General features: G+C 61.2%; 44 protein-coding genes, 1 tRNA gene and 1 pseudogene (2 of these 46 only partly in view). 19 read left to right on the top strand and 27 right to left on the bottom strand.

The features are described 5' to 3' along the window. The 3 genes from FSV73_RS13650 to FSV73_RS13640 all read right to left on the bottom strand — a co-directional run. Nucleotides 1-684 carry the 5' end (the start) of a GGDEF domain-containing protein gene (locus FSV73_RS13650; protein WP_145008394.1) on the bottom strand. The gene continues 1,182 nt to the left of window position 1, outside the view, so the window shows 684 of its 1,866 coding nt (coding positions 1-684); it begins with the start codon at nucleotides 682-684; its stop codon lies off the left edge, out of view. Next, on the bottom strand, nucleotides 681-1,421 hold the full coding sequence (locus FSV73_RS13645; protein ID WP_186309231.1) for a substrate-binding periplasmic protein: 741 nt from the start codon (nucleotides 1,419-1,421) through the stop codon (nucleotides 681-683). The genes FSV73_RS13650 and FSV73_RS13645 overlap by 4 nt, the downstream gene beginning before the upstream one ends. A 73-nt stretch (nucleotides 1,422-1,494) precedes the next feature. Continuing rightward, nucleotides 1,495-3,015 carry a sigma-54-dependent transcriptional regulator gene (locus FSV73_RS13640; protein ID WP_145008392.1) on the bottom strand — a complete coding sequence of 507 codons (1,521 nt, stop codon included), beginning with the start codon at nucleotides 3,013-3,015 and terminating at the stop codon, nucleotides 1,495-1,497. Between the two features lie 86 nt (nucleotides 3,016-3,101). Between FSV73_RS13640 and FSV73_RS13635 the strand changes: the two genes are divergently transcribed. From FSV73_RS13635 to FSV73_RS13625, 3 genes are all read left to right on the top strand, one after another. Then, a complete protein-coding gene (locus FSV73_RS13635) occupies nucleotides 3,102-3,536 on the top strand; it encodes a MarR family winged helix-turn-helix transcriptional regulator (protein WP_145008391.1) in 435 nt (144 codons plus the stop codon). Nucleotides 3,537-3,684: 148 nt separating this feature from the next. After that, nucleotides 3,685-4,101 carry an organic hydroperoxide resistance protein gene (locus FSV73_RS13630; RefSeq protein ID WP_145008390.1) on the top strand — a complete coding sequence of 139 codons (417 nt, stop codon included), beginning with the start codon at nucleotides 3,685-3,687 and terminating at the stop codon, nucleotides 4,099-4,101. Between the two features lie 68 nt (nucleotides 4,102-4,169). Continuing rightward, nucleotides 4,170-5,195, top strand: a complete 1,026-nt coding sequence (locus FSV73_RS13625) for an alpha/beta hydrolase (protein WP_145008389.1) — start codon at nucleotides 4,170-4,172, stop codon at nucleotides 5,193-5,195. A gap of 53 nt (nucleotides 5,196-5,248) precedes the next feature. On the opposite strand, the gene FSV73_RS13620 is transcribed toward FSV73_RS13625, so the two are convergent. Continuing rightward, nucleotides 5,249-6,157, bottom strand: coding sequence for a LysR family transcriptional regulator (locus FSV73_RS13620; RefSeq protein WP_145008388.1), 909 nt, complete (start codon nucleotides 6,155-6,157; stop codon nucleotides 5,249-5,251). Between the two features lie 105 nt (nucleotides 6,158-6,262). Between FSV73_RS13620 and FSV73_RS13615 the strand changes: the two genes are divergently transcribed. The 3 genes from FSV73_RS13615 to nfsB are packed head-to-tail and all read left to right on the top strand — an operon-like array spanning nucleotide 6,263 to nucleotide 9,084. Then, entirely contained in the window at nucleotides 6,263-7,270 is a 1,008-nt protein-coding gene (locus FSV73_RS13615) for a zinc-binding alcohol dehydrogenase family protein (RefSeq protein ID WP_145008387.1), read from the top strand. Then, a complete protein-coding gene (locus tag FSV73_RS13610) occupies nucleotides 7,270-8,418 on the top strand; it encodes an L-dopachrome tautomerase-related protein (protein WP_145008386.1) in 1,149 nt (382 codons plus the stop codon). Before FSV73_RS13615 ends, FSV73_RS13610 begins: the two co-directional genes overlap by 1 nt. Nucleotides 8,419-8,436: 18 nt before the next feature. Next, nucleotides 8,437-9,084 carry an oxygen-insensitive NAD(P)H nitroreductase gene (nfsB, locus tag FSV73_RS13605; RefSeq protein WP_145008385.1) on the top strand — a complete coding sequence of 216 codons (648 nt, stop codon included), beginning with the start codon at nucleotides 8,437-8,439 and terminating at the stop codon, nucleotides 9,082-9,084. A gap of 457 nt (nucleotides 9,085-9,541) precedes the next feature. Here nfsB and FSV73_RS13600 read toward each other — a convergent pair whose 3' ends face one another. Both FSV73_RS13600 and FSV73_RS13595 read right to left on the bottom strand, forming a co-directional pair. Beyond that, a complete protein-coding gene (locus FSV73_RS13600) occupies nucleotides 9,542-10,543 on the bottom strand; it encodes an LLM class flavin-dependent oxidoreductase (RefSeq protein ID WP_145008384.1) in 1,002 nt (333 codons plus the stop codon). Next, nucleotides 10,527-10,937 (bottom strand): winged helix-turn-helix transcriptional regulator, encoded by a 411-nt coding sequence (locus tag FSV73_RS13595; RefSeq protein WP_145008383.1) that lies wholly within the window; start codon nucleotides 10,935-10,937, stop codon nucleotides 10,527-10,529. Before FSV73_RS13595 ends, FSV73_RS13600 begins: the two co-directional genes overlap by 17 nt. Before the next feature lie 193 nt (nucleotides 10,938-11,130). On the opposite strand from FSV73_RS13595, the gene betI reads away from it, so the two are divergent. From betI to betA, 3 genes are all read left to right on the top strand, one after another. Then, the gene (gene betI / locus FSV73_RS13590; RefSeq protein WP_145008382.1) at nucleotides 11,131-11,718 is read left to right on the top strand and encodes a transcriptional regulator BetI; all 588 of its coding nucleotides are present in this window, start codon (nucleotides 11,131-11,133) and stop codon (nucleotides 11,716-11,718) included. 256 nt (nucleotides 11,719-11,974) lie between these two features. Next, nucleotides 11,975-13,447, top strand: a complete 1,473-nt coding sequence (gene betB, locus FSV73_RS13585) for a betaine-aldehyde dehydrogenase (protein WP_145008381.1) — start codon at nucleotides 11,975-11,977, stop codon at nucleotides 13,445-13,447. Between the two features lie 91 nt (nucleotides 13,448-13,538). Beyond that, nucleotides 13,539-15,281 (top strand): choline dehydrogenase, encoded by a 1,743-nt coding sequence (betA, locus tag FSV73_RS13580; protein ID WP_145008380.1) that lies wholly within the window; start codon nucleotides 13,539-13,541, stop codon nucleotides 15,279-15,281. 158 nt (nucleotides 15,282-15,439) lie between these two features. On the opposite strand, the gene FSV73_RS13575 is transcribed toward betA, so the two are convergent. After that, a complete protein-coding gene (locus FSV73_RS13575; RefSeq protein ID WP_145008379.1) occupies nucleotides 15,440-15,787 on the bottom strand; it encodes a hypothetical protein in 348 nt (115 codons plus the stop codon). 118 nt (nucleotides 15,788-15,905) lie between these two features. Between FSV73_RS13575 and FSV73_RS13570 the strand changes: the two genes are divergently transcribed. From FSV73_RS13570 to FSV73_RS13560, 3 genes are all read left to right on the top strand, one after another. Beyond that, nucleotides 15,906-15,981: transfer RNA gene (locus FSV73_RS13570), tRNA-Thr, on the top strand. Nucleotides 15,982-16,104: 123 nt separating this feature from the next. Beyond that, nucleotides 16,105-18,099, top strand: a complete 1,995-nt coding sequence (locus tag FSV73_RS13565; RefSeq protein ID WP_145008378.1) for a DUF4214 domain-containing protein — start codon at nucleotides 16,105-16,107, stop codon at nucleotides 18,097-18,099. A 136-nt stretch (nucleotides 18,100-18,235) separates the two neighbouring features. After that, nucleotides 18,236-20,239 (top strand): DUF4214 domain-containing protein, encoded by a 2,004-nt coding sequence (locus FSV73_RS13560; protein WP_145008377.1) that lies wholly within the window; start codon nucleotides 18,236-18,238, stop codon nucleotides 20,237-20,239. Nucleotides 20,240-20,295: 56 nt separating this feature from the next. Here the strand turns inward: FSV73_RS13560 and FSV73_RS13555 are convergent, their stop codons facing one another. The 9 genes from FSV73_RS13555 to FSV73_RS13515 all read right to left on the bottom strand — a co-directional run bounded on the left by FSV73_RS13555 (nucleotide 20,296) and on the right by FSV73_RS13515 (nucleotide 36,122). Next, on the bottom strand, nucleotides 20,296-21,687 hold the full coding sequence (locus tag FSV73_RS13555; protein WP_260856075.1) for a TolC family outer membrane protein: 1,392 nt from the start codon (nucleotides 21,685-21,687) through the stop codon (nucleotides 20,296-20,298). A 7-nt stretch (nucleotides 21,688-21,694) separates the two neighbouring features. Beyond that, the gene (locus FSV73_RS13550) at nucleotides 21,695-23,014 is read right to left on the bottom strand and encodes an HlyD family type I secretion periplasmic adaptor subunit (RefSeq protein ID WP_145008376.1); all 1,320 of its coding nucleotides are present in this window, start codon (nucleotides 23,012-23,014) and stop codon (nucleotides 21,695-21,697) included. After that, nucleotides 23,011-24,777 (bottom strand): type I secretion system permease/ATPase, encoded by a 1,767-nt coding sequence (locus tag FSV73_RS13545; RefSeq protein ID WP_145008375.1) that lies wholly within the window; start codon nucleotides 24,775-24,777, stop codon nucleotides 23,011-23,013. Before FSV73_RS13545 ends, FSV73_RS13550 begins: the two co-directional genes overlap by 4 nt. A 19-nt stretch (nucleotides 24,778-24,796) precedes the next feature. Continuing rightward, a complete protein-coding gene (locus FSV73_RS13540) occupies nucleotides 24,797-25,813 on the bottom strand; it encodes a class I SAM-dependent methyltransferase (RefSeq protein WP_186309230.1) in 1,017 nt (338 codons plus the stop codon). Next, nucleotides 25,810-29,145 carry a glycosyltransferase gene (locus FSV73_RS13535; protein ID WP_186309229.1) on the bottom strand — a complete coding sequence of 1,112 codons (3,336 nt, stop codon included), beginning with the start codon at nucleotides 29,143-29,145 and terminating at the stop codon, nucleotides 25,810-25,812. Before FSV73_RS13535 ends, FSV73_RS13540 begins: the two co-directional genes overlap by 4 nt. A gap of 13 nt (nucleotides 29,146-29,158) precedes the next feature. Beyond that, nucleotides 29,159-31,510 carry a glycosyltransferase family 2 protein gene (locus FSV73_RS13530; protein WP_145008372.1) on the bottom strand — a complete coding sequence of 784 codons (2,352 nt, stop codon included), beginning with the start codon at nucleotides 31,508-31,510 and terminating at the stop codon, nucleotides 29,159-29,161. Continuing rightward, nucleotides 31,503-34,007: a glycosyltransferase family 2 protein gene (locus FSV73_RS13525; RefSeq protein ID WP_145008371.1), complete on the bottom strand. Its 2,505-nt coding sequence runs from the start codon at nucleotides 34,005-34,007 to the stop codon at nucleotides 31,503-31,505. Before FSV73_RS13525 ends, FSV73_RS13530 begins: the two co-directional genes overlap by 8 nt. 105 nt (nucleotides 34,008-34,112) lie before the next feature. After that, entirely contained in the window at nucleotides 34,113-35,216 is a 1,104-nt protein-coding gene (locus FSV73_RS13520) for a DUF4214 domain-containing protein (RefSeq protein ID WP_145008370.1), read from the bottom strand. 24 nt (nucleotides 35,217-35,240) lie between these two features. Then, nucleotides 35,241-36,122 carry a cell wall-binding repeat 2 family protein gene (locus FSV73_RS13515; protein ID WP_260856074.1) on the bottom strand — a complete coding sequence of 294 codons (882 nt, stop codon included), beginning with the start codon at nucleotides 36,120-36,122 and terminating at the stop codon, nucleotides 35,241-35,243. Between the two features lie 321 nt (nucleotides 36,123-36,443). On the opposite strand from FSV73_RS13515, the gene FSV73_RS13510 reads away from it, so the two are divergent. Continuing rightward, nucleotides 36,444-37,550 carry a glycosyltransferase gene (locus FSV73_RS13510; protein WP_145008368.1) on the top strand — a complete coding sequence of 369 codons (1,107 nt, stop codon included), beginning with the start codon at nucleotides 36,444-36,446 and terminating at the stop codon, nucleotides 37,548-37,550. Nucleotides 37,551-37,560: 10 nt separating this feature from the next. On the opposite strand, the gene FSV73_RS13505 is transcribed toward FSV73_RS13510, so the two are convergent. The 7 genes from FSV73_RS13505 to FSV73_RS13475 form a co-directional block, all read right to left on the bottom strand. Beyond that, complete coding sequence (locus FSV73_RS13505; RefSeq protein WP_145008367.1) at nucleotides 37,561-38,697, bottom strand: glycosyltransferase family 4 protein; 1,137 nt, start codon at nucleotides 38,695-38,697, stop codon at nucleotides 37,561-37,563. Continuing rightward, the gene (locus FSV73_RS13500) at nucleotides 38,694-39,599 is read right to left on the bottom strand and encodes an NAD-dependent epimerase/dehydratase family protein (protein ID WP_145008366.1); all 906 of its coding nucleotides are present in this window, start codon (nucleotides 39,597-39,599) and stop codon (nucleotides 38,694-38,696) included. Before FSV73_RS13500 ends, FSV73_RS13505 begins: the two co-directional genes overlap by 4 nt. Before the next feature lie 14 nt (nucleotides 39,600-39,613). Further along, nucleotides 39,614-40,645 carry a GDP-mannose 4,6-dehydratase gene (gmd, locus tag FSV73_RS13495; protein WP_077171156.1) on the bottom strand — a complete coding sequence of 344 codons (1,032 nt, stop codon included), beginning with the start codon at nucleotides 40,643-40,645 and terminating at the stop codon, nucleotides 39,614-39,616. A 109-nt stretch (nucleotides 40,646-40,754) separates the two neighbouring features. Further along, nucleotides 40,755-43,295: a glycosyltransferase family 4 protein gene (locus FSV73_RS13490; protein WP_145008365.1), complete on the bottom strand. Its 2,541-nt coding sequence runs from the start codon at nucleotides 43,293-43,295 to the stop codon at nucleotides 40,755-40,757. Continuing rightward, on the bottom strand, nucleotides 43,295-44,914 hold the full coding sequence (locus FSV73_RS13485) for an FkbM family methyltransferase (protein WP_145008364.1): 1,620 nt from the start codon (nucleotides 44,912-44,914) through the stop codon (nucleotides 43,295-43,297). Before FSV73_RS13485 ends, FSV73_RS13490 begins: the two co-directional genes overlap by 1 nt. Continuing rightward, entirely contained in the window at nucleotides 44,911-46,131 is a 1,221-nt protein-coding gene (locus tag FSV73_RS13480) for an ABC transporter ATP-binding protein (protein WP_145008363.1), read from the bottom strand. The genes FSV73_RS13485 and FSV73_RS13480 overlap by 4 nt, the downstream gene beginning before the upstream one ends. Next, nucleotides 46,128-46,922, bottom strand: coding sequence for an ABC transporter permease (locus FSV73_RS13475; protein ID WP_145008362.1), 795 nt, complete (start codon nucleotides 46,920-46,922; stop codon nucleotides 46,128-46,130). The genes FSV73_RS13480 and FSV73_RS13475 overlap by 4 nt, the downstream gene beginning before the upstream one ends. A gap of 517 nt (nucleotides 46,923-47,439) precedes the next feature. On the opposite strand from FSV73_RS13475, the gene FSV73_RS13470 reads away from it, so the two are divergent. Further along, entirely contained in the window at nucleotides 47,440-49,125 is a 1,686-nt protein-coding gene (locus FSV73_RS13470; RefSeq protein ID WP_260856081.1) for a cellulase family glycosylhydrolase, read from the top strand. Between the two features lie 10 nt (nucleotides 49,126-49,135). On the opposite strand, the gene FSV73_RS13465 is transcribed toward FSV73_RS13470, so the two are convergent. From FSV73_RS13465 to FSV73_RS13450, 4 genes are all read right to left on the bottom strand, one after another. Continuing rightward, nucleotides 49,136-49,594, bottom strand: coding sequence for an Lrp/AsnC family transcriptional regulator (locus FSV73_RS13465; RefSeq protein WP_145008360.1), 459 nt, complete (start codon nucleotides 49,592-49,594; stop codon nucleotides 49,136-49,138). A gap of 60 nt (nucleotides 49,595-49,654) precedes the next feature. After that, on the bottom strand, nucleotides 49,655-50,986 hold the full coding sequence (hglS, locus tag FSV73_RS13460; protein ID WP_145008359.1) for a 2-oxoadipate dioxygenase/decarboxylase HglS: 1,332 nt from the start codon (nucleotides 50,984-50,986) through the stop codon (nucleotides 49,655-49,657). Between the two features lie 107 nt (nucleotides 50,987-51,093). Then, a complete protein-coding gene (locus FSV73_RS13455; RefSeq protein WP_145008358.1) occupies nucleotides 51,094-51,342 on the bottom strand; it encodes a hypothetical protein in 249 nt (82 codons plus the stop codon). A 71-nt stretch (nucleotides 51,343-51,413) separates the two neighbouring features. Beyond that, entirely contained in the window at nucleotides 51,414-51,617 is a 204-nt protein-coding gene (locus tag FSV73_RS13450) for a hypothetical protein (RefSeq protein WP_145008357.1), read from the bottom strand. A gap of 197 nt (nucleotides 51,618-51,814) precedes the next feature. Between FSV73_RS13450 and FSV73_RS13445 the strand changes: the two genes are divergently transcribed. From FSV73_RS13445 to FSV73_RS13430, 5 genes and pseudogenes are all read left to right on the top strand, one after another. Continuing rightward, complete coding sequence (locus FSV73_RS13445) at nucleotides 51,815-53,629, top strand: sensor histidine kinase (RefSeq protein WP_145008356.1); 1,815 nt, start codon at nucleotides 51,815-51,817, stop codon at nucleotides 53,627-53,629. A 32-nt stretch (nucleotides 53,630-53,661) separates the two neighbouring features. After that, entirely contained in the window at nucleotides 53,662-55,098 is a 1,437-nt protein-coding gene (locus tag FSV73_RS13440; protein ID WP_145008355.1) for a sigma-54-dependent transcriptional regulator, read from the top strand. Nucleotides 55,099-55,482: 384 nt separating this feature from the next. After that, a pseudogene (locus tag FSV73_RS26150) lies at nucleotides 55,483-56,568 on the top strand (cache domain-containing protein); the annotation flags it as partial. A gap of 117 nt (nucleotides 56,569-56,685) precedes the next feature. Beyond that, complete coding sequence (locus FSV73_RS26145; RefSeq protein ID WP_437179286.1) at nucleotides 56,686-57,423, top strand: methyl-accepting chemotaxis protein; 738 nt, start codon at nucleotides 56,686-56,688, stop codon at nucleotides 57,421-57,423. A gap of 221 nt (nucleotides 57,424-57,644) precedes the next feature. Continuing rightward, on the top strand, nucleotides 57,645-57,671 hold the start of the coding sequence (locus FSV73_RS13430; RefSeq protein ID WP_186309234.1) for an SIS domain-containing protein. Its footprint extends 984 nt past the window's final position; only the first 27 of its 1,011 coding nucleotides appear in the window; the start codon lies at nucleotides 57,645-57,647; its stop codon lies off the right edge, out of view.

The raw sequence follows: 57,671 nt of genomic DNA, 5'->3' as shown, positions 1-57,671 counted from the left end.
CAGGTTGCCCTGCAGCGTATTGATGCCGCTCACCAGCAGGTCCAGTTCGTCGTGCCGGGCCGGCCGCTGCAGGCCCAGGGGCGCGGCGAGAGTGGCGGCCGTCAACCGCGACAGGTGCCGGGCGATGCGCCGGACGTGCAGGGTCACCAGGCGATTGAAGGCCAGGCTGACCAGGGCGGCGAGCAGCAGGGCCAGGATGACCTGGGTCAGCAGGGTGCCAGCCACGCTGTCGCGCAATTCGTTCCAGAGCAGGGGCTCGTTGCCCTGGATGAGCAGCTCGCCAAGCACCTCGCGCCCGCCGGGATAAGGGCTGTAGACCAGCTCGCAATAGCGACTCGGTGCCAGGCTCGAGGCCATCCAGTCGTCACGCTGGCGGGCCTGGACCTCGACCTCCTTGCCATGCCCGGCCAGTCGCAGCTCGATGCGTCCGACCGAGGCGACGCGCAGGGCGCCGTCCAGGTGCGCCTGTACCGCGGGCTTGTCCAGCTCCCAGATGGCCTTGGCCAGGGTCGACTGGTACACCTGCTCCAGCAGCTGCAGCTCGGCCTCCATGCCCAGCCGGTTCTGCTCCCAGATGTTCCAGGTACGCAGCCCGGCCGTGACCGCGGAAAACAGCAGACAGAACACCACCGTCATCAGCGCCAGGCGATTACCCAGCGAGCGGTGCGTGCGGACGCCGCTCATAGCCAGCGCCGCCGAAGGTCGTCCAGCGTCCCGTCCTGTTGCAGACTGGCGAAGGCCGCCCGCAGCCGCGCCACCAGCTCGGGCGCGGTGTTCAGGCTGGCTGCCAGGTACAGGGGATAGGGCGGCACGCAATAGGCCTGCACCAGGTCCTGCCTGGGCTCGTAGCCGGCCTGGCGGGCCAGGTAGTCGGCCACCGCCCGGTTGGCGATCCACAAGTCGACCCGCCCGCTCTTGAGTTTCTCCAGATTAAGGCTGTAGTGCGCGCTGGACTGCAGCTCGCGTCCGATGGCGAACCCCTGCGCCAGCAGGATGCGCTCGCCGGCATCGCCATTGACCGTGGCGATCTGCCGGCCCCGGGCCGCCTCCAGACTGGCGAAGGGCGGGACGCGACCCTGCCAGCTGAACAGGCAGAGATTGGTCTCGGTGAGGGGCACCACCCACTCGAACAGCGCCTCTCGCTCGGGCAGCCGCGCCATGGAGAAGATCAGCACGCCGGGGCGCTCCTGGGCCTGGGCGAAGGCGCGGGCCCAGGGCATGACCTGCGGCTCGCCGGCGAGCTCCGCCCGGGCCAGCAGCAGGCGCACCAGCTCGACCGAATAGCCGGTCACCCGGCCATCCGGCTGGACCAGGCTGAACGGTGGATAATCCTCGGTCACCACCTGGATTTCGCTCGCACGGACACCCGTGCAGGCCAGCAACAGACCGAGTAACAAGCATTGCAGGAAGTTGCTCGCCACGAAGCCCTCCCGTCCGAGCACGACGTGATCTGAGCTTTATCGGGCTGCACCGATGAAACTTGAAGCCTGCGCGCTAGTCTCGCCGTGGAATACCGTAGCGGCGCAGGCGCATGGCGATGGCCGAGTGGGAGGTCTGCAGGCGCGCGGCCAACTGGCGGCTGGAGGGATGCTGGGGATAGAGCCGTTCCAGCAGGGCGGCCTCGAAGCCCTGCACCGCCGCCTCCAGGGTACTGACCTCGGTCTCCACCCGCCCCGCCACCGCGGTACCGGCCAGGTCCAGGTCGTCGATGTCGATCTGGCCGCTCTCGCTGATGGCGGCGGCGCGGAAGAGGATGTTCTGCAGCTGGCGTACGTTCCCCGGCCAGGCGTTGCCCAGCAGCACGCCATAGGTGGCCGGGGCCAGCCGACAGGGCGGGCGGCCGATCTGGGCGCAGGCCTGCTGCAGGAAGTGCCGCGCCAGCAGCAGGATGTCCTGGCCGCGCTCGCGCAGCGCCGGCACCTGCAGGCTGAGCACGTTGAGGCGGTAGAAGAGGTCTTCGCGGAAGGTCCCGGCGGCCACCATGGCCTGGAGGTCACGGTGGGTGGCGGCGAGGATGCGCACGTTGACCTGGGTCTCGTGGGCCCCGCCGACCCGGCGGAAGGTGCCGTCGGACAGGAATCTCAGCAGCTTGGCCTGCAGGTAGGGCGACATCTCGCCGACTTCGTCGAGGAACACCGTGCCCTGGTCGGCCAGCTCCAGTAGCCCCGGCTTGCCGCCGCGCTGGGCGCCGGTGAAGGCGCCCGGGGCGTAGCCGAACAGCTCGCTTTCGGCCAGGCTTTCCGGCAGCGCCGCGCAGTTCAGCGCCAGGAAGGGAGCGTCGCGACGGGCACTGGCGGCGTGGCAGGCGCGCGCCACCAGCTCCTTGCCGGTGCCGGTCTCGCCGAGGATCAGCAGGGGGGCCTCGAGGGCCGCCAGGCGCTGCGCCCGGGCCTTGAGGGTGCGGATGGCGGCGCAGTCACCGAGCAGCGAATCGAAGCCTTCGGGGGTATCGTGGCGCAGCGCCGAGAGCCGGCCGCCGATGCGACTGGGCGCATAGAGGGTCAGCAGGCCGCCGGCCAGGCCGCCCACGGGCTCACCGATGGGCGTGGCGTCCAGCAACAGCGCCTGGCCACGCAGCACCACCTCGCGCAGCGGCAGGCGAAAGCCCTGGGCCAGCAATTCGGCGGGCAGCTCGGCATCGTTGAAGAGTTCGCCCAGGGTATTGCCGGCGCCTTCGCCGGCCAGGGCGGCGAAGGCCGGATTGGCCAGCAGGATGCGCCCCTCGCCATCCACCGCCAGCACCGGATCGGCCATGGCGGCGAGCAGCGCATCGAGCTGCAGGGTGCGCCGCTGGCCGGGCAGGATGTCCACCACCCGTACCGCCTCGACCCCCACCACGGTCAGCAGGGCGGCGCGCAACTCCTCCAGCACCGCCGCGCTCAGGGTCGGCGCGTCGATGTAGACGTTGGGCGGCACCATCTCCACCGCGTCCAGGTTGAGGTTGCGCGCACCGAGCAGGGCCAGGACCTCCTGGGTGATACCGACACGGTCGATGAAAGTCACATGGATACGCATGAAAACCGCGGGGTCTGAAGGCGAAAGGCTATGCTACCCAAATGCTCGGGGTAGAATCATTTCTCATTTGCCGTGACGAGACCTCCATGACCAGCAAAGACCCGCTCCTTCTCGATCAGCAGCTCTGCTTCGCGCTGTACTCCACCTCATTGGCCATGACCAAGGTGTACAAGCCGCTGCTCGAGGAGGTGGGCCTGACCTACCCGCAGTACCTGATGATGCTGGTGCTCTGGGAAAACGACCATCTGCCGCTCAAGGAGCTGGCGCGCCGGCTGCACCAGGACTCCGGGGCCCTGACCCCGGTCCTCAAGCGCCTCGAAGCCGAAGGCTACGTGACGCGCCAGCGCAGTGCCGAGGACGAGCGCAACCTGTCCATCGAACTCACCGCGCCAGGCCGCGCCCTGCGCGAGCGGGCGCGCAAGATCAACGGCACCATCGGCGGCTACTGCGCGCTGGGGGATGCGGAGATGACCGAGCTGCGCGAGAACCTCATGGCACTGCGTTCCAAGCTGGAGCGTTAAAAACCCGCCACTGCCACTGGTCGCCTGGGCCTGAAATTATATTTGCGCGATAACAAATATCGCGATAACTTAAATCCGTACCCGGGCCTCCCCTCTCGGTTAACGCCCGACCATTCAGTTATCGCGATATCCAACCCAGGAGCTTGCCATGAACATCCTCTACACCGCTTCCGCCACCAGCACCGGCGGCCGTGACGGCCGTTCCATCAGCAGCGACAAGGCCCTGGACGTCCAGCTGTCCACGCCCAAGGAGCTGGGCGGCGCCGGCGGTTCCGGCACCAACCCCGAGCAACTCTTCGCCGCCGGCTATTCGGCCTGCTTCATCGGCGCGCTCAAGTTCGTCGGTGCCAAGGAAAAGATCGCCGTTCCGGCTGACGTCAGCGTGACCGCCCAGGTCGGCATCGGCCCGATCCCCACCGGCTTCGCCCTGGACGTCGAGCTGACCATCAGCCTGCCGGGCCTGGACCGCGCCGTGGCCGAAGACCTGGTCGAGAAGGCCCACCAGGTCTGCCCCTACTCCAACGCCACCCGCGGCAACGTGGACGTGCGCCTGACCCTAGCCTGAGGCTCACCGCGCTGCCGGCGCCTCGCCCCCGAGGCGCCCGGTCTTTCCCGTTCGAGGAGTCATCCGTCATGCGTACCTTCGCTCGTCTGCTTGGCCTTTCCGCGCTCACCCTGGCCCTGGGTAGCGCCTTCGCCGCGCCCCAGCCCGATCCGGCCCTGGAACGCACCACCCAGGGTTTCGTCGACGCCCTCAACGGCAGCGGTGGCAAACCCCTGGAAACCCTGAGCCCCAAGGACGCCCGCGCGGTGCTGTCCGGCGCCCAGTCCGGCGTCAAGGTCGATCTCTCAGGGGTCAAGACCCGCGAAAAGACCATCCAGGTCGACGGCAAGCCGCTGCAGCTGACCATCGTCCGCCCGGCGAACGCCAAGGGGCAGACGCCGGCCTTCATGTTCTTCCACGGCGGCGGCTGGGTGCTGGGTGATTTCCCCACCCACCAGCGCCTGGTGCGTGACCTGGTGGTCGCCTCGGGCGCCACGGCGGTGTTCGTCAACTACACGCCGAGCCCGGAAGCCCACTTCCCGGTAGCCATCGACCAGGCCTATGCCGCCACCCAGTGGGTCGCCACGCATGGTAAGGAGATCGACGTCGACGGCAGTCGCCTGGCCGTGGCCGGCAACAGCGTCGGTGGCAACATGGCCGCGGTGGTCAGCCTGATGGCCAAGGACAAGGGCACGCCCAAGCTGCGCTATCAGGTGCTGTTCTGGCCGGTGACCGATGCCAGCTTCGACAACGCTTCCTACCAGGCCTATGCCGAAGGACGCTTCCTCACCCGCAACATGATGAAGTGGTTCTGGGACAATTACACCACTAGTGAGACCGAGCGCGCTAACGTCTACGCCTCGCCGTTGCGGGCCAGCGAGGCCCAGCTCAAGGGCCTGCCGCCGGCGCTGGTGCAGACCGCGGAGAACGATGTCCTGCGTGACGAGGGCGAAGCCTATGCACGCAAGCTCAATGCCGCCGGGGTCGACGTGGTCCAGGTGCGCTACAACGGCATGATCCACGACTACGGTCTGCTCAACGCCCTGGCCAAGGTACCCGAGGTCCAGGCTGCCCTGACCCAGGCCGGCCAGCTGCTCAAGCAGCACCTGCAATAGCTCCCTGCGCTACCCCAGGGGTGGCTTCCTAGCGGAAGCCACCCCTTTTTCGTTCAGGGCTGAGCACCCAGGGCCGCGAAACGCTCGGCCAGCCAGCCATGCAGTTGCCTGACCGCCGGGGAGAACTGTCGGCGATGCGGACAGAACAGCTGCAGCGGCAGCGGCTCGCCGGGCTGTCCGGGCAGCACCCGCACCAGCCGGCCGGTCGCCAGGTCGTCCCTCATGTCCAGCCAGGACTTGTAGACGATGCCCTCCCCGGCCACCGCCCAGCGCCGCACCACCTCGGCATCGTCGCTCTGTAGCGGTCCACTGACGCTCACCTGGCGCTGGCCGCCCTCGGGCAGCGGGAAGCTCCATTTGTCGTAGGTGCGGCCATGCAGCTGATAGAGCAGGCAGGCGTGCCGCGCCAGGTCGTCCAGGCTGCGCGGCGTGCCCTGGCGGGCCAGGTAGGCCGGCGCCGCCGCCAGCAGGCGGTGGTTGTCGGGCGCCAACGGCAGGGCCACCAGGCTGTCGTCCTGGCTGCGCCCGTAGCGAATGGCGATGTCCACCGGATCGCGATAGACGTCGGCCTGCTGGTCGGAGACGTACAGCCGCAGGGTCAGGCCCGGATGGCGCTGACGAAAGTCCGCCAGCCAGGGCAGCAACAGGTTGCGTCCCAGGTCCGAAGGCGCCGCCACCTGCAGCACGCCACGCAGCTCTGGACTCTCCCCTTGCAGGCGTTCGCGCCCCTCGCGCAGCGTCTCCAGCACCTCCCGGGCATAGGGCAGGTAGGCCTCACCCTCGGCGGTGAGTCTCAGGCTGCGGGTCGAACGGGCGAACAGGCGAATGCCCAGGTCGCGCTCCAGCCGGCCGATGGCGGCGCTCACCTGCCCCGGCAACAGGTCTGCCTCGCGGGCCGCGCGGGAAAAGCTGCCGAGGGCGGCGGAGCGCACGAAGAGGCCGAGGTCGTCGAAGCGGATCATTTTCACTCCCATGGTGAAGGTGCTATCCGATTCTGCCGCTTTTTCCGGCACAGAATGAAGACGACCATGGTCCCACGTCTTCTTATCGTACAAAGGAACCCGCCCATGAAAGCCATCGTCCACGGTGACACCAGCCTGCCCGCCAGCGATCCCCGCGCCCTGCAGGACGCCGTGCTGCCCGATCCCACCCCGGAAGCCCACGACCTGCTGGTGGAAGTCCGCGCCGTCTCGGTCAACCCGGTGGACACCAAGGTGCGCCAGGGCCTGGTGCAGCGCGAGTCCAAGGTGCTGGGCTGGGACGTCTCCGGCGTGGTCCGGGCGGTAGGCAGCGCGGTCAGCCGCTTCGCCGTGGGCGATGAGGTCTACTACGCCGGCGAACTGTTCCGCCCCGGCTGCAACAGCGAGCTGCACCTGGTCGACGAGCACCTGGCCGGGCACAAGCCCAGGAGCCTGGACCACGCCCAGGCCGCGGCCCTGCCGCTGACCGCCATTACCGCCTGGGAATTGCTGTTCGATCGCCTGGGCGTGGCCGAGGGCGGCGGCGCCGGCCAGCAGTTGCTGGTGATGGGCGCGGCGGGTGGCGTCGGCTCCGTGCTGGTGCAGTTGGCTCGCCAGCTGACCGAGCTGACGGTGATCGGCACCGCGTCGCGTGCCGAGACCCAGGACTGGGTACGGGAGCGTGGCGCCCACCACGTCATCGATCACCACCAGCCGCTGCGCCCCCAGCTGGAAGCCCTGGGCCTGGACGGCGTGACTCTGGTGGCCAGCCTGACCCATACCGATGTGCATTTCTCCCAGCTGGTGGATGTCCTGCGGCCCCATGGTCGCCTCGGGGTAATCGACGATCCGGCGCAACTCGACGTGGTGCCGATGAAGGCCAAGTCGCTGTCGCTGCACTGGGAACTGATGTTCACCCGCTCGCTGTTCCAGACCCCGGACAAGGTGCGCCAGCACGAGATCCTCGAGCGCGTCGCCGGCTTGATCGACCAGGGCACCCTCAAGACCACCCTGGGCGAGCACCTGGGCCGCATCGACGCCGCCAACCTGCGCCGCGCCCATGCCCAGCTGGAAAGCCACCAGGCGCGCGGCAAGCTCGTGCTGGAGGGCTTCTGATGTCCCGCCTCCACGCCCTCACCCTGGCGGTCGCCCTGGCCGCGGGTAACCTCACGGCCCAGGCCGCGCCGCTGCCGCAGGAACGCAACCTCGGCCAGCTGGAGCAGGTCTTCGCCTTCCGCGACGCCATGCCCACCGGGGTCACCGTCAGCGAGACCGGCCGGATCTTCGTCAACTATCCGCGCTGGGGCGACCAGGTGCCCTTCACCGTCGCCGAACTCAAGGACGGCCAGGCAGTGCCCTATCCGGACGCCGCGCTGAACGTCGAGACGCCCGGGCACCCCGAGCAGGGCTTCATCAGCGTGCAGAGCGTGGTCGCCGATGGGCGCGGCCACCTCTGGGTGCTGGATACCGCCGCCCCCGGCTTCGCCGCGCCCAAGGCCGGCGGCGCCAAGCTGGTGGCCATCGACCTCAAGACCAACAAGGTGGTGAAGACCCTGGTCTTTCCCGCTTCCGTGCTCGAACCCAAGAGCTACGTCAACGACGTGCGCTTCGACTTTCGCGTCGGTCGCGCCGGGGTCGCCTATGTCACCGACTCGGCGCCTCCGGGCGGACTCATCGTCCTCGACCTCGCCACCGGCCAGGCCCAGCGACGCCTGACCGGCACGCCCCAGGCCAACGTCGATCCCAGCTTCGCCCCGGTGGTGGAAGGCGAGTACCTGCTGATCCGGCAAGCCGATGGCAGCACCAGCCGCCCGGCCATCGCCAGCGATGGCATCGCCCTCGCGCCGGACGGCGGCACCCTCTACTTCAGCCCGCTGTCCAGCCGCCACCTCTATGCCGTGCCCACCGCCCTGCTGCGCGATCCCGCCGCCAGCGAGGCCCAGGTCCGCGCCGGCGTGCAGGACCTCGGCGAGAAAGGCGCTTCCGACGGCCTCGAAGCCGATGCCCAGGGACGCGTCTACGCCGGTGACTACGAGCACAACGCCATCCGCCAGCGCCAGGCCGACGGCAGCTGGAAGACCCTGGTGCACGATCCGCGCGTGCTCTGGCCCGACACCCTGAGCCTCGGCCCGGACGGCTATCTCTATTTCACCGCCAACCAGCTCCACCGCCAGGCCCTGTTCCATAACGGCCAGGACCTGCGCGAAAAGCCCTACAGCCTGTTCCGCGTCAAGGTCGACGCGCAGCCGGCCCCTACCCACTGATCCGATCAGGAGTTACCCATGCAGCTGTCCCAGATCGCCCGCACCCGCTACACCACCAAGGCCTTCGACGGCTCCCGCAGCATCCCCGCCGAGCAGGTCGAGGAATTGCTGGAGCTGCTGCGCCAGGCGCCGTCCTCGGTCAACTCCCAGCCCTGGCACTTCGTGGTCGCCGCCAGCGCCGCGGCCAAGGCGCGCATCGCCAAGGGCATGCAGAGTCCCTACAACGAACCCAAGGTGCTGCCGGCCTCCCACGTCATCGTGCTATGCACCCGCCTGGAGATGACCGAAGGCCACCTGGCCCAGGTGCTGGAGCAGGAAGCCCAGGACGGCCGCTTCGCCAAGCCCGAGGCGCGCGCCACCCAGGACGGCACCCGGCGCCACTTCGTCGACCTGCATCGCCATGAGCGCAAGGACGTGCAGCACTGGATGGAGAAGCAGACCTACCTGGCCCTGGGCACCCTGCTGCTGGGCGCCGCCGCCCTCGGCATCGACGCCACCCCCATGGAAGGCTTCGACGCCAACAGCCTGGACCAGGAACTCGGCCTGCGCGAACAGGGCTACAGCGCCCTGGTGGTGGTCGGCCTGGGCTATCGCGGCGAGAGCGACTTCAACGCCGCCCTGCCCAAGTCCCGCCTGACCCGCGAGCAGGTCTTCACCTTCCTGTAATTAGCCCAGCCTTGTAGCGTGGATAACGGCGCAGCCTTATCCACAGTGCGAACCGGTTAGCCGCCAGTGGAAAACGCTGGCGCGGTTTTCCACGCTACGCACGCGTAGGTTGGGTTGAGCGCAGCGAAGCCCAACTAGAGGCAGCACACTCCCAAGCTGCGAACACAAAATAGCCGACCGCTACAAAGCGTCGGCTTTTTCGTTTGGGCCTGTTGGGCTTCGACGATGATGCCGTCTCAACCCAACCTACGGGGCTCGCGTAGGTTGGGTTGAGCGCAGCGAAGCCCAACAAGGGGAAGCACCTGCCTTCCTGCAGACAGGAAAAAGCCGACCGCTAGAAAGGGTCGGCTTTTTCATCTTGGGCCTGTTGGGCTTCGACGATGGAGCCGTCTCAACCCAACCTACGGCTCGCGTAGGTTGGGTTGAGCGCAGCGAAGCCCAACACACCCAGCTCCCATCAACCGCCCTTCAGATCCGCCAGGATCGAGAAGGCGCGCAGGCGATCCGCCTGTTCGTAGACGTCGCAGGTGAAGATCAGCTCGTCGGCATCGGTCTTCTCCAGGAGGAGCTCCAGGCGCTCGCGGACCTTGTCCGGGCCGCCGATCACCGCCATGCCGAGGAAGCTCGACACCGACTCCTTCTCGTGCGGCAACCACACCCCTTCCATGCTCCGCACCGGCGGTTGCAGGCGCATGGTGTCGCCCCGGAACAGGGCCAGGATGCGCTGGTAGACGGTGGTGGCCAGGTAGTTGGCCTCCTCGTCGCTGTCGGCGGCCACCAGGGGCACCCCGAGCATCACATAGGGGCGGTCGAGCACCTTGGACGGCTTGAAGTTCTCGCGATACAGGCGGATCGCCTCGTGCACGTAGCGCGGCGCGAAGTGCGAGGCGAAGGCATAGGGCAGGCCCTTGGCCGCCGCCAGCTGGGCACTGAACAGACTGGACCCCAGCAGCCAGATCGGCACCTCGGTACCCGCGCCGGGCATGGCGATCACACCCTGGCCGGGTTGCTGCGGCCCGAAGTAGTGCTGCAGCTCCTCCACGTCCCGCGGGAAGTCGTCGGAGCTGCCCAGCCGATCGCGGCGCAACGCGTAGGCGGTGCGCTGATCAGAGCCCGGTGCCCGGCCCAGGCCGAGTTCGATGCGGCCCGGATACAGCGAGGCCAGGGTGCCGAACTGCTCGGCCACCACCAGGGGCGCATGGTTGGGCAGCATGATGCCGCCGGAGCCCAGCCGCAGGGTACTGGTGCCCGCGGCCAGATAGCCCAGCAGCACGGCCGTCGCCGAGCTGGCGATGCCATCCATGTTGTGGTGCTCGGCCACCCAGTAGCGGGAGAACTTCAGTTGCTCGACATGGCGCGCCAGGTCCAGGGCGTTGTGCAGCGCCTGGGCCGCATCACCATCGTCGCGGATGGGAGCGAGGTCGAGGACCGACAGGGCGGTCTTAGAGAGACGGGTCATCAGGGATCTCCTCGGCGGCCTGATCGTAGGCCGCCCTGTGGCGCTGAATGAGAGGCTGCTTCGCGGAGGCCCAGGTGGCCAGGGCGCCCACCGGCACCATCAGGCTCTGGCCCAGTTCGGTGAGGGCGTATTCCACCTGGGGCGGCTTGGTCGGCGTCACTGTGCGAGACACCAGGCCATCGCGCTCCAACTGGCGCAGGGTGACGCTGAGCATGCGCTGGGAAATGCCGTCGACCCGGCGGCGCAATTCGTTGAAGCGCAGCGGGCCGGGTTCCAGGGTAAAGAGCGTCAATAACGACCAGGCGTCGCCGATCCGGTCCAGCACGTCCCGGATGGGGCAGGCATGGGCATGCAGGCGGCGACGACTGGAGATACGACTGACCACGGCGTCCATGGCGATCCTCGAAGCAGAACTGACTCCAGCCTACGCCTTCCGGGCGGTTATTAAAAGTAACCACCTGTCAGGACTGGTACTGGCGCTTCACCCAGGGCACAATCCAGGAGGCAGTGACCATTTTTATTGATTGAACGTTCAATAAAAAATAGTTACCCTCGGAGGCTCCTTCCGCCTTCTCAGGAGATGCCCCGTGCCCAAGGTCGGGATGCAGCCCATCCGCCGCTCGCAGCTCATCGCCGCGACCCTCGAAGCCGTCGACGAAGTCGGCATGGGCGACGCCAGTATCGCCTTCATCGCCCGCAAGGCCGGCGTCTCCAATGGCATCATCAGCCACTACTTCCAAGACAAGAACGGCCTGCTCGAAGCCACCATGCGGCATCTGATGAATGCCCTGCGCCAGGCCGTGCGCGAGCGCCGCGCCGCCCTGCCCGGTGACGACCCCGCCGCCAACCTGCGCGCCATCATCCAGGGCAACTTCGACGACACCCAGGTGAGCGGTCCGGCCATGAAGACCTGGCTGGCATTCTGGGCCACCAGCATGCACCAGCCAAACCTGCGTCGCCTGCAACGCATCAACGACCTGCGCCTCTACTCCAACCTCTGCTGGCAATTCCGCCGCCTGCTGCCCCACGAGCAGGCCCGCGCCTCGGCCAAGGGCCTGGCCGCCATCATCGACGGCCTCTGGCTGCGCGGCGCCCTTTCCGGCGACACCTTCGACACCCAGCAAGCCCTGCAGATCGCCTACGACTACCTGGACCTGCAACTGGCCAAGGCCTGACCCCGCTCCCGCCGCCCCTGCCGGCTGCTACCGGCCGGGGACTCCCCTCCCGCGCTGCCCGCCGCCCCGCTACCCGATCGAACCGCTCTGGCCCGCCCGTCGCCCTGCTTCGCGACGTCTCTGAATTTTTCATTGATTGAACGTTCAATAAAAATTAAGTAGACTGGCTTCATCGCTGGCGCAGAGAGATCCGTCTTTCGCGCCCCCTGTGTTCCTCGCGGGTGCCACGGCGCCCGCCCAGCTTGGGAGAACGTCCATGGCCCGTTTCGCCGAACAGCAGCTGTACATCGGTGGCCGCTATGTCGCCGCCACCGGTGGTGCCACCTTCGAAACCCTGAATCCCGCCACCGGCGAGGTGCTCGCCGTGGTGCAGAGCGCCAGCCGCGCCGACGTGGACCAGGCAGTGGCCGCCGCCGCCGCCGGCCAGAAGGTCTGGGCCGCGATGACCGCCATGCAGCGCTCGCGGATCCTGCGCAAGGCCGTGGACATCCTCCGCGAGCGCAACGACGAGCTGGCCCTGCTGGAAACCCTGGACACCGGCAAGGCCCTGTCCGAGACCCAGGCCGTGGACATCGTCACCGGCGCCGACGTGCTCGAGTACTACGCCGGCCTGGTTCCGGCCCTGGAAGGCGAGCAGATCCCGCTGCGCGAGACCTCCTTCGTCTATACCCGCCGCGAGCCGCTGGGCGTGGTCGCCGGCATCGGTGCCTGGAACTACCCGATCCAGATCGCCCTATGGAAATCCGCGCCAGCCCTGGCCGCCGGCAACGCCATGATCTTCAAGCCCAGCGAGGTCACCCCGCTGACCGCGCTGAAGCTGGCCGAGATCTACACCGAGGCGGGCCTGCCCGCTGGCGTCTTCAACGTGGTCAATGGCGTGGGGCACGAGGTGGGCGTCGCCCTGACCGAGCATCCCGGCATCGAGAAGATCTCCTTCACCGGCGGCGTCGCCACCGGCAAGAAGGTCATGGCCAGCGCCGCCGGCTCGACGCTCAAGGAAGTCACCATGGAGCTGGGCGGCAAGTCGCCGCTGATCGTCTGCGACGACGCCGACCTGGACCGCGCCGCCGACATCGCCGTCATGGCCAACTTCTTCAGCTCCGGCCAGGTCTGCACCAACGGCACCCGGGTCTTCGTGCCCCAGGCGCTCAAGGCCGACTTCGAGGCCAAGGTGGTGGAGCGGGTCAAGCGCATCAAGCTGGGCGACCCCCTGGCGGCCGAGACCAACTTCGGTCCGCTGGTCAGCACCCCGCACCTGGAAAAGGTGCTGGGCTACATCACCCAGGGCCAGGCCCAAGGCGCCCGTCTGCTGATCGGTGGCGAGCGTGTCACCCAGGGTGAACTGGCCAAGGGCAACTTCGTCGCCCCCACCGTCTTCACCGATTGCCGCGACGACATGGCCATCGCCCGCGAAGAGATCTTCGGCCCGGTCATGAGCATCCTGGCCTATGCCGACGAGGACGAGGTGGTGCGCCGCGCCAACGACACCGAATTCGGCCTGGCCGCCGGCGTGGTCACCCGTGACCTGGCCCGCGCCCACCGGATCATCCATCGCCTGGAGGCCGGTATCTGCTGGATCAACACCTGGGGCGAATCGGCGGCCGAAATGCCGGTGGGCGGCTACAAGCAGTCCGGCGTCGGTCGCGAGAACGGCCTCACCACCCTCGGCCACTACACCCGCATCAAGTCGGTGCAGGTCGAGCTGGGCGACTACGCCTCGATCTTCTAAGCCGCTCGCGCAGCGCTTTTCTCCCCTCTCCGCCGGAGAGGGTCCGGGGCTGGGGCCCAAGCCCCCACCCACCGTCAGGAGGAGAACTTTCATGGCACACGAATTCGACTACATCGTCATCGGCGCCGGCTCGGCCGGCAACGTCCTCGCCACCCGGCTGACCGAAGACCAGGACGTCACCGTCCTGCTGCTGGAAGCCGGCGGCCCCGACTACCGCCTGGACTTCCGCACCCAGATGCCGGCCGCCCTGGCCTTTCCGCTGCAGGGCAAGAGATACAACTGGGCGTACCAGACCGAGCCCGAGCCGCACATGGACAACCGCCGGATGGAATGCGGCCGCGGCAAGGGCCTGGGTGGCTCCTCGCTGATCAACGGCATGTGCTACATCCGCGGCAACGCCCTGGACTACGACAACTGGGCCCAGCTCGACGGCCTGGAAGACTGGAGCTACCTCGACTGCCTGCCCTACTTCCGCAAGGCCGAGAAGCGCGATGCCGGTGCCAACGACTGGCACGGCGGCGAGGGCCCGGTCTCGGTGACCACCGCCAAGCCGAACACCAATCCGCTGTTCGAAGCCATGGTCGAGGCCGGGGTCCAGGCCGGTTATCCGCGTACCGAAGACCTCAACGGCTACCAGCAGGAAGGCTTCGGCCCGATGGACCGCTTCGTCACCCCCGACGGCCGTCGCTCCAGCACCGCCCGTGGCTACCTGGACCAGGCCAAGGGTCGGCCGAACCTGACCATCGTCACCCATGCCACCACCGACCGCATCCTCTTCGACGGCAAGCGCGCCAGCGGCGTGGCCTACATGAAGGGCGACTCCCTGGACGCCATCACCGTGCGCGCCCGCCGCGAGGTGCTGCTCTGCGCCGGTGCCATCGCCTCGCCGCAGATCCTGCAGCGCTCCGGCGTCGGTCCCGCGCCGCTGCTGCGGCGCTTCGACATCCCGCTGGTCCACGACCTGCCCGGCGTCGGCCAGAACTTGCAGGACCACCTGGAGATGTACCTCCAGTACGAGTGCAAGCAGCCGGTGTCGCTGTACCCGGCGCTCAAGTGGTACAACCAGCCGCAGATCGGCCTGGAATGGATGGTCAAGGGCACCGGCCTGGGCGCCACCAACCACTTCGAGGCGGGCGGCTTCATCCGCTCCAGCGAGGAGTTCGACTGGCCCAACATCCAGTACCACTTCCTGCCGATCGCCATCAATTACAACGGCACCAACGCCATCGAGGCCCATGGCTTCCAGGCCCACGTCGGCTCCATGCGTTCGCCCAGCCGCGGCCGCATCGAACTGACCTCGCGTGATCCGCGCCAGCACCCCAGCATCCTGTTCAACTACATGAGCACCGAGCAGGACTGGCGCGAATTCCGCGACGGCATCCGCCTGACCCGCGAGATCATGCAGCAGCCGGCGCTGGATCCCTATCGTGGTGAAGAGATCAACCCGGGCCGCGACTGCGTGACCGACGCCCAGCTGGACGCCTTCGTGCGCTCCCACGCCGAGACCGCCTACCACCCCTCCTGCTCCAACAAGATGGGCACCGACGATATGGCGGTGGTCGACGGCGCCGGGCGCGTGCACGGCCTGGAAGGCCTGCGCGTGGTGGACGCCTCCATCATGCCGATCATCGCGACGGGCAACCTCAACGCCCCGACCATCATGCTCGCCGAGAAGATCGCCGACAAAATCCGCGGCCGCGCCCCGCTGCCGCGCAGCAACGCCGCCTACTACGTCGCCAACGGCGCCCCGGTCCGGGGTACCCCGCTACGCGACGTCAGCGGCCAGCGCGCCGCCGAGCCGGTCCCGCAACGCCGCAACCAGCCGGCCGCCTGATCCCCGGCAGCCGAACGCAAGAAGGGCGCCCATGGGCGCCCTTCTTGTATCTAGGTCTAGATGCTCGAACCGTGTGACCAAGGCTTAGCAAGGCAACCCGCTCTTCCCCCTCTCCCCTTGGGAGAGGGCCGGGGTGAGGGACCGCCCTGCAGCTCAGCTCACAGACAATCCTTTACCGCCGTCAGAATGGTCCGCGGCCGCAGTGGGTTGTTCGCCATCTGCTCGCGCAACTCCACCCGCGTCCCGCGAGACGCCGATCCGATGTCGATGATCGCCGCCGTGGCACCCGGCACCTTGCTGTCCACCAGCACGCGCTGACCACTGTTGCCCTGCGACTGGACCAACACATGGCGGCCGTCCTTCTCCAGCCCGGCGACCAGGCAGCCGCGATAGTCCTCGGCACTCTTGCCCGTGCGCAGCTCCATCGGCGGATTGCGCTCGAGGTTCGCCTGGCTGGTACAACCCGCCAGGGCAGCGGCCAGGATGGCCAGGGTCTTCGTTCTCATCAGCGGCTCCTCGCAAGCTCTTCGCTTCATTTTAACCGCGCCTGGCTTACGCTAGCCTTAACCGCCGCACATCCTTGGTTTACAAGGGCTTTTCCATGGCTATAATGGCGTCCCCCTTGCCGGTATAGCTCAGCTGGTAGAGCAACTGACTTGTAATCAGTAGGTCCCGGGTTCGACTCCTGGTGCCGGCACCATCTACGCTTCCGCATTTCTCGTACTGATCGCGCACATCCGCTTTCCTTCCGTCGGATCCCCCTGCCGCTGTCATACGACTGCCTCTGTATGATCCATGGTCATTGCCACGAACGGACCCGACCATGGCCCAAGTACTCAATCGTAGTGCCTCTCCTTACAAGGAAAGCTGTTTCGTTCAGGCCATCTACGCCGATGGAACCGTGCTGCGCGGATCCGGTACCGTAGTAGGTGCTAACGATGTACTCACCGCTCTGCATGTCATCTATAACGCTGACCACGGTGGATGGGCTACTCAGGTCATCGTGACCCCAGGTGCCATCATCAGTGGCAGCACCTTTTCCGCTCCCCTGGGTACCTATTCGGCCGCCAGCTGGACGGGCTATTCCTCAAACTGGGATACCAATAACGACGGCACTCCCAGTCTCGCCGAATCCGGCCATGATCTCGCCCTGCTCAATTTCGATCTGAATCTGGCCAATCTGACAGGCAGTTTGGCGGTCACGGATGCCCAACAGAATTTCAACGGGACCATCATTGGTTATCCCGTACGGGGCAACGGTCTGATGCAGGAGCAGGTAAACGCCACCTACCTGTCCAATGAATCCGTCTTTCGGGTCGATGGTGCTCTTGGCGTGGGAGCTTCAGGCGGGGCGCTCGTCGATTCCAGCCAGGGTAATCCGACCGTCAGCGGTGTGCTATCCGCGGGAGACAGTGCCTATACCTATGCGATCTACGCGGCGATGACCGGTGCCAATCTGAACTGGTATAAGACGGCCGCTGCTGCCAACGATGCCTTGCTCGATGCCAGCAGTACGTACCGGCCAATGGGAGCCGGCATTTCAAGTGGTAGCGATCAAGATGACCGCCTGATACAGACTCGTCTCGCCTACGACTCTTCCAACTCCTCCTCCGTCTACGGCTATAAAGGGGCGGATAGTCTGATCATGCGTGGCGCTTACGCAGATTACAGCCTTACCGCCAGGGGCGGAGGATTGCAGGTGTTGGACCACTACAATGGTGCCCATCTTTCACTATACGACGTTAATGCCTTGGTTTTTCAGGATCGAACAGTCTATGTCGTGAGTGATGAACAGGCACAGATCGCGCGTCTGTACAGCGGTCTAGGCAGAACGCCGGACTTGGACGGATTACAAAACTGGTTGAACGCCCATGCGCACGGCATGAGCTTTCAAAACATCCTCTCCAGTTTCGCGCAATCCGCCGAATTCACTGCGCATTACGGTGGCACCAGCAATAGCCAGTTCGTATCGCTCCTGTACGGCACCGTACTCGATCGGGCAGAAGACAGCGCAGGAGCTGCCCACTGGATCGCTCAGCTCGAAGCGGGGCTCAGCCGGCAGGAGGCCATGCGGTTCTTCACTGATTCGCTCGAAAATAGCCAACGCAGCGAAGGCGATTCAGGCTATTTGCAGGTGGTCACCCACAGCGCCTGGTCAGCATACGAGGTGTCGATCCAGCCCGATCTCGTCCTGGGTACAGCGCTCGCCGATCAGCTCTACGAGACCGACTTACTCCAGACAGGCAAGGACGCCGTGCAGGTGTTCGGCTATAGCGGACTCGACGTTCTACATCTCTCCGGTCCAGCAGGCAGTTATACGAGGACATCCGGGTTGGCGGGCGAGTCCAGCTTCACGCTCACCTCCACGACCACAACGGCGGCAATATCCGTTCATGACGTTGAAGTACTGAGTTTCATCGACGGTAACGTCTATGCGCTTACGAGTGACCAGGCTCAGGTGGCGAGGCTCTATACGGCATTCGATCGGACACCTGACATGGAAGGACTGCATGGCTGGTTAGGCCTGGCACATCAGGGAGAAAGTCTCGCCACCATCGCTCAAGGCTTCATGCAGTCCGCCGAGTTCGCCACGCGCTACGGCAGCCTGACCAACACCGATTTTGTCAACGCTCTGTATCTCACCGTGCTGCACCGTGAGGCCGAGGCAACGGGCGCCGCTCATTGGGTGGATAGCCTGGAGCGAGGTGCGACCCGCCTCGACACCCTTATGGCCGTCACCAACTCGGTGGAAAATCAAAATCTGACGCAGGGCGACGGAGGATTCATCCAGCTGGTCGGTAACAGTAGTTGGGCCTGAGTGCCGGGAGAGGTGATCAACGTTCTTATCCCGCTGGATACACAGCGACGAGCTGCCGTTTCAGGGGTTCGAGTGCCCCGCCATAGCCGTCCGACCGCGCTATCATGGGCCTCTCCTATCATTTCATGGATGAACCATGATGCAGTTGATCACGGACCGCTCGGTCGCTCCCTACAAACAAGTCTGCTACATCCAAACCTACTTTCCGGATGGCACGGTCACCAGGGGCTCGGGCAGCGTCGTAGGGACCAACGATGTCCTCACCGCCCTGCATGTCGTGTTCGACGACACCCATGGTGGTTGGGCAACCAAGGTGATGGTCACGCCTGGCGCCTTCGTGGACGACAGTGACGGCAGCTTCTCAGCGCCTTTCGGAACCTATTCGGCGAGCAACTGGGTTGGCCGGACCACCAACTGGGATACCGATGGCGACCATCTGCTGACGATCAAGGAATCCGGTCAGGACCTTGCCTTGATTGGACTCGATGTCGACATCGCGGCGGCAACGGGGGGTGTCCTGACCGTAGGAAATTCCACCAGCAGCTTCCAAGCCACCCTGTTGGGTTATCCGGGGAGTCAACACGGCCTCATGCAGACCACCGGATCTGCCACGTCCGTCTATCCCTATGCCTCGGCCTATGACGTGTCGGCCGCTCTCGGGCCAGGTGCCTCCGGCGGCCCTCTGTTGGATACGAGCTCGGGAACACCTGTCATCGACGGCGTTCTTTCCGCAGGAGACAGCTCCAGTTCTTACTATGCATCCACCGGCGGACAGAATGCGGCCTGGTATGCCCAGAGCGTATCCGGGAACGATAACCAACTGCTCGAAGGGTACCTGCATCGCCCGGTCGGGGCCGGTGTCACCAGTGGTAGTGACCACGATGACCTGATGTACGAGTATCAACTCTCTTATGTCAACAACTCGGCCTCGGTATATGGATACAAAGGTGCCGATGCGCTGTTGATGGATCGGTATTACAGCAACTACCAGATCACCGTGGACTCGGTCGATGGCGGCCAGGTGCATGTCACCAATCTTGCCGATCAAACGCAGCTGTCACTGAACGATGTCAACGCGCTGGCCTTCCAAGACTGGGTGGTCTATTTCATGACCTCAGACCAAGCACAGATTGCTCGGCTCTATACGGTCTTTGGGCGTACTCCCGACTTCAACGGCTTGAAGAATTGGGTAAACGCCTATGAACATGGTACTTCGTTCAATACCATCGCCTCTACATTCTCGCAATCGCAAGAATTCGCCAACCACTACAATGCCGTAGATAATCAGGGGTTCGCCTCGCAACTCTATAGCACCATCCTGGGGCGCACAGCGGACAGCGCCGGTCTGGCGAATTGGACTCAGGCCTTGAATCAAGGCCTGAGTCGCGGTGACGCCATGGTTGCGTTCACCAACTCCCAGGAAAGTATCAATCGAACGTCTGGCAGCGATGGATTCATCAAGATTGTCAGCCATAGCGCCTGGTCCGATACCGATACGGTCATCCAGAACGGCGTTGCGTTCGGTAGCCAGTACAACGACCGGATTCATGAGAGTCAGCTCGATTTCGATGCAGGCAACAGTACTGAGCTATATGGCTACCAAGGTGGCGACATCCTTTACCTGGAAGGCGCCTCGAATGGCTATCAGCGTAGCCTCGCTAGTCCCAATACTCTCAGCTTGAGCAATGTCAGCTCAGGCGACCGAATGCTACTGAACGACATAAACATGCTGAGCTTCACGGACAAGAACGTCTTCGTATTGACTGATGCCCAGGCACAAATTGCACGTCTCTATACGGTCTTCGATCGGGTACCTGATTTCGATGGTCTGCAAAACTGGCTGAACGCCAATAGCCATGGCGCAACCTTCACCAGCATTGCCAATGGTTTTGCGCAGTCACAAGAGTTCGCCTTGCGCTATAACGCCGTGGACAATCAGGGCTTCGCCAATCAACTCTACCAGACGATTCTCGGGCGAGATGGCGAGGCGGCCGGCCTCGCTCATTGGACGCAACAGCTCGACGCTGGCCTGAGTCGTAGCGATGCAATGATCAATTTCACCAACTCTCAGGAAAATCAGCTCCTCACGGAAGGAGCCAATGGTTTCATCCAGATCGTCGGACAAAGTGACTGGGTCTAGTGGCTAGTTAAAAAGAACCCGCCAAATGGCGGGTTCTTTTTTATCCAGGACGCGGATCATCCTTTTGCCACTTCCCCTTCCTTCACTCCGGTCTTGCGCTCCTCGCCCGGCGTCGGCACCGCCAGCCAACCATTGATCTTCTGGATGTCGATGTCGCGGAAGCCGCCGCTCCAGCGCAGCAGTACCAACTGGTTGGTGACGAAATCGTACTGCGCCTGCAGATAATCCCGCCGGGCGCTGTATTCCTGCTGCACCGCATTGAGCACATCGACGGCGGTCGCCACGCCTAGGCCGAGCGAGCGCTCGCTGGCAGCGCGCGACTTGATCGCCGAATCCAGGGCGTTACGCGAAGAGCCGATCTTGGCCAGGTCGGCGGCGCTCTTCATATAGGCTGTGCGCGTTTCCTTCACCACCTGCCGGCGGATCGATTCGTACTCCTGCTCAGCGGCATCGCGCGAGCCATAGGAGCTGGCGACGCGGGCGCTGGTCGAGCCGCCGCTGTAGAGTGGAATCTGCACACTGATGGTGGCGGAATAGGTGTTGATCGCAGAGGAGGCGATGACATTGTCATAAGCAAAGTCGCTGCGTTGCGCGCCAAGATTGAAGCTCAGGGTCGGCAGATGACCGGCCTTGGCCTCGGAGATACCGTAGTTGGCGGCATCCACGGCGCGCTGCTTGGCCTCCAGTGCGGGGTTGTTCGCCACTGCCGAATTCACCCACTGCTCCTCGTCACCTTGCGGCATGGCCAGTTGGGCTTTTTCGTTGAGTCGCTTGAGCGGTTGATAGACCGCACGGCCGATCAATTCGCCCAAGGCCTCGCGGGTCACCTGGATCTGGTTGCGCGCCTCGATCTCCTGGGTCTTCAGGCTATCCACCTTGGCGGAGATCTGCAGCACGTCGGTGACGGTGCTCATCTGCTTGTCGAACAGGGCCTGGGCACGATCCAGATTACGCTGGGTCGCCTTGCGCTCGGCGGTGACCAACTCGAGGGTGTCTTCCGCCGCCAAGGCAGCGAAATAACGCTGCACCAGATCCGCGGCCGATTGGCTCTTGGCATCCTCGTACTGGGCACGATACTGCTCGGTGAGTTGCTCGTAGCGCTTGAAGCCGCGCCAGGCGGCCGCGTTATACAGCGCCTGGCTCAGGCTGAGGTTGTAGCTCTCGCCATTGTAATTGAGCGTCTGCAGGCCTTCTTCGCGTCGAACCCGGCTGGTGGAAGCCCCGCCACTCAGCTGCGGAAGAACCTGGCCAAACGCGGAACGCTCCTGGCCCTCCAGGTTCTTCACCTGAGCTTCGGCTCCGCGAATGCGCGGGTCCGATACGGCACTGTCCTGGTAGAGCTTCCAGAGATCGATATAGTCCTGCGCGCTGGGTGCCTCGGACGTCTGTGCCTGCGCCAAGCTACAGCCACTCAACAGCAAGGCCAGAGCGATACGTTTACCGTTCATGGTTGCCCTACTCCTCGATCAGCGAGCGAGCCATCGCATTGCGCGCTGGCTTGAGCAGGTATTGCAGCATGGTGCGGGACCCGGTGTTGATCAGCACGTCGGCCGGCATGCCCGCGACCAGTTCGCGATGGCCCAGATCCTTACGACCCTGGTCGGTCAGCTTCACCCGGCCCAGGTAATAGGGCGTACCGTCACGCTCATTGGTGATGCGGTCGGCCGACACATAGATCAACTCGCCCTCGATGATGGGCGTGGTGGCATTGCTGAAGGCACTGAAGCGCACTTCCGCTTTGGTCCCCAACTCCACCCGGTCGATATCCTTGGGTTCGATGTGCACCTCGACGATGAGCTTGGCGGCATCCGGCACGATATCAAGCAGAGTGGTGCCTGACTGAACGACGCCCCCGATGGTATGCACCGCCAGGTTCATCACCATCCCGCTGACGGGCGCCTTGACCTCGGTCCGGTTGTACTTGTCCTGCAAGGCACCCACCCGTTCACGGGCTTCGTAGATCCGCGACTGAGCATCGGCCAGCCGACCAGCCACGTCCGATTTGAATTTCTGGGTGGCCTGCAGAATCTGCAGACGAGTCTCGCCGATCTGAACCTTGGCCCGCGCGATGGAAGAACGGCTATCGGCAATCTCCGCCTGCAAACGGGAGAGGTTGCGCTCCTGATCGCGAAGGCGTTCGTTACTGACGAAGCCCTCCTTCAACAGCCCGGTGAGATCCTTGATCTCGCTGGCATAGGATTTGGCCAGGCTCTCCTTGCTAGCGATGACGTCGTTGTAACCACGAATCTGCTGTTCGAGTTCAGCGGCGCGATTCTTCAGGACGTCGATCTCACCACGGCGAGCATCGCGCCCGGCCAGGAAGATCTGCCGCTCACTGGCACGAGCTTCCTGGACGCGCTTGTCTACAGTCGGGAAATCACTCGCTCCAAAGGTGATGTCATTGGCATCGTCGCGCTCGGCGATCAGCCGTGCCTCTTGCGCCTGGGCAGCGATCAGTTGGCCGCGGGTCGCTTCCAGTTCAGAGCCTGCCTGGGTGCCGTCCAGCACGATCAGCACGTCTCCGGCCTTGACCTCGTCACCATCATGTACCCGCACCTCTCGGACGATGCCGCCCTCCAGATGCTGGACCGACTTGCGATAGCTATCCACTGCCACCACGCCGGTGGCAAAGGCCGCACTGTTCAGCGGCGCCAAGGCTGCCCAGCCACCGCCGATGCCGAACACGACGAACAGAATGATGAAGCCCAGTCGGCGTACGGGAGCATCATCGACCTTGAGGCCCGCCGCCTCAGCTTCCAGATAGACGTCCTTCATGCAGGCGCTCCTCCTGTACTACCGGGCTTGGGTGGCAGCGGTGTAACCGAACCCGGGTTGGGCACAGCCTGCGGTCCACCCGACTGTTGCGCCTTGAGCTGGGCGAGCACCTGATCACGGGCGCCAGACATCACAATCTGGCCCTCGCTTAGCACCAGAAGGTTATCTACATAGGCCAGGGCACTGACCCTGTGGGTAATGATGAACAGCGTCGTGCCCTTCTGCTTGAGCTTGATCAGCGCTTCTCCGAGTGCTCGCTCACCAACGTCATCCAAGTTGGAATTGGGCTCATCGAGAATGACCAACTTCGGATCACCGTAAAGCGCCCGCGCAAGCCCGATCCGTTGACGCTGACCACCGGAAAGAACACCACCATGGGCACCGATGACCGTGTCGTAGCCTTGCGGTAGACGCAGGATCATCTCGTGTACACCGGCCATCTGGGCCGCCTCGACGACCTTGGCAGCATCGACCTCGCTGAAGCGGGCGATGTTCTCGGCAATGGAGCCCTCAAATAGTTCGATGTCTTGGGGTAAGTACCCCAGATGCGGGCCTACGGCAGTCCGATCTAGATGAAACATGTCAGCGCCATCCAGCCTCACCTTCCCACTTTGAGTGGGCCAGATTCCCAGCAGAGCACGGGCAAGAGTTGATTTTCCAGCAGCACTCGCTCCAAGTACACCTACGGAGGCACCAGGCGGAGCACGGAAGCTGACTCCTCTAATGACTGGCACATGCGCACCAGGTGGAGTGACAACAATTTGCTCTACAGTTAGATCCCCCATGGGCACTGGTAGCTCCATACGCTTAGGATCAGCAGGAATCTGTTGGAGGACGTCATTGAGCCGAACGTACTGACCACGAGCTGCGACGAAACCACGCCATCCACCAATCATCTGATCGATAGGGGCTAGTGCCCGTCCCATAAGCAATGATGCTGCGGTCATCAAACCGGGAGTGATCTCATTATTTATTACTAAGTAAGCCCCTAAACCGAGCACAAAAGACTGTAACAGAATTCTCCAAGTCTTAGATACATTTGATATGGCACCACTGAGATCACTTGCACGACTCTGCAAAGACAAAACTTGGTAATTTCGAATCTTCCATCGACCAAGCAAGTTATCCAACATACCCATTGAGCTTACCACTTCGGAATTTCTTAAACTCGCAACAGCGATATTTGCTGCACCTGAATTCTCCCGATTCGCACTTAATAGCCGAGCACTGGTAAGCTTTTCATTCGCAAAAGCTAGAATAACTGCAACGATAGCTCCAAATATTGTGAAATACCCAAAATACGGATGAAAATAGTACATAACGCCTATATAAATAGGTATCCAAGGCACATCAAAAAACGCAAATAAACCGCTACCAGTCAAAAACTGCCTTAAGCCTGTAAGATCTCCCATTGGCTGGGATGATCCACCCATCCCCCCCGAGTACAAAGATTGCTTAAAGCTTGCCTTAAATACACGCTCACTAAGCATCAAATCAAGTCGAGCTGATACCCTAATCATAATCCGCGATCTAATCCACTCTATCGCGCCATAAGTAGCCATCATCACCACCATAATTATGCTTAACATAATTAGTGTGGTAACACTACGGCTACTAATTACTCTGTCGTAAACTTCCAACATGTAAAACGATGGAACTAAAAGCAATAGGTTTGCAAACAAACTAAAAAAACCTACGAACAAAAAGCTTTTCTTACATGCTAGTAGGCAGTTTTCTAGATCAGTCTTTTTAAGCAGCCTCATTAGGGCACCAAAGCTTTAATCATGGAAGCCAAATGGCGTTAATATCTAGCACGGGCTTTGAGAATTCCACTACAGGCGAAGAGACCCAAACGTTATAGCCAAGCATTTCAAACGAGCTAGAAACTTTACTTCGCAGATGCTCTGGGACATAGCCATCCCAAACAACCAACTCTTTACCCTTCAAGGATGATTCAACAACGAACTTGATGAATTCAAACAGATAATCGTACTTCCCTAAATCATCCATAATATAATTTGCAGAGCCTTCGTGCTCAGAGACAAATCTCTTAAATCTCTCGAGCACCGGATACTGCTTAACATAGGAGTCATAATAACTATCTAACCCCACTATCAATTCATCAAAACTTATCAGCTTAAACCCAACATCCATATCTCTATTTTTTGAAATTAATGCCGAGACTGATGATTTCCCACTGAAGCTTTGTGTCATAAAAAGCATTATAGTGGGTTTTCTTCTAAAAACATGAACAACCCATCTAGGTACGGGATCACCGGACTGATTAACACTTGGCCCAATCACTTTGTACACATAATTACTTCCAAATATATCATCCAGCGCTTTAAACGTAGCATAGTATCGTACATCGCCCGCAGCACGCTCAAACGGCTGATACTCAAATGAGTCTGTGTCTACAAGTCCTAATTCCAGAATGAAAACACCATCGTCACTAAGTAGTTCTAATATTTTTGCTATAGTCTTTGGCTGATCTTCAGAATAATGAATGGCGGATAAACATATAATGACGTCATATCTTCCTGATAAATTATCATTCCAACTAAGATTTTTAAAATTCGCACTAGGGAACCGCTTTTGAGCCGCAGAGACTATTTCTTTGTTTATATCAATACCCATGACCTCCTGAGCTCCGGCTGCAATAGCAACGCCACAAAAATATCCTTCATTACAGCCAATATCAAGGAAGCGCTTACCCGCTAACTTTGGAAGCTTGAGTTTCGTAAGCTTTTCATAGCTATCGGAGTCACCTTTGTTCCCAGAAAAACTTTGATAAGTCAAAATAATTTCCCCTCAATATAGTCAGAGATATTTTCACATACAGTGAATGACGGTCCCTGTCCTTTTTCTTTGTTATGGGCATTTGCTACATTTATCAATAGCCGGCATAGCTGTGTTGAGTTTGTATCAACAGGGTATGTTGTACCATAAGATAGCTTTCTAACCCGCTCTGCCGGAGCCCCGATGTCGGTGACAAGTGGCCAAATTCCCAGCTCAAAACAAAGTGACAATGTGTATGAATACGTTTCTGCTATCTGGTACGGAAACAGTGCAAGATCGACTCCGTACCCTGAAGTTAAGTCGCCTATATCATCTTCATTATAAAGACCAAGTATCTCTACATTGCTTAACCCATCAAATGCCTTATCGTCTTGAGTGTAACCAAAAACAGTAAATTTTAACGGCATATTTAGACGCTTCGCCGTTGTCGCCAAATCTAAAAGCTGCCAATACCCCTTTATATCAGATATAGCGCCAATAATGCCTACATTAATTTCATGCCCTGTCGTGGTTTTCCTTAAATTACTTTTAATCGGAGACTTAACAAGCGGATGATCCTTTACAATATATTGTCCGAGTAAGCCATGCGCTTCCATTCTTCTTTTCGTATCGTCTGAAGCACAGATTATTTTCTTTGCGCTTCTAAATAGATCTACAAATGAACTGCTATATTCTTTTCCGCTTTCTTTGGCATCGTTGTAAAAAGAAATCAGCAGTTTGTGAGGCTGATGAAGATCTATATCTTCAGCAGAGATTTTCTCTTGAAAATTTCCATCCAAACCTTGCATGGTTACCCAAGGACATACCCATGCATAGTCGTGCAGTGTAAGAATATAATTCTTTTCTATAATCCACTTGAGAATATCAGCGTTCAATCCGAACGGACTGTTGAGGTGAACCTTATCAAAATTAAGTATCCGGAGATCTTCTAATAGCTTCTCAGACTCTGTCGATTTATAAATTTCGACATGAACATTTTGGAAGAAACCGTTCCATTTTGATTGATTAGTATGAAGATGCATTCTATAGCAGCGATCTCCGCCAACTTCTAGGAGAGATATGCTATAGCCCGAATTCTTATAGAGTCTACAAATATCATCAACATACTTTTTAGTACCACCGCCAAAAGCATGTGAAATTATCAACGCGCTATTTTGACTTATATCCTTACTTAAAAGATCAACACTAATATTTCGGCGATAGACTCTAGCCGGATCGTCAGAAATATACCTTTGCACATACGAATCGTAGTACGGATAATCATTCGATATGATTTTTGAACTTTTAATTATTCGCTCTAACTTTTCATTACCAAACGAAACATTCCCCCTGTGAATTGCAAAAGAATCTACTGCCAGAACGTGTTTCCACCCAAAGCTAAGCGCCTTGATACAAAACTCTACTTCTTCACCATAGCCACGTCCCCATTTTGCGGCATCGAAGTAGCCAATCTGGTCTAAGCATGCCCTTTTGATATACATGCAAAATCCAATTGCTACTGGAATCTCAACAAATTTTCTTAAGTTTCTCCTCTCCGCGGCAGCATTTACCTCTTTCGCGAGATCCAAATGTGAAACTGCCAGCGACTTGCAGATGTATGGATAAGTCGCAACCTCGCCATTATTAGTAAATGGAGTAACAGTTGCAATATTCGGTTCACTCTCGGCGATATGAACAAGCTTATCCAACCAGTTGTCTTGGATTACAGCATCGGCATTTACAATTACAACATCGGACCTTCCGGCAATAGAATATCCAGCGTTTACGGCCTCAGAGAACCCCCCATTCCTTGTTCTCTTTATGTATACCGCGTTGCCAAAAATGCCAAAATCCACTTCTTCCAAATATCTATTAATCTCAACATTTGGGCTATTATCATTTATTACGATAAGACGGTGCTTTACTGTGTTTTTGGCCGTAAGCAAACTATCTAGACACTCAACAGTTTCAATATAACCATCGTATATTGGAAGGATAACTGTTAGGATATCAGAGCTTTGAATAGATTTAGGGGTTGGATCAACCAATCTATAGTCAAATCCACCTTTTTCACTTGTTAGGCTGTCAGCCAGTAGGCTTTTAAAGACACCTGCCTTGTTGTCAACGCCGAAACCTAACCGGACTGCCTCTTGAAGATCCTCAAACCGGTCACTTATATGAATCTCAGCAATAGCTACATTTGTGGCCGCATCTTCAAAATATAACTTAGAGCTCCCAGATAACTCATCGTCTATCTCAAAGGTAAAGCCGTGTCTAGAAGACACAAGTTGATGCGAAAACTTGACATCATCTCTGATTTCATTGGCAAAAAATGAGCCAATGAGGATATCGTTGTGGTAGCAATCAACGGCCACTGGAAAATCGCTGTCTTTTTGAAAGACCCAGCCCGCAATAGAAGACTTTCCAACTTTATCAATATGTATGGCGAAATCTGGATATTTAATATTTTTTATGTCGCTACGCAGCTGTCCAAGACCATTTACGAATCCCTGAATGACGTGTCTGCTTCCATCTCTCAAGTGATTGGGAATTAGCCATTCGCCATTCAATAGATAATCTTCAGCATAACAAACCTTTATTTTTTCGCAAAAGATCCCGTCCACGAAGATATCGACGACACATTCGCGGATGTATACGCCTGTTAGTGAAATTTTTAATTTTGCTGCTTTAATTTCCCCTAACTCGAGAGACGCCTTTCCGAGTAGAGAAAATCTTAAGACGCCATTGGCTATTGGACATCCATTCACCAATATATGAATATGCCCTGAAAAATCTTTTACAGCCTGTGGCGGTAATTTGATTTTGAATCCGCATCTAAGTCTATCTCGAACGTGCATCTGCACGTCAGGCCTAAAGCCATCTGCCAAGCCTGTCGCTATTAGGTCACCGTTTAAAAAAACATCTATAATTGCAGGCTTTTCTTCAGACAGAGAGTAAGCCCAACCACTCACAACAAATTCATCCGAGAAATTTTCGAGGTGACCTACTACACTTCGGTCATCTTTCCATTCAAAAGAAAAATTCTCTTTAAATAGATAAACCCCTTTGTTTTTAACCCTGAAATTCACTTGAGCTATGTGGTTTGGCTTCAAGAAATATCTTAGATCGAGATAAAATCCGCAGTTTTGATTTTTTTCACCAACAGTATCTTTAGACTCTTTATAGATATCTGCCGAAACTGTGGCAGCAATCGACCCATTAACTATTACTTCTATTTCATAGCGTCTACTGGGATTGCTAACGTTGAACAACCATCCTTCAAAAATGCCATCTAACGCTTTTTTGAAAATACAATTTAAATTGCCCGCACCTTCGAGAAGTTGAAAACTCATATTATGCATTCCTTTAAAACCTCATTCCCATAAAAGGACCAAGCGCCCAGTCAGCATTGAGATGCGTTGAGTAATATGGATCGTATTTATAATTCTCGCCCCAGCGACTCAATAACTTCCGCTGCTCTCGATAAGCTCGGTATCTTTTTTCGGTAGTGCTATCTTTACCCCGACTCGCCGACTCTGCATGAATCAACTCAGCGAACGGCGTCCAGAGAATCTTCAGGCCGAGCTCATTGATGCGCAGGCACATGTCCACGTCGTTGAAGGCAACAGGGTGCCGGACCTCGTCCATGCCCTCGATCTGCCTGTAGAGATCACGACGCAGGATCAGGCAGGCGGTGGTGCAGGCGCTCTGGCGGCGGACAAGGTGGTTGAAACCCAGGTAGCCCGGATCGTTGCGCATCCAGTTGTTGCCAGTATGGGCGGCCAGGCCGTTGATACCGATGACGACGCCGGCGTGCTGGACCATGTCGTTCTTCCACAGCAGCTTGGCGCCTACCGCTCCAACATCAGGTCGTAGCGCCAGACTCATCATTTCCTTGAGCCAATCCGGATGCAGGATCTCGATATCGTTGTTGATGAGACCTATGTATTCCCCCGTGGCGAACTCGACACCGACGTTGTTCAGGGTGGCGTAGTTGAAGGGATAGGGATGCGGCAGGATGCGTACACCACGCCCCTTGAGTTCGTCGAAGTAGGCGAGCGTTTCGGGATCGCTGGTCTGGTTGTCGACGATGATGAGTTCCAGGTCCGGGTAGTCGGTCTGGGTCAGCAGACCTTCCATGCAGGCATGCAGGAGCTGGTAGGCATCCCGGGTGGGGATGATCAGACTGACCTTGGGTAGACGCTCGGGCAGCGGCCAGTGGGTGCGTAGCGTACCGGGCAGCTTGGACTGGCGGCTTAGACGGGTACCCGGACGTAGCTTGTTCACCAGCCAGGTCAGGCGCTCAAGACGCTGCGGCTTGCCGGCATCACAAGCGGCCGGCGTTGCGGGACTGTTGGCACTGCGATGGCTGAGCACCTGAGTCACGCGAGCAACGCCCAGCCTGTCTTGCTCCGTGGCCAGGATAAGGGCGGCGAGTACCCCTTCATGATCGCGTGGCAGCTCGGGCGCTGCGTTCAGCAGTTGGACGGCGCGCTGGGCGATGTCGCGGCCAAACAGGGCGCCGGCGGTGAAGAGGTCAGCGCCCAGGTAGAGGTCCAGATCCCAGCTCGGTTTGAACCAGGGGTTGCTACGCTGGCCATCCGCTGCGTCCTGATCGCTATCGGCGAAGGCCCAAGCCACGTGCTTGCCTGCCTCCTTCGGTTGCAGCGCCAGCGCCAGTTGGTCGAGGGCGTGGGGCAGCAGACGACTATCCAATGGCTGGAACAGCACAGCGTCGGCCCCCTCCTCCAACAGCAGCTGCAAGGAGGTGGATACGTCAGCGGGATCGGCGACGGCCTGGGTGAGGGGCCGCAGGCGTTGTTGGCTCAGGCTGTCCAGGCACGCCTGCCGCTCGGTTTCACCGGCTTGCCCATGGAGCAGAACGGCGATCCTGCTACCCGTCACGGCTTGTGGGTACTCAGGGGCGCGCTGGTAGTGAGCGAACCACTCGGGGTAATGGCCGAAGCCGGCACTACGCGGACAGCGCTGGTCGTAATCGCGCGCCAGGCGAATGAGCAGGTCGCGGGGTGCCGGGTCGGCCTGCGCAGGCCAGTGGGCGGCCACCAGGGCGCCGAGTCCTTCGGCATGGCAACAGACGGTGATGGGGCTGCCGTGTAGCGGTCGGCCTTGATCGTCCTCGATATGCACCTCGCGGCGCTCGCCGTCACCGAACTGCCAGGGCAGCTCCAGGCTGTAGCCATGATCGGCATCGGCGCGATAGATGAGTGCCGGATGGTGCAGATCCGCCAGGCAACGGGCGACGATCTGATCGCCCAGGCGCGCCCGCACCTCGACGTGACGTCCCGGGGTGGTTTCATCCCAGATCCAACCCGCTACGACAAGGCCACCGCCGTACCAGACCTGACTGCCCGGCACCTGGGACTCGCCCTTGACAGGCTTCTCGTTGGGTAGCTCCAAGGGCTCACCGATCCAGGGGCCCTCGTTGGCCAACCGCACGGCGATACGCCGAGCCCCGCTGAGCCAGGCCGGTTGCAACTGGAGGGCGAAGCCATGAAAGCCGTCACCAGCCAGCGGATCGTGCTGATAGGTGTCCGCACGTACCAAGGCTACGCACGCCCCATCGATGACGACTTCCAGCGCCAGACGCAGATCGGGCTGGGCAGGATCGAAGGCCCAGCCCTCGAGCACGTTGCCGTGAAGACCCTGGATCTGGCCTTGCACGGTGACCAGGGCGGGAGCTTTGGAGAGTTCAGTCATGGAGAAACCTGTCGGGAAGGGCGTCGCCTAGCAGGGCATTCAGGGGCGCGGGCAGCAGACCGAGGGGATGGGCGCCCACTTCGGTCGCGACCACCCCTGCGGGTGCATAAAGGGGCAAGGCGGTATGCCGGGCAATTTGAGGCGCGAACCAGGCACTGGCTGGTGCGGCCTCGAGACTCAAGGCCAGGGTACAGCCGGCCAAGGCAGGTATCCGGGACCGGGCGATACCAGGTAACTCGATCAGGGGGCTGACATTGCCACTGGCGAGCAGGCTCTTTTCCCAAGGCGTGCGCTCAAGGAGCAGGAAGCGACAGGTCAGGCCCTGCCGCCGGCTCAGACGAACCAGCTGCAACCAGGCCTGGGCCAGTCCTGGATCCGCGAGGGAATCAGCGATCAGGATATTGCCCAGGCGCGGGGTCGGTGGCTGGTCGAGCGACGCAAAAGACGCGCTCGTCGCAACGGGGACCTGGGGATTGCTCATCAGCAGCGCGGTGGCCAGCGCGGCGAAGGTCACGCGCTGCTCGCTAGCTGCCTCGCGGAAGCCAGTGGCTGGGAAGCCGGTATCGGCGGCCGGATCGATCAGGCGATAGGGCACGTCGAGCCGCGCGGGAAGGGTCTGCAGCAATGCAGGACAGCGCTCGGGCTGAATGTAACCCAAGGCGCTAGGCCGCAACCGTTGCAGGTCCGTGATCAGCTGGTCCATTTCCAGGGGTAGACGGTAGTCCAGGAGCACCGGCAGCCCCTGGCCGTGAACCCGCAGGCTGACTCCCAGCTCGGCATCCGTCTGCCGAAAGGCGAGGACAAAGGCAGGTTCGTCGCCACCCAGCGCTGCGAGAAGATCGAGCCGGTCGGCCGCGATGATCGTCGCGCGGGTGTTGGCCGACGCCAGTTGGGCGCCGAGCTCAGGGAGTCGCTCGCGCTGGAGCCGCTGGCGATAGGGCTTGAGCGGATCGTGACGATAGAAACGCTCGAAGGCACGTTCCGCGCCGGGGTAACGCTGGCGCAGGATGGCGTTGTTGAAGGCTACCCGCTCGAGCTTTTCCGCACCGAAGGAAACGCCGCCGCGGTGCGCGACGAAGACCCGCTGCGCCGCCACGTGCCGCCAGCCCTGGGCCTTGGCCCTGAGGCACCAATCGGTTTCCTCGCCATAACCGCGCTTGAGCTGGATCTCGTCGAGCAGGCCGACCTGCTCCAGCGCCCGGCGCTTGATATAGAAGCAGAAGCCACAACCTACTTCGATCTCGGGCGGTGCCGAGAGATCGCTGGCCGCCTGGCGATGCAGGGCACGCTGTTCGTCCAGCGTGGGCATGACGTGGCTCCTGCGGCTTTCCGGGAAGCTGAGCAGCTCGCCGTTGTTGCTGAAAGGCGTCGCGGTGGCTACCTCGGCTGCGGAGTAGGCCGCTTCACGCAGCCTGTCCAGCCAGTCATCGCAGACGCGCGCGTCGGCGTTCAGCCATACCACGTCGCGCGCACGATGCAGGGCCATGCCCCGATTCATGTTGCGGATGAAGCCCAGGTTGGCCGGGCTGCGATGGAGTTCGATCCGGCCCGCCTCGGCCAATTCGCGCAGCGCCTGGCTCAACTCGGGCTCGGGGCTTTCGTCGTCCAGCACCACCACGTTCATCGGGGTCTGGTTGGCGTCCAGGCTATCGAGCACGCCCTGGATACAGGCGAGCGATGCCTCGCGCCCGCGGTAAATGGGAATGAGCACATCCACGACGGGGTCGATGGATTCCACCGGCGCTTCAACCGGAATGGGCCGTAGCGCTTCGACGGCCGCCAGCGGACTGCCCAGAACCTCGCTGCCATCCGCCCAGCACAGGCGCACACGGCCGAGCGGGGCAGGCAGACGGAGGCGAATGCCACCATGACGCCCGCCATTGATCGACTTGGCCAGTAACGGACTGGGTAGGTTGGCGACGATGGTCTGTTGACGATCACCCAGTTTCAACGTGAGTTTGACCGGCGTTTGTGGATGCCGGGTATCCAGCACCCAGCCACGGATTTCCTGGGTGGCCGGATCGAACTCGACGTGTCCCCAACGCCGTGGTGACAGCTGCTGCAATAGCACGGCCAGTTCGTCGGCGCTGTTGACGTAGGGCAGTTGCTCGACCAGTCGCGCCGGTTTGACGCCAGGTAGCGCGATGAGTGCACGCAAGCGTAATAGCCGAACCGCAGGGGTATTACGGGCAGGATTGGCCGGGTCGGCGAGAAAGTCGTAGGCGGCTTGGGACTCGCCCTTTTGCAGGAGCACGTGGGCGAGCAATGCTGCCGTTTCGCCCTGCCGTGCCAGGCTGGCGTTGGCGTTGGCTTCGGCCAGGGTCAGGAAAGCCTGATCCAGCGCGCCTCTGTTGAGCGCCGCAAGACCGGCGGAGACCAGCGCTACCGGGCGCTGATCGGGAATCTGGAGTGCCAGCTCGAGACGACGTTGAGCCTCGTCTGACTGTCCGGCCTGGAGCAGAGCCTGATAGTGCTCCATGAGTGTCGATTGGCTCATGGGCAGCGGTCTCCGCGAAAAGCCAGGTGGATCAGAAGGCTACTGGTTTGAAAAAGACTTCCGGCCCTAGGGCCGGAAGTCTTGTCTCAGGTCAACGAAACGCCGTTAGACCTGGCCGGTGACCAAGATGACGCTGGTGTCGTGAGTCTGAGCCTCCGCGGAACCCACGATGCCGATAGCGACATCGGCGCGGGTGCCACCGGTAGCCAGCAACTGAGCCCAGGTGACCAAACCTTCGGCATCAGCGGTACGGTCCAGAACGTTGCTGTACAAACTCTGGATGTACTGGGCATCGCTCAAGTTACCCAGGCTGGCGAATTCGGCAGAACCGAGGAAGCCGTTAGCGATGGCCTTGAGATCACCGCCGTTGCCAGCGAACGCCTCAGTCCAAGCCTGAGCACCACTGGCATCGGCGTTGCGATTGAACAGACCTTCGTACAGCCGCAGAACAGTCGCTTCGGACTGCGACGACGCAATAGCGACAGAGCTGGTGCCCGAAGTATCCGTCACGAACTGCACGTTGCTGAGCGTCACGGTACCCGTGCTGCTGGTCAGTACCACCGAGTTGCTGGTCGAGGTCACGGTGTAATCCGCCAGGCTTCCACTGACCCTGACCACATCGTAGCCGGTACCAGCGTCCACGATGTCGTTGCCATTTCCGGTATAGATCAGGTCGGCGCCGGCACCAGTGCTGACGGTGTTGTTGCCACCATTGAGGATGACGACATCATTACCACCAGCAGTCGTGATCTTGTCATTACCCGCGCCAGCATCCACCAGGGTGTTGACGTTATCGGTCACGGCAATGATGTCATTGCCCGAGCCGCTGATGATCGCGCGATTGATACCACTGGCATCGACGGTGGCCTGAGTGGTGACGGCGTTGCCCACGGTGAAGGTGATGTTGGCGGCCGAGTTGATCAGGAACACCGAGGCGTTGGCCAAGGTCGGGCCAACCGGAATGTTGACGTCGGTACCAGCAGCACCAGCCACATCCAGGGAGACGAATTCAGGAGTCTGCAGAGCGCCAGTGACCGGGTCGACGGTCAGGCTCAGCGACTTGCCGTTGTAGCCAGCGGCAGTGACGGTGGAGTTGGACACGTCCAGGTCCAGGAGGTCGGCAATGACGCTCTTGGTAGTGACGTTCAGCGAAGTGGCGGCCAGAGCAGTAGTGAAAGCAGCGGACGTAATGGCGGCATCGTATTGCATGAAAAGAATCTCCTAGGTCGCGCGTCAGGTGGTGACTTGCGCGGGATGAAGCGGGATTTGGGTGAGATCTTCCCTGGGAGACTGGTAGCGGGCAGCGTTCATCTCGATGCGGGGGGTGATCGATACATGTAGAGCGACGAGCTTGGCCTGCCCCTGTTGGGCAGTAACTTCCTGGCCGTCCACGAGGTCTTGCGGATCACATCCGGCAAAGACCGCCTGGGCATCCAGAACGTATTCGGCGCGGCGTGGCCCGACCAGGGCCATGGCCACCGCAGTGATGGGCGCGCGCTTGCCGCGCGAGCCGGAGAAATTGCCGCTGAGCACAGCGGGCTGCAAGACATCGGCGACCTTGCAGCTGTAGGCGATATCCACACCCTGGGGCTTGTTCGGCCAGATGATGGCGAAACCTTCGAGGCGGGCTTCCTGTTCGGTATTGCCCACCCACTCGTGGGCCGTGACGTCCCCTTTGGCCTGAACATGACCGAGGAGCTCGAGCAGCAGGGGGCTGCCATGCCGCTCGGCCCGCGCTGCCGATTCCAGCGCCTGGCTCGCGACGACGGGAGCCTGCTGCTGTTCGGGACGAATGATGTCGACGGAGGTATCGATCCGATCGACGCGCAGGTCGACCTTGCGTACCGGCAGATCGGCACGTTGATATTCGGTGATGAGCAGGGTGCCGGCGCCGTTCTTGACGCGCACGATCAGGGTGTCACCCAGACGGGAGAGGGTATTGCGGACGACGGTTTCGCCTGGAAAGAAATCGACCGAGCTCTTGCCGATGGGGGCAGGCTGCAGGCTGATGAGGCAGGGCTGCTCGGCGTTGTCCTGGGAGGCATATCTGAGGATATACATCCCGGGCTCGAGAGTGAGCAGCCGAGTCTTGAAGGTGAAGGGTGAATCGTCCATGTGATCCATTGCGCCCGTGACCGATATCCTTAAAAGTCCCGGATGCGCACACCCGAGCCTTGGTCAAGCGCCAACACTATCACACTTTAACTGTGACGATGCCAGCTTCTTGACGAGGTCAGGATAGAAGAATTTCGTCGAATCTCAATCGAAAATCGTAATACCAATCTACCGTTCGGCAAGAAAGTTCAATCGCTTTGATAGCAAATTGCCACATAAAAGGCAGACTACTGCCCAATTTGGCCATTCCTATCATGCTGCGTTAAACCTGCATACTAGACACCTGTGCTAGGGTGCGTACTTTTTGGGCCAGCCTCGCTCATGCGCATTTTGCATGTCTTCAAGACGTATCTACCCGATACCCATGGTGGGATCGAACATGTCATTCGCCAGATGTGTCTGGCGACAAGAAGCTTCGGGATCGAGCATCGGGTCCTGACGCTGAGCAAGCATCCCGACCCCGAACGGCTCGAGGTGGACGGCATACCCGTCCGCCGGGTGAAGCAGGACCTCGACCTCGCCTCGACCGGACTTTCCCTGGCTGCCTTCCGCGCCTTCGCCGAGGAAAGCCGCGCTGTCGACCTGGTGCATTTTCACTTCCCCTGGCCGTTCATGGACCTCCTGCAACTGGTGATACGGCCAGGCAAGCCCTATGTGGTCAGCTACCACTCGGACATCGTCAAGCAGCGCCATCTGCTCAAGCTCTATTCACCGCTGATGCACGGCTTCCTGGGCAAGGCGTCTCGCGTGATAGCGGCAACCGAGCCCTATCGCCGGTCCAGCCCTACCCTGCAACGCCTGGGTAGCAAGGTAAGGGTGATTCCCTATGGCCTGGATCCAGCCAGCTATCCCGAGGCGGATCCACGGCGCGTGGCGAGCTGGCGCGAGCGTCTCGGCCCCCGCTATCTGCTGTTCGTGGGGGTATTGCGCTACTACAAGGGGCTGCACCTGCTACTCGAAGCGCTTCAGGGGCTCGACTATCCGCTGGCCATCGTCGGCGACGGACCGGAAGGCGAAGCCCTTCACGCGCAGTGCGAGCAGTTGGGTCTGAAGAACTGCCATTTCCTGGGACGTCAGAGCGAAGCAGACCTGGCAGCGCTTTATGCCGGCTGCGAAAGCTTCGTCTTCCCGTCGCACCTGCGCTCCGAGGCCTTTGGCATGGCGCTGCTGGAAGCGGCCATGTACGGCAAGCCCATGCTCAGTTGCGAGATCGGCTCGGGCATGAGCGAGATCAATCTCGACGGCGAGACCGGGATCGGCGTACCGCCCGAGCCTGCTGCCCTGCGTGCGGGGTTGATCACGCTCTGGCAGGATGCCGACCTACGGACCCGCTATGGCCAGGCCGCTCGGGCGCGCTTCGACACGCACTTTCGCAGCGAGATCATGGCTGCCGAACTGATCAGGGTCTATCGCGAAGCCCTTGGTTGAACCGGATCGCCTAACGCCCTTTCAGGGCTAGGCGATAGACCTCGAGCGTTCGGGCGGCACAGGCGTCCCAGGTGTAGCCGCGAGCGCGTCGCTCGCCGTCGTCGACCCGCTGCTGAACGCCCAGGGGATCGTCCAGAACCTGCTGCATCGCCTGGGCGATAGCCCCAGGCTCACGCGGGTCGGCCTGCAAAGCCGCCTCACCCACGACCTCTGGCAGCGACGTAGTGTTGGAGCAGATCACCGGGCAACGCGCGGCGAAAGCCTCGATCGCTGGCAAACCAAAACCTTCGAACAACGACATGAATACCAGCGCCGCCGCACTCTGCAGAAGGGCGATCACCTCGTTCTGCGGTAGATACTCCAACCACTTCCCTTCGCCTCTGGCCTCCAGCGCGCGTAACTCGGCGACCAGCGCCTCGGCACGCCAACCATTGCGGCCGACGACTACCAGCGGATGGCGTTTACGCAGTACTTCCGGCAATCGAGCATGTGCCGCAAGAACGGCGGTGAGATTCTTGCGTGGTTGCAGCGTTCCAACAAATAGAAAGAAGCCAGGCTCCAGGCCATGTCGCGTCAGCACCTCCAGCCGCGCGGCCATGGATTGCCGGCTGAAATAACGCGCATCTACGCCCAAGGGGGTTACGTGAACCCGGTCCTCGGGAAGTTTCAGGATTCGGATGATATCCAACCGACTGCTTTCGGAGATGGTGATGACCTGATCAGCCCAGCGGACGCTCCGGTTGAACAGGCTGCTCTTCAATGCACGCAACCTGGGAGTGACCCACTCGGGATGCAGTTGCGGAATCAGATCCATGACGGTAGCGACCAAGGGTATGTCTTTCAGTCGCGGAATATGATGATCCAACGCGTGAAATACCTCGACCTCCGCCGCCAGTCGGCGGCTGATACCGCGATCCGCGCCCAGCAGCGCGCTTCGAAGTACCAGACCGGGGAAGCTCCTGGCCAGTCCTACGGGTGTTCCGCAGGCCAATGACTGCGGCTCACCATCGAGGACATATGAGCTTATGCGCAGCTCAGGACAACGTGACAGCGCTTGCCAGAGCGCCTCACTGTAGATGCCGATGCCGTCAAGATGTCCCAAGGCGGTCCCGCGAGACCAGACGGTAGTGCCCAGGCCGAGTCTCACGTCCGTCGAGCACCGCTGCCCATGGCTCCGAAAAGGTCGCTCAGGGTTTGCTGGAGCGGTATCAGATTCCGTGGACCGACGACTCCTCTCAGGCGAGCATCGTCTCCTCGCAACACGGGAATTTCATTGGCACGCACGAACGCCGGATTCACACGCACCTCGATCGCATAACCCGCGATCTGCTCAGCCATCTGGATGACGGTACGTAGCGCAGTGGCCTGCCCGGAGCAAACGTTGACCGGACTGGAACGGTGAGTGCTATCCAGCAGACCGATATAGGCCTGAACCAGATCACGGACATCGGAGAAGTCTCGACTCACATCCAGATTGCCTAGTTCTATTACCCGTTCACCGCGGGCGAAATGCCCCACGATCTTGGGAATCAGGAAGCGCTCATCCTGCCCCGGCCCGGTGTAGTTGAATGGCCGGGTGATGACGATGGGCAGGCGGTCGTACCAGGTGGCGACCATGTGTTCCATGGCCAGCTTGCTGCAGGCGTAATGGTTGACGGGCGCCGGGCAGACAGATTCGTCGATCACCTCGATACCAGGCGTGCCATAGATGTTGGCACTACTGGCAATCAGCACTCGCTGGGGTTGCCGCTCTAGCGAACCCAGTGCCTCCAGCAGGTTCAAGGTGCCGAACAGGTTCACCCGGTAAAAGGCCTCCTGGTCGGCATGACCAACGAAGGCCAGCGCGGCTAGATGGATGACCCAATCCGGCTGCGCCTGCGCCACGGCGGCAGCGACGGCCGCCTTGTCGGTGAGATCGCATGCCAAGGTGACATCCGCATCGGTAGAGCCGCTACCAAGTCCGATGACCTTGAAGTCTCGGGCCTTGAGTGCATGGATCAGATAGCGTCCGGTAAAACCCGATGCGCCTGTGACCAGAGCGGTTGGCATGCCTATCCCCTTAGTTAGAACGAGAAGCCTTGTTCATTACGACGCAGGTCAGCCTCGACCATCATCTGGCACAGCTGCTCCAAGGTAGTCTTCGGCTCCCAGCCCAGTTCGCGCTTGGCCTTCTCGGGATCGCCGATCAGCAGTTCAACTTCCGCCGGACGGTGGAACTTGGGATTCACGGCGACGATCTTCTTGCCGCTGCGGGTGCAGTAGCCTTCTTCCTTGTCCGCTTCGCCCTTCCATTCCAGCTGGATGTCCACGGCCTTGGCCGCCAGGCTGACGAAGTCACGCACGGTTTCGGTACGGTTGGTGGCCAGCACGTAGGTGTCGGGCTTGTCGGCCTGCAGCATGCGCCACATGCCTTCGACGTATTCCTTGGCGAAGCCCCAGTCACGCTTGGCGTCGAGGTTACCTAGCTCCAGCACGTCCAGCTTGCCCAGCTTGATCTTGGCGATGCTGTCGGTGATCTTGCGGGTCACGAACTCACGGCCGCGCAGCGGGGATTCGTGGTTGAAGAGGATGCCGCTGGTACCGAAGATGCCGTAGGACTCGCGGTAGTTGATAGTCATCCAGTGCGCGTAGAGCTTGGCCACGCCATAGGGGCTACGCGGATAGAAGGGGGTGCTCTCGATCTGCGGAATGGCCTGGACCTTGCCGAACATCTCCGAGGTGGACGCCTGGTAGAAGCGGATCTTCGGATTGACGATGCGGATCGCTTCGAGCAGGTTCACCGGACCGACGCCGGTGATCTCGGCGGTGGTCACCGGCTGATCGAAGGACACGCCCACGAAGCTCTGGGCGGCCAGGTTGTAGACCTCGGTGGCTTCGGTGGTCTGCAGCAGACGGATGCTGGCGGACAGGTCGGTCAGGTCATACTCGACCAGATGCAGGTTGGGATGGCCGGCGACGCCGACCTCCTCGATGCGCCAGAAGTTGACGGAACTGGTACGGCGATAGGTGCCATAGACGGTATAGCCTTTTTCCAGCAGCAGTTGGGCCAGGTAGGCGCCGTCCTGGCCGGTGATGCCGGTGATGATCGCTTTCATGTGTTTCTCGTCTCTTAAGTAAAATGACAGCCTAATGCGGTCTGCAGCGGACGATTGTAGCTTAAGCAACAACCGCCCTAGCGCATGCGGCCATGAATTGCGGCGCTGTCTAGCCCGCGATGCCCGCCTCGCTCTCGCGCTTCAGCAGTACTTGGATCAACTGCTTGGTACTGCTCTCCCACGTCAACCAAGGCATGTCCTCGGAACGAGGATGCTCACCCCGCGCATGCAGGGGCAACCAGCGCTTGACGGTCGCCGCGAGCGCCTCGCCTGAGCCACCCTCGAAATAGAGAGCATGATCGCCAGCCACTTCCCTGAAAACCGGCAGGTCTCGGGCGATGATCGGAAGCTCGGCTTGGGCAGCCTCGATGAGCGGCAAGCCAAAACCTTCGCCTTTCGAGCTGTTGACCAGGCAGTCTGCCGCCTCGTAGATACGCTCCAGATATTCGTCGCTGATCCCTTTCAACCAGAACAGCTTTTTCCCCAGCAAAGGGTGGCCCTGCAACTTGGCGATGAGTTCTTCGGTATTCCAGCCCGCCTGACCAACCAACACCAAGTTCACGTCCAACCCTTCACGCCAAAGCAAATCAAAAGCGGCAAGGGTTTGATCGTGTCCCTTGCGCGGTTCAATAGTGCCTACGGAAAGGAAAGTCGCTCGTTCCTCCAGCTGCGTCAGCACCTGGTCCGCATCATCCGGAAGGCCTTTTGTCGGCATCGAGCTTTCGACATCCGCCCCCAGGTGAAACCACTCGATACGCAACTGCTTATGTCTTGCAACAGGATGGGCATCCAACCAGTCACGCATGTCCTGAGCAACGGCAGCAGAAATGCACAGCAACGTATTGTTCTGTGAGATTGCTTGCAGCCACTCATGGTGCAGGTCACCGATGAAGTCACGGAAGACCTCTGGCATGAGAACCGGAAGCAGATCGTAAACTACAAACGACACTTCTACACCCGCGTTGCGCATCGCCTTATGCGCTGCTTGCTGACGGATAACGACATGGTGCTGTAGGTCCAGGCCCAAGAATATATCACCACTGGCGTAATCGATGGCGGTATCGATATCGCGGTCTGCATGAGCGAACGCTGGAAAGTTCTTTTTCAAGAACTCGCTGGCATAACGATAGCCGAGGCTATCCATGGTGGCATATACGGGTTCGCTAGAATAACCCGCTGGAGGCGTTGAAAGCAGCTGCTGCAAGACGCTTCTCACTACCCGCTGAATGCCGCTCTTCGAATCGACATGCACAAGTTGCGATATATCGATGAAGAGTTTTTTCTCTCGCTCCGGCCTGAAGTTTTGAGCAAAAGCAGCTGCACACTGCTTGATATCATTAAACGTAGGCTTTTCCAAGACTATCGACGCAATGGCTTCCTCGGCCAGGGTAATCAGCCGATTCCTGTCGGGCGCAACACTGGACGTCGCCTTTCCAGCCACGCGCTCGAACAGCGCAAGCGCCGCAATCGCACTTCTATCCCAAGAGAATTTTTTACTATGCTCTTTCCCATGGGCAATGAGGCGTTGTCTGAACTCCTCATCGGTAATCGCACGTGACAGTGACTGCCGCATCGAATCAAGGTCGAAAGGATCAAACAATGCTTCAGCGGTGCCAATCACTTCGGGCACGCTGGAAGTGTTTGAACCTATGACCGGCGCTCCGCAGCTCATCGCCTCCAGCGCTGGTAGCCCGAATCCCTCGTGACGAGACGGAAAGATGAATACCTTACAGGTGCTGTAAAGCGCCACCAGTTCTTGATCGGTCACATAGCCGGTGAACACCAACTCATACTCTTTCAAACCAAAAGAGCTCGCCGAAGCGCGCAAACCGGCAATTATGTTTTCCGGCATCTTACCGGCCAAGACCAGCTGATGTTCACTGCGGATGTGCCTATCGAGGGACGCATAGGCTTCGATCATGCGCTCGAGATTTTTACGCGGATCGGCGCCCCCTGTATAAAGGACAAAGGCACCACGAATGGCAAATTTTTCCCGGAGGAAAGATTCGTCTTCGGCCGACATCTGCGCGGGAACGAAAATCGAGTCTGCGGCGGTGGATATATTGACCACGCGGTCTGCCGGAAGACCTGCGACATCGATACCTTCGCGACAGGCTGACTCCGAAATACCCAACCATCCTTGCGCGCTCTTCAGATGAGCAATTTTATTCAGATAGTAGTTTTTGAAATTCGGGTGAGGATCCAGATAGTCCTCTGGATTCATCAATGGGATAAGATCGTACAAGGTGACAACGACGGGTGTGTCGCTGCTGATACCTCCCAAGGTCACGATCGCGTCATCGGCAGTACCTTCGAAAAGGCTACTGATATGTACGATATCGGCATTCAGGGAGGCTATGTAGGCCTCGCGCAATGTTTCGGCAGCCAAGCGTCGCCAGTCATTTCCGGAAAGGCACTCCGCGGTATGGGCAGGGCCGTACCATACATGGATGCGATCGACTGGCAGCAACCCTTCGAATGCAGTTCTGATGGGTTCGATGGTATCCCCGAACTGGCCATTCAACAGTATGATAACTTCGTGTTCACCTCGGTTCCGCACTATCCCTTGTGCGAGGGACAGACTGTAACGACCGATGCCACGGTATCGACTTTCTGTTTGCGCGCCTTGCAAATCCAACACGATACGCATTAGTGCGACCCTCCGTGCTTGGCTTCGATGGCGGCCTTGAGCTCTTGATAAAAATGCTGTGCACTGGTACTGAGATCGGACAAGTCGGGTTCGGTGCCTTGAATGAACGTGTTCGGATTGTAGATTGGCCGTTCCTCGACCGGGGCATTGGGCGTGAACAGCCCCGCCCCTCTGGCAACGCGGAATAGCTTGTCGTATAGCCTGGGATAACGACCGACGACTCGAGCCGCCCGACGCTTGTACGTTGGATTGGCCAAGACCTTGCGGAGAGCCCTGACTATCCAAGGGTAGGCAGCCACCTTTGCTAACCTTTTCCCGCTTGCTGCCAGGCGAGCCAGTGATAGCCGAGTGGTTCGCACCGTCTTGTTTGCTTCACGTAGCGGTTGGGTCAAACGCCAAGACAGGCTATGTACCACTGCATCCAGACGTCTCTGAGTATCTGCAGCTTCATTCTGCCAGTGCCGAGATTGCGCATCGGCACCCAGTGCCGCCTCGGACAACTTGACCATTTGCTGCTCGCGTTCATCATTGATCTGACGCAGGCCTTGGGCGAGATCGCTAGTGGACGCTAGCATAGGAAACCGTTCGCTGAGTAGTTGCCAGCGTGTCACCTGCTCTTGTTCACCTTGTTCCAGCCTGGCGATATCTTTGTCTCGCTCGGCAAGTTGAAGCTCCAGAAGCTCCACTCGATGCCTGAATGTTTCTTGGCTCAGCAGCAACTTCTGATGTTCCACTTCGAGACGAAGGTAATCATTCTCAGCGGCAAGCACACGGTGGTCAGCTTGAGCGCAATGCTTCTCCGCCTGGACAACAGCCGCAGAAGCTTCCGCAGATCGAGAAGCCAGCTCCTCATTTCGCTTAGCAAGCTCCCCGTTCTGTTGTAACAACTCCTCATTTTTCTGGGATAGCTCATTGACTCTCTCCAATGCGGAGAGCTGCCCACTAGTCAGATAGTCGTCAAACACATTGGGCGGTGCCTGAAAATGCTGACGAAGATCAGCATGCTCGTTGGCCAGATAGAAACGATTCAAGCCATCGAAGTGGACGAAGGTGTAGTCGTGATCAGTAATCAGCTCCTCCCACTCCTGATGGCTGCCTTGCTGCGAAAGCGGTTCGGTCGATTCTGCCAGAACGATCCAAGGCCGGAGCTTGGTAAAGTCGATGCCCAAGAGTACTTCACGCTCCGCCCCCTCGACGTCAATCTTGAGGAAGTGAACGTCTTCGATTTCCCACAGGGCGCAAAGGTTAGAAACCGTATCGACCTGAACCTGTACCGGGACGTGCGCGAAGCCATTATCGCCATGGCGTTCGGCAACTGACTTACGCGAGGTCGACAGGCCGGTATCGGCAACCTCATACAAGGTCATGACCCCCTGCTCGGCGCCAGCGGCGATTTGAAGATTTATATCGCGCGGCCGCGCAGCAACCAGCTTATCGAACCATTGTCGAACGGGTTCGACGTTCAAGCCCCTCCAGCCTCGGTCATAGAAGGCCTTAGTAACGGAATGCTCGACCGGATCATTGGCCCCAATATCGATGTAAAAACCTTTTTCCACATGGCCAAGCGCGCGCCAGAGCAATACGTCTTCTCTATTCTGCGCAAACGAAATAAAAGTCATGCCTTGGAGATCTCGATGTCCGGATTTAGCCAGTTACAACCGGCAAAATAAACCTTGTCCAAATTTGAAACAGTGAACACAAGAGCCAAGTCACGCCACTCGTAGTTCGCCGTCAGATGAGTATCCCTGTCTACCAGTGCGGTCTGTACGGAATAGCTACCGGGACCTAGATTCGCCTTGAAGGAAATGTCGAAGATGTACAGCTCACCTGAACGGGGACGTTCAATGGATTGCTGGGTATACCAGGTATTGGTGCCGTGCATAACCTGACCAAGCCGGTCCTTGATGCCGTAGCCCAGAACCAGCGTATCGAGATCGCTGAATAGTCTTACGCGGACTTGAAGACGCGCCGACTCCCCAACGTTCAGATGCTCTACGACTTGGCCTGCGTCATTGTAGAGGGCGATATGCTCGACGCGCGCTTCGCCGGTACCGGAGCTCACCTGGACCTTGCCATCCTCGAGCGTCTTGGTCTGTACCGTCGAGTTCTCCTTCTCGGCAATCAACGCGTTATAGAAGTCCATGACTTCTTCCGGAGCACCGTCCTTTATGATGCCACCGCGTTCTAAGAGGATCGCACGATCACACAGTGCCTGGATGGAATCTCGGTCGTGGGAAACGATCAGCAGCGTCGTGCCCTGCTGTTGGAACTCGCGAATCTTGGCAAAGCTCTTGTGCTGAAAATAACTATCGCCTACCGAGAGGGCTTCGTCGACGATGAGAATCTCTGGGCGGAAGGCGGTGGCGACAGCGAAGGCAACTCGCATTTGCATACCGCTGGAGTAGGTACGGACCGGTTCGTCGAAATAGTCACCAATCTCAGCGAAGGCTTCAATGTTGGCCATTTCATGTTGTACCTGCTCGCCCCCGAAGCCCATCAGGCCAGCGGCATGCATTACGTTTTGTCGACCGGTCAGCTCTGGATTGAAGCCCATGCCCAACTCGAGAATCGCCGAAATCCTACCGTTGAGCTGGATGCTTCCTTCAGTGGGTTGAAGGGTTCCGGTGATCATTTTCAAGAGCGTACTTTTGCCAGCGCCGTTTTGTCCGACGATCCCAATGGCCTGACCGGGTTCAATCGTGAAATTTATATTTCGTAGCACCCATTTTTCTTCGAGAACGCCACCTTTGAAGCCAAACCAACGGGCGAACCTGAACCATTCCGAAGAATAGGTCCGATAGGATTTTCCGACGCCTGAAACCTTGAGTAGGCTCATAGTGCGTCCACCATTTCGGGAGCGGCTCGACGGAATATGAACAATCCGAGTAGCAGGAGAAGTAATGAAATGCCCAGGGTAATGGCAATGGCCCCGGTGTCGGGAGCGTGCCCATAAACCAGCACATTTTGAAAGCCGGTAATTATCGGATACATTGGGTTATAACTAATAAAGCCCCTGACCGACTCTGGAACGATGTGCACCGGATAGACGATCGGAGTGAACCAGAACCAGATCTGCAAGAGAATGGGTACAACTTGACCGATATCGCGGACGAACACGTTCAGTACACCTAGGATCAATCCGACACCCAATGCCAACGCTAACGCCGCTAGTGTGAGCGGTATCAGCCAGAGTAGCTCTATACCCGGAAACGAATCCAAAAGAGCGAACACCAGGAGCATGGAAAGTAGCAGGAAGAAATAGTTGACCAGACAAGATCCCGTCACGATAACGGGTAGACAGATACGCGGAAACCGCATTTTCTTCATCAGGTTGCCTTGCTCGATAAACAACCCCAAGCACCGGCTGACGATTTCGGAAAACAGGTTCCACCCCAGGATGCCTGCCATGAGGTAGAGCGCATAGGCATACTTGTTGTCCACACCCGGCAACTTGGCCGCGAGCACATTGGAGAGAATAAGAGCGTAGATAGCGACTTGGGCCAACGGATTTATGATCATCCAGAGCCCACCGAGACGACTCCGCGCAAAACGTGATACGAAATCATTTTTGATAGACGACGTTATGAAGTGACGATAACTCCATATACCTCTCAACAAACCAAACATCATTTCTCCTACAGAAGAATCCAAGAGGCAGTATTGCGTCTTGGAGCAAGACGTCACCAGTCTCCTGGCCTAAGTCCTTCGGCAGCGGTTCCGATCGGCACGTTGCTTCACCGGCACAGCCTGAAAATCCTCGATTGGGCTCTGGCAAGGCGGATCTGCGGCCAAGCCGGGCGCTACGATATCAATTAACACCGTCTGGAATCCAAATTTGGATCTCGCAATGGGTACGACGACGCTTTGACCGGCTTACTGATCGAGCGCCCCGCCGGCCAGGAAACCCCTTCTCGTCGCCTAGCGCTTGGGGAAAGCGCGGTCTGCGACCCCAGCCGTCACCCCTGGCTGCCGTCACCCCAGGCGCCATTCATCGGTCGCGACTCAAGAAAGCTCGCCGACGCCAGATACGTCTTTAGTTCCTCTTCTGGCGCGTTCAACCAATAGCGGTTGCACGAAGGCAATGCACCTCAAATCGATGCAGTGGTTCGACATGGTCAATAGCTGGCGTTCTCACCGGGGGGTCATGAAGCTCGCCCTTTTGCTTGGCATCACCGCAGGCTCCTGCTCCGGCACGGCATGGGCGCAAACGGTCAGCCTTGTCGGCCTCAATCTGTCCGGGGCCGGATTCGCCTCGCAGGTACTGCCTGGGATCAACGGCACGAATTACATTTTCCCAAGCGAAGCCTACTTCAGCCAGTGGAGCGCTCGCGGTGTGAAGCTGATTCGTTTCCCAATCATCTGGGAGCGCTTGCAGCCGACCCTGGGAGGCGCTCTGGATCCGACGTACGCAGCCCTCATCGATCGCACCTTCGGTTACGCCGACAAGTACGGCATGAAGATCATCCTCGATCTTCATAACTACATGCGCTACCGCGGGGTGGTGATAGGAACGGGCAACGTTGCCTATGCTCAATACCAAGACGTCCTGACACGTATCGCTCAGCGCTGGAGCTCGCATACGTCTCTGTATGCCTACGACATCATGAACGAACCCCACGACGCCGTGGCTCAGTGGTCTGTAGCCGCCCAGTACGGCATCAACGGCGTTCGCTCAGTCGATTCGACCCGGCCGATCATGATCGAAGGCAATGGTTGGGCCGAAGCGACCCGTTGGCCACAATGGAACGACGCCCTGCTTGCCTTGAAGGATCCGGCCAACAATCTGATCTTCCAGGCGCATACCTACTTCGATGGCGAGGGAGGCGGTGGTAACTACGCGGTGACCAGTGCCAGTGCCTATCCGGACGACTACGGTGTCCAGCGGGTGAAGCCTTTCGTCGATTGGCTAAAGAAGAACGGCAAACGCGGCATGATCGGTGAATTCGGGGTCCCGGACAGCGATCCTCGTTGGAATGTGATCATGGGCCGGATGCTGGCCTACCTGAAACAGAATTGCATACCAGCGACCTATTGGGCGGCCGGCCCAGGCTGGGCCAATTACAATCTTTCCGTCGAACCTATCAATGGCGTGGATCGCCCTCAATGGGCCACGCTGAAGGCCTATCTGGATGATTCGAGCTGCACGCAGATCGGTCCCCTATCAAGCACGAATGAAACTGCCACGGCGGTCGACAGCTCCAGCTACACCAGCACCGTCGCAAGCGTTTATCGTGATTATTTAGGACGAGAAGCCGACCAGGCCGGCCTGACTTTCTGGTCTACCCAAATGGCCAGTGGCAGCATGACTCTGGCTGGTGTCATCAATGCCATCGTGGCCAGTGCTGAGTACCAGAATCGCGTGGCCGTGGAGCGACTTTACCAAAGCTATCTGGGGCGGAGCGCGGATAGCGCAGGCCTCAGCTATTGGGCAGGTCAACTGAACAGTGGCGCTATGACGGTCAATTCCATCGCTGCAGCGTTGATTGGCAGTACCGAGTATCAAGGGAATCTGCAAAATACGGTCAATCAGCTTTACGTCTCCTACCTGGGACGCAATGCCGACCCGTCGGGCCTGAGCACCTGGGCGAAGCAGATTTCTGACGGAGTGATGACCATTGCCGCGGTGAAAGCCGCCATCGCCGGTAGTTCGGAAGGCCAGGCTTACGCTCAATCAATGATTCAGCAGCTTTATCGGAACTACCTGAGCCGAGAGGCCGACGCGGGTGGACTGACTAACTGGATGTCCCAGGTGACCAGCGGTGCCATGACGCTGGACGATGTCGCCACCGCCATCAAAGGCAGCGCCGAATACCGCAGCCGGCAATCCTGACAAGGAGTTGCTAGGCTGCCCCTGCCCCACCCCGCCGATCGATCTTCCGATTCAGGATGATCGACGTCTGCGTCTGCTTCACCCCCTCCAGATTGCCGATGCGGTCGAGCAGTTCGTCGAGCTTTTCGTGGGTGGTGCAGCGCAGGAAGGCCAGGTAGTCGAATTGGCCGCTGACGGAGGAGACTTCCTCCACCTCGATCATCTTTTCCAGGGCACGGATGACGCCGGCAGTGCTGCGTGGCAGGACGCTGATGGCGCAGTAGGCGCGCACGGCGGCTTGTTCCAGTTCGGAGCCCAGGCGCAGGCCGTAGCCCTGGATGATGCCTTCGCGCTCCAGGCGTGCCAGGCGGGTGACCACGGTGGTGCGCGCCAGGCCCAGCTGGCGGGCCAGGGTGGCGTTGGAGGTGCGGGCGTTCTGTTGCAGCAGGTGGATGAGCTGCCAGTCGGTCGGATCGAGTTTGGTGAACATCGTGGCTGCCTGCCAGGGGCGGGCGTCGGGGCCTGGGCCGCCGACGCGGGAGCCATCATTCTAGGCGGGGCGGCCCAGGGCAGCCAGGGCGACGTCCAAGGACTCGCGCTGCTGGCGCTCATACAGCGCCATCTCGTCGAGCACCGGCGCGCCGAGTGCAGCTTCGAAGGCAGCGCGATTGCCGCCGCTTTGGTATTCCTGCTGGCTGCCGGCACCCAGGTTGGACTGGAAGATGCCGGCGGCGCTGACGGGCAGGAAGTCTTCGTAGGTGATGGGATCGGCGATCAGCTGGCCGACGGCGATCAGGGCGTCGGGATCGGCGGTATCCACGCCTGAGCGGACGTCCGCTGCGACACGATAGCGGAACCAGGCCAGGCCCTGGCGGCGCAGTTCGTCCCAGTCATCCGGCAGGGCCTGGAATACCTCGGCCAGTACGGTCGCATAGTCGCTACCCGCAACCTTGCTGCGCTGGCGGACTTCCTGCAGCAGTTCGTCGTAGCGCTGGCGGCCGGCCGGGGTGAGGGCCACGCCGCGTTGTTCGATCTCGCCGAAGCGCGCCGTGTGCGAGCCCTGGACCTCGCCCTGGAACAGGATGGGCTCTTCCAGCGCCTTGAAGCTGGTCTGGCGCAGCAGGATGGGGCACTGGCGACGGGGCGGGCCTTCGATGGTCTCCTTGGGCGCGATGCCGCGGGCGGGCATCTTGGCCTGGACGGCGTCGATGTCGAGGGTGCGCGGGGTCAGGTGGTTGATGTGCGGGCCCTTGAAGCAGACCACGTCGGCGATCAGCCGGTGGGCATCGTGCAGGCGCTGGTAGAGGCCTGCGTCGACATTGGCTTCGCGGTGCCAGCGGAAGGTTTCCAGAGCTTCCTGGACGAAGGCATCGGCCTCGGCATCGCAGAGGCCACCCTGGGCTTCGGCGCGCTCGATCAGCTCCAGCGCGCCGGGGGTGAAGATACGGCGGGCGGCGAGGACCTCTTCGGCCAGCTGGCGCAGCTCGGCGTCTTCGATCAGCTCCAGGCGCAGCAGCGAGGTGAAGACGCGGAAGGGATTGACCTGCAGGGCCTCAGGCGCCACGGGGCGGAAGGCGGTGGAATGCACGGGTACGCCCGCCACGCTCAGATCGTAGTAGCCGACCGGCTGCATGCCCATGACGGCGAACAGGCGGCGCAGGGTGGCCAGCTCCTCGGCCGTGCCGACGCGGATGGCACCGTGCCGTTCCAGGTCCAGGCGTTCCGCGGAGTCCTGGGCGAAGCCTGGTTGGCCGGCATTCACCGCGGCGACCAGCTCCAGCAGGGTGCCGTACTGGGGGACCTCCTGGCGGTACATCGCCGACATCGCCTGGGAGAAACGGGTGCGGATGGCGTCCGGGGAAAGCAGCGACGGGGCGGTCATGGGAGCGGCTCCTGGCTCAGGCTAGAAGCCGATTTCGACACGGCCGCCCGCGCGGCTCAAGCGATCTTTGCTCATTGGATCATTCCCCGGGGGAATAGGCGGGTGCCCTAGTGATCCTTGTGCTGGGTCTTGGGCTTCTTCACGTGGTCGCTGCCGGTATCGCTGCCGGAGCCGCCACTGGAGCCGTTGTCGGCCGCACCGACGCCGGTGCTGGGCGCCTTCTCCAGGCCATGGGTGCTGGTGGGATCGGGCCGCGCAGGGGTGGCCGGAGGGTTGGTCGGGCTGGTCTGGGCCAGGACCGCGCCGGACAGGCCGAGGCCCAGGAAGAGAGCGGGAAGCAGCAGGGTCTTGCGCATGGGACGATTCCTCGACAGCGGATTCACCCCTGTTTAGGCACCTCCCGCCCGGGGAGGTGCCGCGCCGCAGATCAGCTGCCGCTGGTGGCGGCCTTGTGGACCTTCTTGTGGGCCACCTTCTTGTGGTGGGTGGTGGCCTGCTTGCCGGTCTTGGCGGCGGGCGCGCTGGTGCTGGCCCCGGGCGTCGCGGCAGGATCGGCGGGTGCCGTCTGGGCGAAGGCGGCCGAGGTGGCCAGGAGGCCGGCGAGGGTCAGGCAGAGGGTGGTGCTTTTCATGGAAGTCACTCCGTCATTGGCTGATTGCGGATTCAGTTAGCCGCCTTTCGCCGCAGAAAACCGTGTGCTCTTCCACAGGCGAGGCCATTGGTAACAAGATATTTCGGCCGACTGCCAAGGCGTTAACAGTCTGCCGCCCCCTTCGCCTAGCGCCGGCCTTGGGCATAATGCAGCGAGTCCCTCTACCGTAGCCGCGCATGTCCAAGAGCCCGCACCTTCCCAAGCGCCCCCGCTGGAGCAGCCTGCTGCTGCTGGCGCTGGGCCTGACACTGCTGCTGATCCCGCTGCGTTATGCCGCCCAGCACTATTACGAGGCGCAACTGGCCGAGCAGAACGGCCAGACCCTGGACCTTTACGTGGCCAACCTGCTGGGCACCCTGAGGCGCTACGAGGTGCTGCCGGACCTGCTGGGTGATCTGCCGGTACTGCGCAACGCCCTGGAACGCCAGGGGGACCGCAGCGCCCAGGACGCCGCCAGCCAGATGCTGGAGGACATCCGCCAGCGCACCGGGGCGGACGTCATCTACCTGATGCAGGACGATGGCACCTGCCTGGCCAGCTCCAACTATCGCCAGCCGGACACCTTCGTCGGTCGCGACTTCTCCTTCCGCCCCTACTACAAGGCGGCCATGCAGGGGCAACCGGGGCGCTTCTTCGGCCTCGGCACCACCTCGAGCAAGCGCGGCTACTATTTCGCCGCTGCCGTGCGCGACGGCGGGCGCGCCACCGGCGTGGTGGTGGTCAAGGTGGACCTGGACAGCGCGGAAAAGCTCTGGGGCAACGCGCCCGAGCAACTCCTGGTCACCGACGACCTGGGCGTGGTCATCCTCACCTCGCACGACGCCTGGCGCTTTCGCGCCACCCATCCGCTGGACGAACGCCAGCGCGAGCAGGTCAATGCCAACCGCCCCTATCCCACCACCAATCCCGCGCCCCTGACCCTTGTGCCCAACGACTGGCTGACCCAGACCCGGGCGCTGGACGAGGTGGGCTGGACGGCGCAGATCCTGGCGCCGCGGGAAATGGCCGAGCGCCAGGTACGCAGCGCTCTCTACGTCGGGGCGGCGACCCTGCTGGCGCTGCTCCTGCTGCTGGTGGTGATGACGCTGAGACGTCGCCACTTCATCGAGCGCCTGGCGCTGGACGCCCGGGCCAAGCGCGACCTGGAGCTGAACGTGGAGGAACGTACCCGCGACCTGCAGACGCTCAACGCCCGCCTGCAGCAGGAGGTCCACGACCGCGAGCAGGCCCAGCGCGAACTCATGCGCGCCCAGGACGAGGCCGTGCAGGCCGGCAAGCTGTCGGCCCTGGGCACCATGTCGGCCAGCATCAGCCACGAACTCAACCAGCCGCTGGCGGCCATCCGCAGCTACACGGAAAACGCCGTCGTGCTGCTCGACCACGATCGCCTGGACGACGCCCGCGGCAACCTCAAGCTGATCGGCGAGCTGACCACGCGCATGGCCAACATCATCGCCCACCTCAAGGCCTATGCCCGCGGGGCCCGCCGGGCGCCGGAGAGCGTGGTGCTGCAGGGTGCCCTGGAAGACGCCCTGGCGCTGGTCGCCGCCCGCCGGCGGGCGATGCAGGTGGAGCTGATCCGCGACCTGCCCGATGCGCCGCTGTGGGTGCAGGCCGGGGAAACCCGCCTGCGGCAGATCATCAGCAACCTGCTGAGCAACGCCCTCGATGCCCTGGCGGAAAAGACCAGTACCCGCCGCCTGTGGCTGACCACCCGCCTCGACGAACGCGGCGTGACGCTGATCCTGAGGGATAACGGCCCTGGCTTCTCCAGCGAGGCCCTGGCGCGCGCCCACGAACCCTTCTTCACCACCAAGGCCACCGCCCAGGGGCTCGGCCTGGGCCTGGCGATCTGCGATAACCTGTTGCGCACCCTGGGCGGCCACCTGCACCTGTCCAACCATGCCGACGGTGGCGCCGAGGTACGCCTCTATCTGCTGCACGGCAAGCCAGGGGTCGCCTCGGTGCCCCAGGAAGAAGTCCGCGGATGACCGCGCCGCCCCTCCACTCTTAGGTCTTTGTCATGAGCGCCCTGCCCCCCTTCGATCCCGCCAGCCAGATCCTGCTGATCGACGACGACGCCCACCTGCGCCTGGCGCTGAGCCAGACCCTCGACCTGGCCGGCTTCAAGGTCACCGCCTTGGCCGATGCCCGCGAGCTGGAGCTGGCCAGGGTGCGCGACTGGCCCGGGGTGGTGGTCAGCGATATCCGCATGCCCGGTATCGATGGCCTGGAGTTGCTGGCCCAGCTGCACCAGCGTGATCCCGAATTGCCGGTGGTGCTGATCACCGGCCACGGCGATGTGCCCCTGGCGGTGCAGGCCATGCGCGCCGGGGCCTACGACTTCCTGGAAAAGCCCTTCGCCAACGATGCCCTGATCGACAGCGTGCGCCGCGCCCTGGGTGCCCGCCACCTGGTGCTGGAGAACCGCAGCCTGCGCCTGGCCCTGGCCGAGCGGCAGGAATTGCAGACCCGGCTGATCGGCCAGACCCCGGGCATGGCCCGGCTGCGCGACCAGATCGGCGCCCTGGCCGCGACCCAGGCCGATGTGCTGATCCATGGCGAAACCGGTGCCGGCAAGGAGGTGGTGGCCCGTGCGCTGCACGACCTGTCGAATCGCCGTGACGGCCCCTTCGTCGCCATCAACGCCGGCGCCCTCGCCGAGTCCGTGGTGGAGAGCGAACTCTTCGGCCACGAACAGGGCGCTTTCACCGGCGCCCAGAAGAGACGCATTGGCAAGTTCGAATACGCCAGTGGCGGTACCCTGTTCCTCGACGAGATCGAGAGCATGAGCCTGGACGTCCAGGTCAAGCTGCTGCGCCTGCTGCAGGAACGCAAGGTCGAGCGGCTGGGCTCCAACCAGCAGATCCCGCTGGACATCCGGGTGGTCGCCGCGACCAAGGAAGACCTGCGCCAGGCCGCCGACCAGGGCCGCTTCCGCGCCGACCTCTACTATCGGCTGAACGTCGCTACCCTGCGCATTCCCGCCCTGCGCGAGCGCAGCGAAGACATCCTGCCGCTGTTCGGTCATTTCGCCCGGGCCGCCGCCGAACGTCATGGCACGCCCGTGCGTGACCCCGATGCCGAGCAGCGCGCCGCGCTGATCGCCCACCGCTGGCCCGGCAACGTGCGCGAGTTGCAGAACGCCGCCGAGCGCTTCGCCCTGGGCCTGGACCTGGCCCTGGACAACAGCGCCTACGCCCCCCTAGCGCCCCTGGGGGCGCCACCGGTGGCCCCTGCAGCGGCCCTACCTGCGCCGCCGCCGGCTGGGCAAGCCGCCGGCCTCGGCGAACAGGTCGAGGCCTTCGAGCGCGACCTCATCCAGCGCGAACTGGCCAAGCCCCACGCCTCCCTGCGTAGCCTCGCCGAAGCCCTGGGCCTGCCGCGCAAGACGCTCTCCGACAAGCTGCGCAAGCACGACCTGCAATTCACCGGCGGCGCGGCGGACGAGGGGGACTAGTGGCAGGCATTGCGCCCTGGATGCCTCCGGTGCGACTGCCCTGGAGCGCCGCGCGGCCCGGGTAGACCCCCTCCGTGCGGGACCCGTCCGACCGCCCGGGCCGAATCTTGGGAGCAGACTCCACCTGCGCTCTGCTGGCCCAGGCGCCCGTTGGGTTGCGCCTGAAACAGCACGCCTGATGTCATCTGGCCACAATATCGGTCACCGGCGGACAGTGTTGCACTGACTTGGGGCCGCTCGGATGGCGACGCGCTGGCCGCCACCGACGGCAGGGGATCTAGCCCCGGGCGCGGGCCTGGGCAGCAGACGCTGGCACGACTTTTGTTCCAGGATGAAAAGTTGTCCAAACGGTCATGTTTTTTCGTCTGATTCCCGGGGTTTGTCATGCAGCGCTGGCGCAAGAGTATCCAATTCCAACTGACGGCCAGCATGGGGGCGGCCCTGCTCATCAGCAGCCTGATCATCATCGCCCTCTATGCCTTCGCCCTGAACAGGCTCAGCGATCGCTACCTGGTCGAACAGGCCATGCCGGCCAGCGTCGAGGCCATTCGCAACGACCTGGAGCGCTTGCTCGCCGCTCCGCTGAACGCCGCCACGGCCATCGCCAGCAACACGCTGGTCAGCGACTGGCTCGCCACTGGGGAAGCGGCCAGCCAGCAAGCGGCCTTCATCCGCTACCTGGCCGACATCAAGACCCGGCAGCAGGCGCTTTCCACCTTCATCGTCGCCAAGGACAGTGGCCACTACTTCACCGACCAGGGCCTCAATCGCACCCTCCTGAGCGGTGCGCCGGAGAATCGCTGGTTCTACGACTTCCTCGACAGCGGCAAGGCGCAGACGCTGGATATCGATGTCGACCAGAGCACCAAGGTCCCGACCCTGTTCATCAACCAGCGCATCGAGCGAGACGGGAAAGCCCTGGGCGTCGCCGGACTCGGTTTCAGCCTGAGCACGCTGTCCGAGCTGATCCGCGAATTTCGCTTCGGCAGCCAGGGGCGGGTCTATCTCGTGAGTGCCGACGGCAGGATCAAGATCCATCCCGAGGCGAATAGGAACGACGTCGCGACCCTGGCCGAGCTGACCGGCGCGGCGCCGGCCCAGGCGCTGCTGAAGGCCGGTGCGGGCCAGGGGGAAACCCTGCAGTTCAGCCGCGACGGCGAAGACTATCTGGCGCTGAGCCGGCCGGTGGCCTCGCTCGGCTGGGTGCTGGTCGGCGAGATTCCCGCGGCCGAGGTGTACGGCCCGGCGCGCCAGACCCTGACGCTCATCGGGGCCATCAGCCTGGCGATCGTCCTGCTCTTCCTGCTGTTCATGGCCTGGATCGCCCGCGGCATCGTCCGGCCGATACGCCAGGTGACGGCGGCGCTGGTGGACATCGGCGGCGGCCAGGGCGATCTCAGCCGGCGCCTGGACGCGCAGCGCGAAAACGAGCTGGGTGACCTCGCCCGCGGCTTCAACCGCTTCATCGAGAGCCTGCGGCAGTTGATCGGCGATGCCCTGCAGACCAGCGAAGAGTTGCGGCGCAGCGTCCGGGGCGTGGCCCAGGTCGTCGACGGGACGGCGACCCGGGCGGTGCGCCAGCAGGAGATGACCGAGACGGTCGCCACCGCCGTGCACGAGATGGGCCTGACGGTCCAGGAAATCGCCCGGAATGCCGCCGAAGCCGCAGGGGTGTCGCACGCTACCCAGCAGGAGGCGAGCTCGGCCAGGACGGTGGTGGGGCAGTCGATCGCCACCATCGAGGGCATGTCGCATGACATAGGCCTCTCCGCGGCGGTGGTGGAACAGCTGGCCGAGCAGATCACCACGATCGAGCGGATCGCCACCACCATTCGCGGCATTTCCGACCAGACCAACCTGCTCGCCCTCAATGCGGCGATCGAAGCCGCGCGCGCCGGTGAAAGCGGGCGCGGCTTCGCCGTGGTCGCCGATGAGGTGCGGACCCTGGCGGGACGCACCCAGGGCGCGACGGGCGAGATCCAGGCCATCATGGGCCAGTTGCGCACGGGCGCCGCCCAGGCGGTCGCCTCGATACGGGCTGGCCAGGCGGCCACCCGCACTGGCGTGAGGTCCAGCCAGCAGACCGGCGAGTCGCTGAACCGGATCGCCGACCAGGTCGCGGCGCTCGCGGACCGCAATCAACAGGTGGCCACCGCCACCGAGGAGCAGAGCTCGGTGACCGAAGACATCAATGTCACCGTCCAGGGCATCGCCGACCTGGCCCAGTCCACCGTCCGCGACGTCCAGACGTGCCATCAGGACTGCCAGGCGCTGAACCACTACGCCGAACACCTCGCCACCCAGATGGCGCGCTTCAAGCTCTAGCGCGCCGGATCCCGGCGGCGCCGGCCCGGAGCGCTGCCGGAGAAAGGGCGTGAGCGGAGGATGTTGTCGACGGCCTCGCCACGGCGAAGAGCCTGAACGTCCGTCGCGCGCCGCGAGGGCGTCCGCGACCGGACGGCTCCGCGGCGCTGGTCGGCGACCGGGCGGAATGGCAGAGTGGGCAGCATCAGGCCTAGCTGCAGGAGACCCTCTTGACCTCGCTCATGCTCGAAGAAGCCGCCGCCAGCGGT

Source organism: Pseudomonas oryzihabitans, from assembly GCF_007665395.1.
In the GTDB taxonomy this organism is placed as follows: domain Bacteria; phylum Pseudomonadota; class Gammaproteobacteria; order Pseudomonadales; family Pseudomonadaceae; genus Chryseomonas; species Chryseomonas psychrotolerans_C.
This window is presented reverse-complemented; position numbering and strand designations above follow the sequence as displayed.

Bases quoted from the DNA above. Each gene is read 5' to 3' on its own strand.
- FSV73_RS13640 (WP_145008392.1), bottom strand. From the start codon at position 3,015: ATGCGTATCCATGTGACTTTCATCGACCGTGTCGGTATCACCCAGGAG.
- FSV73_RS13635 (WP_145008391.1), top strand. From the start codon at position 3,102: ATGACCAGCAAAGACCCGCTCCTTCTCGATCAGCAGCTCTGCTTCGCG.
- FSV73_RS13630 (WP_145008390.1), top strand. From the start codon at position 3,685: ATGAACATCCTCTACACCGCTTCCGCCACCAGCACCGGCGGCCGTGAC.
- FSV73_RS13625 (WP_145008389.1), top strand. From the start codon at position 4,170: ATGCGTACCTTCGCTCGTCTGCTTGGCCTTTCCGCGCTCACCCTGGCC.
- FSV73_RS13620 (WP_145008388.1), bottom strand. From the start codon at position 6,157: ATGATCCGCTTCGACGACCTCGGCCTCTTCGTGCGCTCCGCCGCCCTC.
- FSV73_RS13615 (WP_145008387.1), top strand. From the start codon at position 6,263: ATGAAAGCCATCGTCCACGGTGACACCAGCCTGCCCGCCAGCGATCCC.
- FSV73_RS13610 (WP_145008386.1), top strand. From the start codon at position 7,270: ATGTCCCGCCTCCACGCCCTCACCCTGGCGGTCGCCCTGGCCGCGGGT.
- nfsB (WP_145008385.1), top strand. From the start codon at position 8,437: ATGCAGCTGTCCCAGATCGCCCGCACCCGCTACACCACCAAGGCCTTC.
- FSV73_RS13600 (WP_145008384.1), bottom strand. From the start codon at position 10,543: ATGACCCGTCTCTCTAAGACCGCCCTGTCGGTCCTCGACCTCGCTCCC.
- FSV73_RS13595 (WP_145008383.1), bottom strand. From the start codon at position 10,937: ATGGACGCCGTGGTCAGTCGTATCTCCAGTCGTCGCCGCCTGCATGCC.
- betB (WP_145008381.1), top strand. From the start codon at position 11,975: ATGGCCCGTTTCGCCGAACAGCAGCTGTACATCGGTGGCCGCTATGTC.
- betA (WP_145008380.1), top strand. From the start codon at position 13,539: ATGGCACACGAATTCGACTACATCGTCATCGGCGCCGGCTCGGCCGGC.
- FSV73_RS13575 (WP_145008379.1), bottom strand. From the start codon at position 15,787: ATGAGAACGAAGACCCTGGCCATCCTGGCCGCTGCCCTGGCGGGTTGT.
- FSV73_RS13565 (WP_145008378.1), top strand. From the start codon at position 16,105: ATGGCCCAAGTACTCAATCGTAGTGCCTCTCCTTACAAGGAAAGCTGT.
- FSV73_RS13560 (WP_145008377.1), top strand. From the start codon at position 18,236: ATGATGCAGTTGATCACGGACCGCTCGGTCGCTCCCTACAAACAAGTC.
- FSV73_RS13555 (WP_260856075.1), bottom strand. From the start codon at position 21,687: ATGAACGGTAAACGTATCGCTCTGGCCTTGCTGTTGAGTGGCTGTAGC.
- FSV73_RS13550 (WP_145008376.1), bottom strand. From the start codon at position 23,014: ATGAAGGACGTCTATCTGGAAGCTGAGGCGGCGGGCCTCAAGGTCGAT.
- FSV73_RS13545 (WP_145008375.1), bottom strand. From the start codon at position 24,777: ATGAGGCTGCTTAAAAAGACTGATCTAGAAAACTGCCTACTAGCATGT.
- FSV73_RS13535 (WP_186309229.1), bottom strand. From the start codon at position 29,145: ATGAGTTTTCAACTTCTCGAAGGTGCGGGCAATTTAAATTGTATTTTC.
- FSV73_RS13530 (WP_145008372.1), bottom strand. From the start codon at position 31,510: ATGACTGAACTCTCCAAAGCTCCCGCCCTGGTCACCGTGCAAGGCCAG.
- FSV73_RS13525 (WP_145008371.1), bottom strand. From the start codon at position 34,007: ATGAGCCAATCGACACTCATGGAGCACTATCAGGCTCTGCTCCAGGCC.
- FSV73_RS13520 (WP_145008370.1), bottom strand. From the start codon at position 35,216: ATGCAATACGATGCCGCCATTACGTCCGCTGCTTTCACTACTGCTCTG.
- FSV73_RS13515 (WP_260856074.1), bottom strand. From the start codon at position 36,122: ATGGACGATTCACCCTTCACCTTCAAGACTCGGCTGCTCACTCTCGAG.
- FSV73_RS13510 (WP_145008368.1), top strand. From the start codon at position 36,444: ATGCGCATTTTGCATGTCTTCAAGACGTATCTACCCGATACCCATGGT.
- FSV73_RS13500 (WP_145008366.1), bottom strand. From the start codon at position 39,599: ATGCCAACCGCTCTGGTCACAGGCGCATCGGGTTTTACCGGACGCTAT.
- gmd (WP_077171156.1), bottom strand. From the start codon at position 40,645: ATGAAAGCGATCATCACCGGCATCACCGGCCAGGACGGCGCCTACCTG.
- FSV73_RS13490 (WP_145008365.1), bottom strand. From the start codon at position 43,295: ATGCGTATCGTGTTGGATTTGCAAGGCGCGCAAACAGAAAGTCGATAC.
- FSV73_RS13485 (WP_145008364.1), bottom strand. From the start codon at position 44,914: ATGACTTTTATTTCGTTTGCGCAGAATAGAGAAGACGTATTGCTCTGG.
- FSV73_RS13480 (WP_145008363.1), bottom strand. From the start codon at position 46,131: ATGAGCCTACTCAAGGTTTCAGGCGTCGGAAAATCCTATCGGACCTAT.
- FSV73_RS13475 (WP_145008362.1), bottom strand. From the start codon at position 46,922: ATGTTTGGTTTGTTGAGAGGTATATGGAGTTATCGTCACTTCATAACG.
- FSV73_RS13470 (WP_260856081.1), top strand. From the start codon at position 47,440: ATGAAGCTCGCCCTTTTGCTTGGCATCACCGCAGGCTCCTGCTCCGGC.
- FSV73_RS13465 (WP_145008360.1), bottom strand. From the start codon at position 49,594: ATGTTCACCAAACTCGATCCGACCGACTGGCAGCTCATCCACCTGCTG.
- hglS (WP_145008359.1), bottom strand. From the start codon at position 50,986: ATGACCGCCCCGTCGCTGCTTTCCCCGGACGCCATCCGCACCCGTTTC.
- FSV73_RS13455 (WP_145008358.1), bottom strand. From the start codon at position 51,342: ATGCGCAAGACCCTGCTGCTTCCCGCTCTCTTCCTGGGCCTCGGCCTG.
- FSV73_RS13450 (WP_145008357.1), bottom strand. From the start codon at position 51,617: ATGAAAAGCACCACCCTCTGCCTGACCCTCGCCGGCCTCCTGGCCACC.
- FSV73_RS13445 (WP_145008356.1), top strand. From the start codon at position 51,815: ATGTCCAAGAGCCCGCACCTTCCCAAGCGCCCCCGCTGGAGCAGCCTG.
- FSV73_RS13440 (WP_145008355.1), top strand. From the start codon at position 53,662: ATGAGCGCCCTGCCCCCCTTCGATCCCGCCAGCCAGATCCTGCTGATC.
- FSV73_RS26145 (WP_437179286.1), top strand. From the start codon at position 56,686: ATGACCGAGACGGTCGCCACCGCCGTGCACGAGATGGGCCTGACGGTC.